This is a genomic window from Micromonospora sp. NPDC050495 (assembly GCF_040655175.1).
Classification (GTDB): Bacteria; Actinomycetota; Actinomycetes; order Mycobacteriales; family Micromonosporaceae; genus Micromonospora.
Genome location: NZ_JBFAJK010000028.1, coordinates 1 through 57,671 on the forward strand (window position 1 = coordinate 1; position 57,671 = coordinate 57,671).

45 protein-coding genes (1 of these 45 running past the window's edge) are annotated in these 57,671 nt (G+C 72.2%); 17 read left to right on the top strand and 28 right to left on the bottom strand.

Features of this window, described 5'->3' with window-relative positions; genetic code table 11:
* Nucleotides 1-187: 187 nt before the first annotated feature.
* The 3 genes from AB0I11_RS23455 to AB0I11_RS23465 form a co-directional block, all read right to left on the bottom strand.
* Entirely contained in the window at nucleotides 188-1,726 is a 1,539-nt protein-coding gene (locus AB0I11_RS23455; RefSeq protein ID WP_357324254.1) for a non-reducing end alpha-L-arabinofuranosidase family hydrolase, read from the bottom strand.
* A 326-nt stretch (nucleotides 1,727-2,052) separates the two neighbouring features.
* Nucleotides 2,053-4,434 carry an RICIN domain-containing protein gene (locus AB0I11_RS23460; RefSeq protein WP_357324257.1) on the bottom strand — a complete coding sequence of 794 codons (2,382 nt, stop codon included), beginning with the start codon at nucleotides 4,432-4,434 and terminating at the stop codon, nucleotides 2,053-2,055.
* Between the two features lie 80 nt (nucleotides 4,435-4,514).
* Nucleotides 4,515-5,873, bottom strand: coding sequence for an RICIN domain-containing protein (locus AB0I11_RS23465; protein WP_357324260.1), 1,359 nt, complete (start codon nucleotides 5,871-5,873; stop codon nucleotides 4,515-4,517).
* A gap of 542 nt (nucleotides 5,874-6,415) precedes the next feature.
* Between AB0I11_RS23465 and AB0I11_RS23470 the strand changes: the two genes are divergently transcribed.
* Nucleotides 6,416-7,801: a ricin-type beta-trefoil lectin domain protein gene (locus tag AB0I11_RS23470; protein ID WP_357324263.1), complete on the top strand. Its 1,386-nt coding sequence runs from the start codon at nucleotides 6,416-6,418 to the stop codon at nucleotides 7,799-7,801.
* Between the two features lie 16 nt (nucleotides 7,802-7,817).
* On the opposite strand, the gene AB0I11_RS23475 is transcribed toward AB0I11_RS23470, so the two are convergent.
* The gene (locus AB0I11_RS23475; protein WP_357324450.1) at nucleotides 7,818-9,401 is read right to left on the bottom strand and encodes a sigma-70 family RNA polymerase sigma factor; all 1,584 of its coding nucleotides are present in this window, start codon (nucleotides 9,399-9,401) and stop codon (nucleotides 7,818-7,820) included.
* Nucleotides 9,402-9,893: 492 nt separating this feature from the next.
* On the opposite strand from AB0I11_RS23475, the gene AB0I11_RS23480 reads away from it, so the two are divergent.
* Together AB0I11_RS23480 and AB0I11_RS23485 are read left to right on the top strand one after the other, a co-directional pair.
* Entirely contained in the window at nucleotides 9,894-11,909 is a 2,016-nt protein-coding gene (locus AB0I11_RS23480) for a family 43 glycosylhydrolase (RefSeq protein WP_357324453.1), read from the top strand.
* Nucleotides 11,910-11,952: 43 nt separating this feature from the next.
* On the top strand, nucleotides 11,953-13,440 hold the full coding sequence (locus tag AB0I11_RS23485) for an endo-1,4-beta-xylanase (RefSeq protein WP_357324266.1): 1,488 nt from the start codon (nucleotides 11,953-11,955) through the stop codon (nucleotides 13,438-13,440).
* A gap of 431 nt (nucleotides 13,441-13,871) precedes the next feature.
* Here the strand turns inward: AB0I11_RS23485 and AB0I11_RS23490 are convergent, their stop codons facing one another.
* The 5 genes from AB0I11_RS23490 to AB0I11_RS23510 form a co-directional block, all read right to left on the bottom strand.
* Complete coding sequence (locus AB0I11_RS23490; RefSeq protein WP_357324269.1) at nucleotides 13,872-14,057, bottom strand: hypothetical protein; 186 nt, start codon at nucleotides 14,055-14,057, stop codon at nucleotides 13,872-13,874.
* Nucleotides 14,058-14,140: 83 nt separating this feature from the next.
* Nucleotides 14,141-15,259 (bottom strand): RICIN domain-containing protein, encoded by a 1,119-nt coding sequence (locus AB0I11_RS23495; RefSeq protein WP_357324272.1) that lies wholly within the window; start codon nucleotides 15,257-15,259, stop codon nucleotides 14,141-14,143.
* A 98-nt stretch (nucleotides 15,260-15,357) separates the two neighbouring features.
* Nucleotides 15,358-17,076, bottom strand: a complete 1,719-nt coding sequence (locus tag AB0I11_RS23500) for a family 43 glycosylhydrolase (protein WP_357324457.1) — start codon at nucleotides 17,074-17,076, stop codon at nucleotides 15,358-15,360.
* A gap of 202 nt (nucleotides 17,077-17,278) precedes the next feature.
* Complete coding sequence (locus AB0I11_RS23505) at nucleotides 17,279-19,696, bottom strand: ricin-type beta-trefoil lectin domain protein (RefSeq protein ID WP_357324275.1); 2,418 nt, start codon at nucleotides 19,694-19,696, stop codon at nucleotides 17,279-17,281.
* Nucleotides 19,697-19,833: 137 nt separating this feature from the next.
* On the bottom strand, nucleotides 19,834-21,354 hold the full coding sequence (locus tag AB0I11_RS23510; protein WP_357324278.1) for an arabinofuranosidase catalytic domain-containing protein: 1,521 nt from the start codon (nucleotides 21,352-21,354) through the stop codon (nucleotides 19,834-19,836).
* A gap of 781 nt (nucleotides 21,355-22,135) precedes the next feature.
* On the opposite strand from AB0I11_RS23510, the gene AB0I11_RS23515 reads away from it, so the two are divergent.
* The gene (locus AB0I11_RS23515; protein ID WP_357324281.1) at nucleotides 22,136-23,524 is read left to right on the top strand and encodes a PHB depolymerase family esterase; all 1,389 of its coding nucleotides are present in this window, start codon (nucleotides 22,136-22,138) and stop codon (nucleotides 23,522-23,524) included.
* Between the two features lie 69 nt (nucleotides 23,525-23,593).
* Here AB0I11_RS23515 and AB0I11_RS23520 read toward each other — a convergent pair whose 3' ends face one another.
* The 3 genes from AB0I11_RS23520 to AB0I11_RS23530 all read right to left on the bottom strand — a co-directional run bounded on the left by AB0I11_RS23520 (nucleotide 23,594) and on the right by AB0I11_RS23530 (nucleotide 26,101).
* Entirely contained in the window at nucleotides 23,594-24,412 is an 819-nt protein-coding gene (locus AB0I11_RS23520) for a PIG-L family deacetylase (RefSeq protein ID WP_357324284.1), read from the bottom strand.
* A 69-nt stretch (nucleotides 24,413-24,481) separates the two neighbouring features.
* Nucleotides 24,482-25,096 carry a dihydrofolate reductase family protein gene (locus AB0I11_RS23525; protein WP_357324287.1) on the bottom strand — a complete coding sequence of 205 codons (615 nt, stop codon included), beginning with the start codon at nucleotides 25,094-25,096 and terminating at the stop codon, nucleotides 24,482-24,484.
* Nucleotides 25,097-25,201: 105 nt separating this feature from the next.
* Nucleotides 25,202-26,101, bottom strand: a complete 900-nt coding sequence (locus tag AB0I11_RS23530; protein ID WP_357324290.1) for an alpha/beta hydrolase — start codon at nucleotides 26,099-26,101, stop codon at nucleotides 25,202-25,204.
* 84 nt (nucleotides 26,102-26,185) lie between these two features.
* On the opposite strand from AB0I11_RS23530, the gene AB0I11_RS23535 reads away from it, so the two are divergent.
* Complete coding sequence (locus tag AB0I11_RS23535; RefSeq protein WP_357324293.1) at nucleotides 26,186-26,941, top strand: PIG-L deacetylase family protein; 756 nt, start codon at nucleotides 26,186-26,188, stop codon at nucleotides 26,939-26,941.
* A 72-nt stretch (nucleotides 26,942-27,013) separates the two neighbouring features.
* A complete protein-coding gene (locus tag AB0I11_RS23540; RefSeq protein WP_357324296.1) occupies nucleotides 27,014-27,700 on the top strand; it encodes a DNA alkylation repair protein in 687 nt (228 codons plus the stop codon).
* Nucleotides 27,701-27,712: 12 nt separating this feature from the next.
* Here AB0I11_RS23540 and AB0I11_RS23545 read toward each other — a convergent pair whose 3' ends face one another.
* On the bottom strand, nucleotides 27,713-28,231 hold the full coding sequence (locus tag AB0I11_RS23545; protein WP_357324299.1) for a hypothetical protein: 519 nt from the start codon (nucleotides 28,229-28,231) through the stop codon (nucleotides 27,713-27,715).
* 80 nt (nucleotides 28,232-28,311) lie between these two features.
* Nucleotides 28,312-29,826 carry a hypothetical protein gene (locus tag AB0I11_RS23550; protein ID WP_357324302.1) on the bottom strand — a complete coding sequence of 505 codons (1,515 nt, stop codon included), beginning with the start codon at nucleotides 29,824-29,826 and terminating at the stop codon, nucleotides 28,312-28,314.
* A gap of 203 nt (nucleotides 29,827-30,029) precedes the next feature.
* Between AB0I11_RS23550 and AB0I11_RS23555 the strand changes: the two genes are divergently transcribed.
* From AB0I11_RS23555 to AB0I11_RS23565, 3 genes are all read left to right on the top strand, one after another.
* A complete protein-coding gene (locus AB0I11_RS23555) occupies nucleotides 30,030-30,578 on the top strand; it encodes a hypothetical protein (protein WP_357324305.1) in 549 nt (182 codons plus the stop codon).
* A gap of 85 nt (nucleotides 30,579-30,663) precedes the next feature.
* Nucleotides 30,664-33,414, top strand: coding sequence for an AAA family ATPase (locus tag AB0I11_RS23560; RefSeq protein ID WP_357324308.1), 2,751 nt, complete (start codon nucleotides 30,664-30,666; stop codon nucleotides 33,412-33,414).
* A gap of 46 nt (nucleotides 33,415-33,460) precedes the next feature.
* Nucleotides 33,461-33,715, top strand: coding sequence for a hypothetical protein (locus tag AB0I11_RS23565; RefSeq protein WP_357324312.1), 255 nt, complete (start codon nucleotides 33,461-33,463; stop codon nucleotides 33,713-33,715).
* A gap of 12 nt (nucleotides 33,716-33,727) precedes the next feature.
* Here AB0I11_RS23565 and AB0I11_RS23570 read toward each other — a convergent pair whose 3' ends face one another.
* The 3 genes from AB0I11_RS23570 to AB0I11_RS23580 form a co-directional block, all read right to left on the bottom strand.
* Nucleotides 33,728-34,948: a DUF6596 domain-containing protein gene (locus tag AB0I11_RS23570; RefSeq protein WP_357324315.1), complete on the bottom strand. Its 1,221-nt coding sequence runs from the start codon at nucleotides 34,946-34,948 to the stop codon at nucleotides 33,728-33,730.
* Nucleotides 34,948-35,277 carry a YciI family protein gene (locus AB0I11_RS23575; RefSeq protein WP_357324318.1) on the bottom strand — a complete coding sequence of 110 codons (330 nt, stop codon included), beginning with the start codon at nucleotides 35,275-35,277 and terminating at the stop codon, nucleotides 34,948-34,950. The genes AB0I11_RS23570 and AB0I11_RS23575 overlap by 1 nt, the downstream gene beginning before the upstream one ends.
* A 159-nt stretch (nucleotides 35,278-35,436) precedes the next feature.
* Complete coding sequence (locus AB0I11_RS23580) at nucleotides 35,437-36,420, bottom strand: NAD(P)-dependent alcohol dehydrogenase (protein ID WP_357324321.1); 984 nt, start codon at nucleotides 36,418-36,420, stop codon at nucleotides 35,437-35,439.
* A gap of 115 nt (nucleotides 36,421-36,535) precedes the next feature.
* Between AB0I11_RS23580 and AB0I11_RS23585 the strand changes: the two genes are divergently transcribed.
* A complete protein-coding gene (locus AB0I11_RS23585; protein WP_357324324.1) occupies nucleotides 36,536-37,252 on the top strand; it encodes a TetR/AcrR family transcriptional regulator C-terminal domain-containing protein in 717 nt (238 codons plus the stop codon).
* 82 nt (nucleotides 37,253-37,334) lie between these two features.
* On the opposite strand, the gene AB0I11_RS23590 is transcribed toward AB0I11_RS23585, so the two are convergent.
* Nucleotides 37,335-37,832 carry a YcxB family protein gene (locus AB0I11_RS23590; protein ID WP_357324327.1) on the bottom strand — a complete coding sequence of 166 codons (498 nt, stop codon included), beginning with the start codon at nucleotides 37,830-37,832 and terminating at the stop codon, nucleotides 37,335-37,337.
* 71 nt (nucleotides 37,833-37,903) lie between these two features.
* Nucleotides 37,904-38,647 (bottom strand): class I SAM-dependent methyltransferase, encoded by a 744-nt coding sequence (locus tag AB0I11_RS23595; protein WP_357324330.1) that lies wholly within the window; start codon nucleotides 38,645-38,647, stop codon nucleotides 37,904-37,906.
* A gap of 120 nt (nucleotides 38,648-38,767) precedes the next feature.
* Here AB0I11_RS23595 and AB0I11_RS23600 point away from each other — a divergent pair, with 120 nt between their 5' ends.
* Entirely contained in the window at nucleotides 38,768-39,358 is a 591-nt protein-coding gene (locus AB0I11_RS23600) for a DinB family protein (RefSeq protein ID WP_357324333.1), read from the top strand.
* 38 nt (nucleotides 39,359-39,396) lie between these two features.
* On the opposite strand, the gene AB0I11_RS23605 is transcribed toward AB0I11_RS23600, so the two are convergent.
* The 4 genes from AB0I11_RS23605 to AB0I11_RS23620 all read right to left on the bottom strand — a co-directional run bounded on the left by AB0I11_RS23605 (nucleotide 39,397) and on the right by AB0I11_RS23620 (nucleotide 43,724).
* Nucleotides 39,397-40,434, bottom strand: a complete 1,038-nt coding sequence (locus AB0I11_RS23605; protein WP_357324336.1) for a HEAT repeat domain-containing protein — start codon at nucleotides 40,432-40,434, stop codon at nucleotides 39,397-39,399.
* Nucleotides 40,431-41,225: a metalloregulator ArsR/SmtB family transcription factor gene (locus tag AB0I11_RS23610; RefSeq protein WP_357324339.1), complete on the bottom strand. Its 795-nt coding sequence runs from the start codon at nucleotides 41,223-41,225 to the stop codon at nucleotides 40,431-40,433. The genes AB0I11_RS23605 and AB0I11_RS23610 overlap by 4 nt, the downstream gene beginning before the upstream one ends.
* 141 nt (nucleotides 41,226-41,366) lie before the next feature.
* Nucleotides 41,367-42,506 carry a glycosyl hydrolase 53 family protein gene (locus tag AB0I11_RS23615; RefSeq protein ID WP_357324342.1) on the bottom strand — a complete coding sequence of 380 codons (1,140 nt, stop codon included), beginning with the start codon at nucleotides 42,504-42,506 and terminating at the stop codon, nucleotides 41,367-41,369.
* 21 nt (nucleotides 42,507-42,527) lie between these two features.
* Nucleotides 42,528-43,724 (bottom strand): cellulose binding domain-containing protein, encoded by a 1,197-nt coding sequence (locus tag AB0I11_RS23620; RefSeq protein WP_357324345.1) that lies wholly within the window; start codon nucleotides 43,722-43,724, stop codon nucleotides 42,528-42,530.
* A 103-nt stretch (nucleotides 43,725-43,827) separates the two neighbouring features.
* On the opposite strand from AB0I11_RS23620, the gene AB0I11_RS23625 reads away from it, so the two are divergent.
* On the top strand, nucleotides 43,828-44,367 hold the full coding sequence (locus AB0I11_RS23625) for an AAA family ATPase (protein ID WP_357324347.1): 540 nt from the start codon (nucleotides 43,828-43,830) through the stop codon (nucleotides 44,365-44,367).
* A gap of 44 nt (nucleotides 44,368-44,411) precedes the next feature.
* Here AB0I11_RS23625 and AB0I11_RS23630 read toward each other — a convergent pair whose 3' ends face one another.
* Both AB0I11_RS23630 and AB0I11_RS23635 read right to left on the bottom strand, forming a co-directional pair.
* Complete coding sequence (locus tag AB0I11_RS23630) at nucleotides 44,412-45,329, bottom strand: methyltransferase domain-containing protein (protein ID WP_357324350.1); 918 nt, start codon at nucleotides 45,327-45,329, stop codon at nucleotides 44,412-44,414.
* Between the two features lie 173 nt (nucleotides 45,330-45,502).
* Nucleotides 45,503-48,334, bottom strand: a complete 2,832-nt coding sequence (locus AB0I11_RS23635; RefSeq protein ID WP_357324353.1) for an FtsX-like permease family protein — start codon at nucleotides 48,332-48,334, stop codon at nucleotides 45,503-45,505.
* A gap of 281 nt (nucleotides 48,335-48,615) precedes the next feature.
* Between AB0I11_RS23635 and AB0I11_RS23640 the strand changes: the two genes are divergently transcribed.
* Entirely contained in the window at nucleotides 48,616-49,455 is an 840-nt protein-coding gene (locus tag AB0I11_RS23640) for a helix-turn-helix domain-containing protein (RefSeq protein ID WP_357324356.1), read from the top strand.
* Nucleotides 49,456-49,521: 66 nt separating this feature from the next.
* Nucleotides 49,522-50,103 (top strand): dihydrofolate reductase family protein, encoded by a 582-nt coding sequence (locus AB0I11_RS23645; RefSeq protein WP_357324359.1) that lies wholly within the window; start codon nucleotides 49,522-49,524, stop codon nucleotides 50,101-50,103.
* 60 nt (nucleotides 50,104-50,163) lie between these two features.
* Here the strand turns inward: AB0I11_RS23645 and AB0I11_RS23650 are convergent, their stop codons facing one another.
* Nucleotides 50,164-51,330, bottom strand: a complete 1,167-nt coding sequence (locus tag AB0I11_RS23650) for an MFS transporter (protein ID WP_357324362.1) — start codon at nucleotides 51,328-51,330, stop codon at nucleotides 50,164-50,166.
* 98 nt (nucleotides 51,331-51,428) lie between these two features.
* Here AB0I11_RS23650 and AB0I11_RS23655 point away from each other — a divergent pair, with 98 nt between their 5' ends.
* Nucleotides 51,429-52,100: a CGNR zinc finger domain-containing protein gene (locus tag AB0I11_RS23655; protein WP_357324460.1), complete on the top strand. Its 672-nt coding sequence runs from the start codon at nucleotides 51,429-51,431 to the stop codon at nucleotides 52,098-52,100.
* A gap of 426 nt (nucleotides 52,101-52,526) precedes the next feature.
* Nucleotides 52,527-53,960: an RICIN domain-containing protein gene (locus tag AB0I11_RS23660; RefSeq protein ID WP_357324365.1), complete on the top strand. Its 1,434-nt coding sequence runs from the start codon at nucleotides 52,527-52,529 to the stop codon at nucleotides 53,958-53,960.
* Between the two features lie 215 nt (nucleotides 53,961-54,175).
* Here the strand turns inward: AB0I11_RS23660 and AB0I11_RS23665 are convergent, their stop codons facing one another.
* Nucleotides 54,176-55,312: a substrate-binding domain-containing protein gene (locus tag AB0I11_RS23665; protein ID WP_357324368.1), complete on the bottom strand. Its 1,137-nt coding sequence runs from the start codon at nucleotides 55,310-55,312 to the stop codon at nucleotides 54,176-54,178.
* Entirely contained in the window at nucleotides 55,309-57,255 is a 1,947-nt protein-coding gene (locus AB0I11_RS23670) for a heparinase II/III family protein (protein ID WP_357324372.1), read from the bottom strand. Before AB0I11_RS23670 ends, AB0I11_RS23665 begins: the two co-directional genes overlap by 4 nt.
* A gap of 260 nt (nucleotides 57,256-57,515) precedes the next feature.
* Between AB0I11_RS23670 and AB0I11_RS23675 the strand changes: the two genes are divergently transcribed.
* Nucleotides 57,516-57,671 carry the start of a DUF2264 domain-containing protein gene (locus AB0I11_RS23675; RefSeq protein WP_357324374.1) on the top strand. 1,899 nt of this gene lie beyond the right edge of the window, so 156 of the gene's 2,055 nt are visible here — the first part of the coding sequence; the start codon lies at nucleotides 57,516-57,518; its stop codon lies off the right edge, out of view.

Here is a 57,671-nt window from a genome sequence, read left to right on the forward strand (position 1 = left end):
CTACCCGCCGCTCTTCCGAGCTCGGCGGGCGCCGGGGCGCGGCGGGGATGACCGTGGATGGGCTCGGCCGCCCACCGAGCCCATCCACGGTCATCCCGGCCGCGTTCGGGGGCGGGAACGCTGGTCCGGTCCGGCGGCGCCGTCGCCGCGGCCGCCCGGAAACCCGGACCGGACCAGCGTCACTGCCCTAGCGCTGCAGGGTCAGCACCCCCGGGCGGTACGGCAGGAGGCCGTAGTCGCCGCCGGAGTTCGGGGACCGCCCCTGGTAGAGCAGTTGCAGGTTGCAGGGGTCGATGGTCTTGGTCTGGTCCGGGTTGCTCCGCACCAGGTCGCCGTGGCTGATGTCGTTGGTCCAGGTGGCACCGCTGTTGGCCTTGCCGGCGAAGGGGTTGCTCTCGCTGGTGGCCTGCGGGGTCCAGGACCCGCCGAGGCTGCTGGAGGTGTACGAGCGGAAGTAGCGGCCCTGCGAGCCGATCGACTCGACCAGCATGAGGTACTGGTTCTGGCCCTGGACCTTGTAGACCTCGACCCCCTCGAACAGGTTGTTGGTCGAGTCACTCATGATCGTCGTGTAGCTCGACCCGAAGTTGCCCGGGAAGTTCCCGATCGGCATGCTGGCCCGGTAGATCTTGCCGTTGTCCCCGGCGAAGAAGAGGTACATGTTCGAGCCGTCGCCGATCAGCGTCTGGTCGATGGGACCCGTGCCGGAGCCGGAGATGCTGCCGGTGAAGAGCGTCTGCTGCGCCGACCACCCGTTGACGTTGGTGGGATCGCTGGACGTCCGGTAGGAGAACGCCGTCCCGCCCCACTGGTAGGCGAGCACCCAGATGTTCTTCGGGGCGAAGTAGAACAGCGTCGGTGCGACAGCGGAGAAGGGCATCGCGTTCTGGCTGGCCGAGCCCATGTCGGACCAGTTCGTGAACGGGCTGAAGTTCATCGACCCCCACGACGACCCGGTGTCGTGCGTCGTGGCGTAGACGAGGTGCCGGCCGTTGTACACGACGTTGGTGAAGTCCTTCAGCGAGACCCAGCCCGACCGCGGGGTCGCCAGCGCGCCGGTCGACGACCAGCGGTAGCTCGACGGCAGCGAGCAGGTGCCGCCAGGCGGCGGCGTGGTGGGCGGCGGCGTGGTGGGGTTGCCACCGCCGTCGACGCGGGCGAGCTGCCACTGCTGGTTGGTGCCGTTCCAGTCGTCGTACTGCACGATGCTGCCGCCGTCGGCGGTCGAGGCACCCATCACCTCCATGGCCTTGTTGCTGTTCCGGTTGATCAACCGGACGTAGCCGCTGTCGGAGTCGGCCAGCCGGAACTGCTGGTTGGCCTGGTTGCCGTCGGTCCACTGCACGATGTTGGCGCTGTTCGCGGTCGACCAGTTGTAGACGTCGAGCACCTTGCCGGACAGCCGCGACCGCAGCCGGTAGTAGCCGCCGCCCGAGTCCACAAACTGCCACTGCTGCTGGTTGCCGTTGTTGCGCGTCCACTGCACGATCCGCGCGCCGTCGTTCGTGGCCAGGTTGTAGACGTCCAGGGCCTTGCCGCTGTTGCGGTTGACCAGGACGTACCAGGCGCTCGTGTCGACCGTGGCCGCCGCGGCGGGCGTCGACACCACCACCGCGGCGGCACCACCGACCAGCACGGCCGCCGCGGCGGCGGCGACCACCCGCGGCAACCACCTACGCCGAGGCGAGGGCGGCGCTATCGAGGGAGACGTACCCAAGGCAGACATGTTCCTCCTTCAGTGACCGGAAGCTGGACGGTCCGCCCGCAGCCGGGCGCACCGTGACGCATGACCGGACGAACGCGCGGCGTGTTAGCGCTAACAGCGAGCTCGCCCGCCCTGCCCAACGCCTGAATCTGCATGCCGACGAGACCAGGCCCCGCCCGGTGAGCCAGGGGTCCCGTCGTCCTTGCCCATCGACTGTGAGCGATAACATATCGTTCGTCAAGACGTAATATTCGCGGCCTGCCGGACGTGTCTCCCGGCCCGGGCGCGGGCAGCTCCCGGACCGGGAACCGCCGGCCGGGCCCGAGGCCCGGCCGGCCGCTCCGTGCTCACGAGCGCAACGTCCACTGCTGGTTCGTGCCTCCGTTGCACGCCCAGAGGACGAGCTTCGTGCCGTTCGCCGTGGCGGCGCCGTACGCGTCCAGGCACAGCCCCGACTGGACGCCGGTCACCGTGCCGTTGGCGTTCACGTTCCACTGCTGGTTGGTCTGGCCGTTGCAGTCCCAGATGATCACCTGGGTGCCGTTCGTGGTGCCCTGCCCCGACGCGTCGAGACACTTGCTGCCGTAGACCTGCAACTGCCGGCCGCTGGTGTAGGTCCACCGCTGGTTGGTGCCACCGGTGCAGTCCCAGAGCTGCGCCTGGGTGCCGTTGGCCGTGCTGGATCCGCCGATCTCGGCACACCGGCCGGACTGGCCGCCGACGATCTGCACGCCCTGCTGGCCGCCGGTGCTCTGCACCCCGGCGGCGGCCATCACCGCCTGGGCGGCCGACGGCCAGTTGTTGTTCGTGACCGTCGTGTTGCCGGAGACCACGTTGCCGCGATCGCCGTTGGTCACATTGCTGCTGCCGTTGGTCGACCAGTTCCCGGTGACGGTGAAGTTGCCCATGTTCTCCCCGCCCCAGTAGTTGGCGGTGGCCCAGGTGCCGGTCGCGGAGAAGACGTTGGTACGGGCGGTGTAGTAGCGGGAGCCCTCGTCGAAGTAGAGCCCGAACCAGCCGTTGCTGCGCAGGCAGTAGTTGTCGCTGATCAGCCCGTTCGGGTGGTTCGACAGGGTGTAGATGCAGGACCCGTCGGTCATCTGCTGCATGACGTCGTGGACGTAGTTGCCGGTAAGCTGGTTGTTGGACGCGGTGGTCGGCGTGCTGTAGCGCGGCTGGTAGTTGTACAAACCCCGGTTGGCGTACTCGGTGCTGCCGCCGGCGTCGTTGCTGCCCCACCCGTAGCCGACCGACAGGCCGGTGTACGGCAGGTTGTAGACCTCGTTGTGGGTGACCGTGGCGGTGCTGACGTAGGTGGTCAGGACCGCCACGATGCCCCGGTAGTCCAGCCCGAGGTCATGGATGCGGTTGTTGCTCACGGTGATGTTCCGGTTGACCATCCGCGAGTCGCTCGGGTGGTGCGCGTCGGCGCGTACGCCGCCGACCACGATGCCCCCGGCGGAGCTGCGGGCGATCTCCGAGCGGGTGATCGTGATGTTGCTGGCGCCGAGGCCGACCCCGCTGGCGTGGGCGTTCGCGTCGTTGCCGATCCCCACCGCGGTCTGGCCCAGGTTGACGAACTGGGAGTCGCTGAAGGAGATCGTGTTGGCCGCGGACACCTGCACGGCCGCCGGCATCTGGCTCCAGCCCGGCCGGGTGGCCTCGAACAGCTGGCAGCCCTCCTGGCACGAGGTCAGCGCGTCGGCCGGCCGGGCCCAGGTGCCGGTGATGTGGGCGCCGGTCTGCTGGTCGGCGAAGCCCTGGTTGCTGCTCGGCCCCAGCCAGCTCGTGCCGCTGAAGGTGATCCCGCTGAACGAGATGTGGTGCGCCGGCGCGTCGTACGTCCCGCCGACGTCCAGCAGCGACGACAGCACCGGCAGCTCGACGCTGGTGGTGGCCATGTTCTGCCCGGCGAGCGGCAGGTAGGAGAGCGCGCCGGAGCCCGGGTCGAGGTACCACTCCCCCGGCGAGTCCAGGAACTCGTAGGCGTTGGCGAGGTAGAGCGGGCCGGCCCGGTGCGGCCGGCTGAGGGTGTCGTAGCCGAACGTGTTGTTGTTCCACGCCGGCTGCTGCATGGTCAGCACGTTGCCGGAGATGCTCTGCACCGGCGCGTACCGGTCGGTGAACGAGCCGACGCTCTCCACCTCGATCCGGTTCTGGTTGGCGAGGTTGTTCAGGTAGCTCAGCGCGCTGTTGCTGAACCGCATGCCGGTGGTGGTGAAGGTGAAGTCGGACCGGTTCACCGCCGTCCGGGCGCGGGTGGCGAGGGCGCCGTTGACGTAGAGCTGCCGGCTGTCGATCCCGGCGCCGACGTTCGCCCGCCAGATGTTCTTCCCGGCGTCGACGAGCGACCAGCCGGTGACCGCCCGCGCCCCGCTGATCACCGGTCGGGCCGACGCGGCGGCCCGCCAGACCACGGTGTAGCCGTTGTTGCCGGAGTCGGCGGCGGTCATGCGAAGCGGGGCGGCGAGCCGGTACACGCCGTCGGCCAACTCCACCACGATGTCGCCGGACATCGCGGCGTTCCGCGACCGTACGGCCTCCTGCGCGGCGGTCAGCGAGCACGGTTGGCTGGTGGAGCAGGCGCTGCCTGTCCCGTTGGGCGCGGCGTAGAGGGTGGTGGTGGCCGCGGCGGCCGGCGAGGCGGCGACGAGCACCCCCGTGGCGCCGAGGACCGCCGCGGCGATCCCGGCGGCCAGTTGTCTGCGTCTGATCGGAGCTGGGGGCATCGGAACGGTCTCCTGTCGTACGCGGTGGTGTGGTGGGGCGCCGGCCGGGACGGGGCTCCGGCCGGCGCCGGCTGGCTCCGTCAGAACTGGGCGAAGAACCGCCAGACCTCGCCCTTGGTCCAGGTCGTCACACCGCTCTCGGCGTACGTGCCGTCCACCGGGCCCGGCATGTGGCCGTTGTCGAACGCCGCCCACTGCACCGGGTAGCCGGCGCGGCAGCCGGAGTAGGCGGTGGTGAGGTGGGTCCGGCTGCCGGGCGCCGGCTCGGGTGGGCTCTGCGGCGTGCAGCCGTTGTTCCGGACGAACGTGTCGCGCAGTGCCCGCCCCTGGGAGATGTTGAGCACGTTGTCGGTGATGCCGTGCAGCCCGAAGTACGCGATGGGCTGGGTCCCGCCGCTGCACCCGCTGATCTGCGCGCCGCTGAAGACCGCGACGGCCCGGAACACGTTCGCCCGGGCGCACGCCAGCGCGTAGCTCATGCCGCCGCCCCAGCTGAACCCGAGCGCGAAGAGCTGCCGGGTGTTGACGCAGAGGGCACCCTCGATCTGCCGGATCATGTCGTCGACGAACGTGACGTCCTCGCCGCCGGAGTTGGCCCAGCCGTTGCCGAGGCCCTGCGGCGCGACCAGGATCGCGCTGTTGTTTGACTGCTCCAGCTGGCCGTAGTAGGACCAGGCGGCCCCGCTGGTGCCACCCGAGTCGACCTCGTTGGCGGTGCCGCCGCGCCAGTGGAACGCGAAGATCAGGCGGTACTGGCGGTTGCTGTCGTAGTTGCCCGGCAGCCGCAGCAGGTAGCTGCGGCTCTTGCCACCGCTCTGGATCGTGTGGTTGCCGTTCGACAGCCCGGGCGCGTTGCCGCATCCGCCACCGGTGCCGCCACCGCCGGACACCAGGACCGGCTGCCACTGTTGGTTGGCGCCGTTCCAGTCGGTGTACTGCACGACGTTGGCGCCGTCGGTGGTGGCGGCGCCCTGCACCTCGACGGCCTTGCCGCTGTTGCGGCTGATCAGGCGCAGGTAGCCGCCGGAGTCGGCGAGTTGGAACTGCTGGTTGCCGGCGTTGTTGTCGGTCCACTGGATGATCGCCGCGCCGTCGGCGGTGGACGCGCCGTTGACGTCGAGGACCTTGCCGGAGTTGCGGGACTTGAGGCGGTAGTAGCCGCCGCCGGAGTCGACGAACTGCCACTGCTGGTTGGTGCCGTCGTTGCGGGTCCACTGGGTGATCCGGGCGCCGTCGGCGGTGGAGGCGCCGTAGACGTCGAGGGCCTTGCCGCTGTTGCGGTTGACCAGGACGTACCAGGCGTTGGTGTCGACCGACGCCGCCGCGGCGGGCGCGGCCTGCAGCGTGACGAGCGAACCGGTCGCGACGAGCACCGCCGTGGCGGCGGCCAGTGCCGATCGCCAACGACGTCCGGTCCAGGACGGGGCTGTCACCTTCATGAACCACTCCTTCCAGGCGGGACACGCGCGACGGGGACGGGCGCGTGCCGCGTGGGCGGGTCGGCGCCGGGGGCGTCGGCACGCCAAGATGGCCTGCGAGCAGATGCAGGGGGGATGGCCCGCGGACCGTCGATGGCGGGTCCGGCGAGCCGGGCGCAGCCCGGGCCGAGCGGGCGCTGGGGTCGCCCGGCTCCCAGCCTCCGCCCAGCCCGGCAGGGGCTATGTTAGCGATAACAGGGGCGATCAGCAATGAAGCGCATCTATTTTGAATTGTCGACCTATCCGCTACCGGCGACCGACATCGTTGCGAGAAAAGTGTTATGAGCGATGCCCGCATATGGTCGACACAATAGGCGGGTCCGGCCCCTTGTACGCGTCCGGCCGTTCTGGCAATCTGCTGGCGTCACCGGGCAACGCGCAGGCCGACCATCCGGACCGCCGACCATCCGGACCGCCGACCACAGCACCCGGCGAGCGGCATCGCCCGACGCTGACGTCGCGGCCGGCCCGGCAGCACCTTCCCCTCGAACCTCGGAGACGTCATGCAGCAGAGACTCCGGCGTACCCTGTTGGCACTGGTGCTGGCCGTGACCGGCACCCTCGCCGTGGTGGGGATCGGTTCGCCCGCGCAGGCGGCGACCGCGACGATCACGCCCGGCACCCCGTGGACGGACACCGCCGGCCGGCGCCTGCAGGCGCACGGCGCCGGCATCTTCACCGTCGGCTCCACCTACTACCTGGTGGGCGAGGACAAGAGCGCCGGGGCCACCTTCACCGCCGTCGCCTGCTACTCCTCGACGGACCTGGCGCACTGGACCCGGCAGACCGACGCGCTCTCCCGGCAGGCCAGCGGCGACCTCGCCGCCGGACGGATCGTGGAGCGGCCGAAGGTGATCTTCAACAGCGCCACCGGCCGCTACGTGATGTGGATGCACATCGACTCCAGCTCGTACGGGGACGCCCGCGCCGGGGTCGCGGTCAGCAGCACGCCGTGCGGCCCCTACACCTACCTGGGCTCCAGCCGGCCACTCGGCTTCCTGAGCCGGGACCTGGGCCTGTTCAAGGACGACGACGGCACCGCGTACCTGCTCACCGAGGATCGCGACCACGGTCTGCGGATCGACCGGCTCTCCGCCGACTACACCAGCGTGGTCGGCGCGGTCGCGGTCCTCCCGGACCTGGAGTCGCCGGCGATGGCGAAGGTCGGTGGCCGCTACTTCCTGCTCGCCTCGCATCTGACCGGCTGGTCGACCAACGACAACGTGTACGCGACGGCGACCTCGCCGGCCGGGCCGTGGAGCGAGTTCCGGAACGTCGCGCCGGCCGGCAGTCGCACCTACGACTCGCAGACGTCGTTCCTGCTGCCGGTCAGCGGCAGCGCCGGGACCAGCTACGTGTACCTGGGCGACCGGTGGAACCCGTCGGACCTGAACTCCTCGCTGCCGGTCTGGCTGCCGATCACCCTCACCCCCGGTGGCACCGCCGCGCTGAGCTGGTTCAGCTCGTGGGGCGTCGACACGGCCAGCGGATCACTGACCCTGCCGGCGTCCCGGCTGGTCGGCGCGCAGTCCGGGCGCTGCCTGAGCATCGCCGACGGTTCGACGGCCAACGGCGCGGCGGCCCAGCTGCGGACCTGCACCGGCGCGGCGTACCAGACCTTCGCGCCGAGCCCGGCCGGCGAGCTGCGGGTGTACGGCAACAAGTGCCTGGACGCCTACGGTCAGGGCACCGCGGCGGGCACCGCGGTGGTGATCTGGGACTGCAACGGCGGTGACAACCAGAAGTGGATGCTGGCCGCTGACGGCACCGTCCTCGGCGTCCAGTCCCGGCTCTGCCTGGACGTCAACGGCCAGGCCACGAACGACGGAGCGAAGGTCCAGCTCTGGACGTGCAACGGCGGGGCCAACCAGCGGTGGAACCGGAGCTGACCCGGCCGGGCGGGGGTCAGCCGGCCAGGGCCGGGCGGACCCGGAACGAGCTGTCGGCGCGGAAGGCGGCGGTGCCGTCGGCCTGGTCCACCCAGAGCTGCCCGTCGCGGTGCCGCAGGAACCAGCCGGGATAGTTCGACGCCTCCAGCGATGTCGTGGCGGCCGCCGTCCCGTCCCGCGGGCAGAAGGTGGCGTCACCCCGGAACAGCTCCGTCCCCTGGTCCGGGCTGAGCTGTAGCCGCCAGTAGGCGTGCCGCAGGTAGCGGCCGTCCCGCGCGCGGAAGGAGACGCACCGGGCGTCGGCCAGGCCGGCGAGCACGGTGAAGGTCGCCTGGCGGCGGGCCGCCTCGGTGCTGTCCGGCCCGAGCGGCAGCAGGACGCCGAGATCGTCGACGATCGCGACGTACCGTCCGGTCGCGGTGGCCGCCTCGAGCGACACGGGCCGGCCCGCGGTCAGCGCGGCGGTCCGGACGGCGGACGGTTTCGGTGCCCGGGACGCCGGTGCGGTCGGCTCCCGCGGGGTGACCGCCGGCGCCGGGGCGGCGGTGGTACGCGGCCCGGCCGGGGACGGTGGCGCGGCGACCGGCGCGGGCGGCGCGGGCGTGGGCAGGACCGCCACGGTGACCGCGGCGCCGGCGGCGAGGGCAGCGGCAACCACGGTGGCGGCGACGGGGTGTGCCACGACCGGCTGGAGCAGCTGGCCGAAGACCGCCGCCTTGACGCTGGCGCCGGCCCCGCCGCCGGACGCCGAGCCCAGCGCGCCGGGCAGGGCGGTGGTCGACCCGGCCGCCGTGCCGAGCGCTCCCCGGGCGACCAGCACGGCGGCGAGCCCGACCGGTACGGGGAGCAGGCCGAGCCCGAGGAGCAGCCGCTCCGCACCGATCATGCCGGCGGCGGCGCGCGGGCAGCGCGGGCAGGACCTGGTGTGCCGGACCAGGCGCTTGCGCCACAACGGGCTCGGCACGCCGTCCCAGGCCGCCGCCGCGGCGTCGAGCTCGGGGCACCTCGGCCGGGCCTCCAGCGCGGCCACCAGTTCCCGGCACAGGTCGAGTTGATGGCGCATGCGCTGCACCCGCACGGCCGCGTGCGCGACGCTCACCCCCAGGGCCGCCGCGAACTCGGCCCGGGTCAGCTCGCCCGCCACCTCCAGCCACCACAGGGAGAGCAGGGCCTGGTCGTCCGGGTCGAGCCAGTGGCTGGCCCGGACGGTCTGGCGGCGCTGCCGGGAGAGCTCCACGCGCAGGGTCGTGACGTCCTCGACGGCGGCGTCGACGTCGGGCGTCCCGGCCGCCTCGTCCAGCGGCGCGGTCCGCCGGGCAGCCGCCCGCCGGCGGTGCAGGTGGGTGCCGAGCTGGCGCAGCGCGATCGCGGCCAGCCAGGGCCGGAAGCTCTCGGGGGTACGCAGTTCCGGAAGCCGGCGGATGGCCCGCAGCATGGCGTCCTGGACGACGTCGTCGGTGTCCGGGTGCCCGTTCAGCGCGCGGTGCACGAGGCTGTAGACCAGCGGCAGGCCGCGGGCCAGCAACTCGTCCAGGGCCCGCCGGTCGCCTGCCTGGGCCGCGACCACGAGGTCCGTCTCGTTCCTGCCGGTAGCTCGCATCCTCACGTCGCAGTCACACAGTTCGATCGGGGCGGGTGATCCGTGGTGGCGGCCGCAGCCGGTTGGCGGTGGTCGTTGACTGTCGCCGAAGACCGACCACCCCGTCAAGAAGGGGCGGGACCGGGGGCGGCAAATGGGCGTGCCAAAAAGTGTTATCGGTCGCGACGACGGCGAGTCGACAGGCGGCCACCCGGCGGCCGAATACATCGATCAGCGCCTAGCTCTTGAATGCCGAGAAACATTCTGGCAACGTTGGCGACCTCGATGTCTGTGCAGTGGGCGTAGGGCCTGCACACCTCGAGACCCCCAGCACCACCACCGTTTACGACCCGACGCCTACCGAGAGTTGTTAGCGCTAACAGCGTGGCGTCGACTCCGAGTGGAGGGAACATGCCCATGCCCATCGACCACGCGCCCCCACCGGCCGCCCCAAGCCGGCGCCGCCGGCGCCCGGGGCTGGCCGCCGCGGCCGTCGTGACCCTGCTGGCCAGCATGGCCGCCGTGGCGGTCAACGTCACCGAGGCGGCCGCGGCGTCGGTCGACACCAACGCCTGGTATGTCCTGGTCAACCGCAACAGCGGCAAGGCCCTCGACGTCTACGGCGCCTCCACCGCCGACGGCGCCCGGATCACCCAGTGGACCCGCAACAACGGCGCCAACCAGCAGTGGCAGTTCGTCGACTCCGGCGGCGGCTACTACCGCCTCAAGTCCCGCAACTCCGGCAAGGTCCTCGACGTCAACGGCGCGTCCACCGCCGACGGCGCGGCCATCGTGCAGTGGAGCGACCACAACGGCGCCAACCAGCAGTTCCGGCTGGCCGACTCCGCCGACGGCTACGTCCGTTTCCTCAACCGCAACAGCGGCAAGGCCGTCGAGGTGCAGAACGCCGCCACCACCGACGGGGCCAACGTCGTGCAGTACACCGACTGGAACGGCGCCAACCAGCAGTGGCAACTCGCCCGGGTCGACGGCGGCGACCCGACCCCCACCACGCCGCCGCCGTCCGGTACGTCGTACACGAATCCCGTGGTGTGGCAGGACTTCGCCGACGGTGACATCATCCGCGTCGGCGACGCCTACTACTACTCGGCGTCGACCATGCACTACTCCCCCGGCGCGCCGATCCTGCGCTCCTACGACCTGGTGCACTGGGAGTACGCCGGGCACTCCGTGCCGAGCCTCGACTTCGGCTCCAACGCGTACAACCTCAACGGCGGGCGCGCGTACGTCAAGGGCATCTGGGCGTCGGCCTTCAACTACCGCAAGAGCAACAGCACGTACTACTGGATCGGCTGCGTCGAGTTCAACCGCACGTACGTGTACACCTCGACGGCCGTCGACGGCACCTGGCAGAAGCGCTCGCAGATCAACAACTGCTACTACGACGCCGGGCTGCTCGTCGACGACAACGACACCATGTACGTGGCGTACGGCAACACGAACATCAGCGTGGCGCAACTGTCGGCCGACGGGCTGAGCCAGGTCCGCTCCCAGCAGGTGTTCAGCACCCCGTCGAGCGTCGGCACCCTCGAAGGGTCGCGCTTCTACAAGCGCAACGGCTACTACTACATCTGGCTCACCCGCCCCGCCAACGGCCAGTACGTCCTGCGGTCCACCAGCCCGTTCGGCCCGTACGAGATGCGCCAGGTGCTGCTCAACATGCCCAGCCCGATCTCCGGCGGCGGCGTGCCGCACCAGGGCGGCCTCGTGCAGACCCAGAACGGCGACTGGTACTACATGGCCTTCGTCGACGCCTACCCCGGCGGCCGGGTCCCGGCGCTGGCCCCGATCACCTGGACCGGCGACGGCTGGCCGCAGGTCCAGACCGTCAACGGCGGGTGGGGCGCGAGTTACCCGACGCCGAACATCCCCGCCTCGTCGAAGACGGTGCAGCCGATGACCGGCGCGGACACCTTCACCGGCAGCGGCCTCGGCCCGCGCTGGGAGTGGAACCACAACCCGGACAACACCAAGTGGTCGACCGGCAGCGGCCTGCGCCTGCAGACGGCCACGGTCACCAACGACCTGTACGCGGCCCGCAACACGCTCACCCACCGGATCCAGGGGCCCACGTCCACGGCGACGATCGAGCTGGACTACTCGGCCATGAGCGACGGCGACCGGGCCGGGCTCGCGATGCTGCGCGACTCCTCGGCCTGGATCGGCGTCAAACGCGACAACGGCGCCACCCGGGTCACCCTGGTCAACGGCCTGACCATGGACGGCAACTGGAACACCACCGGGACCGGCACCGAGGCGGCCTCCGCCGCGGTCTCCGGCGGCCGGATCTGGTTGCGGGCCAACGCCGACATCCGACCCGGCAGCGGGCGGCAGGCCCGCTTCTCCTACAGCACCGACGGCGTCACCTTCACCGCCCTCGGCCCGGCCTTCACCCTCAACAACGCCTGGCAGTTCTTCATGGGCTACCGCTACGGGATCTTCAACTACGCGACCCGCGCCCTCGGCGGCGCCGTCACCGTCCGCAAGTTCGACATGACCACCCCCTGACCCGGCACCACCCCCACCACCAGAAACCCCGGAAGGTGTGCAGATGAGACAACCTCCCCGCCCGCCGCACGGACGACTCCCGCAGCGGCTCCGGGCGATCCTGACCCTGCTGACCGCCGCGCTGCTCGCCGTCGGTGCCCCGCTGCTGATGTCCGGCTCCGCCGACGCGGGCACCACACTGGGTGCCTCGGCCGCGGAGAAGGGCCGCTACTACGGCGCCGCCGTGCCCGCGTTCAAGCTCTCCGACAGCCAGTTCACCGGCATCCTGGACCGCGAGTTCAACGCGATCACCCCCGAGAACGAGATGAAGTGGGACGCCACCGAGCCGTCCCAGAACCAGTTCCGCTACACCGGCGGCGACCAGATCGTCAGCCACGCCCAGGCACACGGCATGAAGGTCCGCGGCCACACCCTGCTCTGGCACGCCCAGCAGCCCAGCTGGGCGCAGAACATGTCCGGCAGCACGCTGCGCAACGCCGCCATGAACCACGTCACCCAGGTGGCCACCCACTACCGCGGCAAGATCTACGCCTGGGACGTCGTCAACGAGGCCTTCGCCGACGGCGGCAGCGGCGGGCGCCGCGACTCCAACCTGCAACGCACCGGCAACGACTGGATCGAGGTCGCCTTCCGCACCGCGCGCGCCGCCGACCCGGGCGCCAAGCTCTGCTACAACGACTACAACACCGACGGCGTCAACGCGAAGTCGACCGGCATCTACAACATGGTCCGCGACTTCAAGTCCCGCGGCGTACCCATCGACTGCGTCGGCTTCCAGTCCCACCTCGGCACCACGATGCCCGGCGACTACCAGGCCAACCTGCAACGCTTCGCCGACCTCGGCGTCGACGTGCAGATCACCGAGCTGGACATCACCCAGGGCTCCAACCAGGCCAACATGTACGCCGCCGTCACCCGGGCGTGCCTTGCCGTCGCCCGCTGCACCGGCATCACCACCTGGGGCGTCCGCGACAGCGACTCCTGGCGCGGCGGCGACAACCCCCTGCTCTTCGACGCCAACGGCAACAAGAAGGCCGCCTACACAGCCGTGCTGAACGCCCTCAACGCCGGCGGCGGCAGCACGCCGCCGCCGGGCCAGGTCGACACCAGTGCCTGGTACGTGCTGGTCAACCGCAACAGTGGCAAGGCCCTGGACGTCTACGGCAAGTCGACCACCGACGGCGCGCGGATCACCCAGTGGACCCGCAACGACGGCGCCAACCAGCAGTGGCAGTTCGTCGACTCCGGCGGCGGCTACTACCGCCTCAAGTCCCGCAACTCCGGCAAGGTCCTCGACGTCAACGGCGCGTCCACCGCCGACGGCGCGGCCATCATCCAGTGGACCGACAACAACGCCGGCAACCAGCAGTTCCAACTCGCCGATTCCAGCGGCTACCTGCGCCTGATCAGCCGCAACAGCGGCAAGGCCGTCGAGGTGCAGGGCGCCGCCACCACCGACGGCGCCAACGTCGTCCAGTACGCCGACTGGAACGGCGCGAACCAGCAGTGGCAGCTCGTCCGGGTCGGTTAGCGGGGCGGGATCGCGCCGCCGTCCGGCGGGGCACCGATCCGATCCGCTGACCGGGTGTCCCGGTGCTCTCGTCCGGGGAGCACCGGGACATCGCCGCGCCGCGGGCCCACGAGCCGGCGGGCGGCGGGGGCCGGGAATCTCGGTGGTGCGGCGCGTGGGTCGCCGCTACGACGACCAGGCCACGTTGTAGGAGGCGTGGCAGAGGACCGGCGCCATGATGCTCCGGCCGGCGTTGTCGTACAGCCAGACCAGGCGATGGCCGGCTCCGGTAGCGGCGCACCGGTCCAGCGCAGCACCAGGTACGACGTCCCCAGGGACCAGGGGTGGCAGCAGCAGCGCCGGGAGATACCAGACCAGGTGGGTGGCGCGTGGCAGGCGTACCAGGCCGGACGCCCAGTCACCCAGTCCTCGCCGTCCGCGCCGGCGGTACGTCAGGACGACGGCTGCGATCGCCGGCAGACGAACATCAGGGCGCTGGCCGGCACCTCCGCCCGGGTCCAGCGGGACAGGCCGCCGAACAGGGGGCCCAGCAGGTAGAACGCACCGCTGAGGACGAAGACCAGCCCGAAGAACGCGACCACCGGCCGGGCGCTGGACTCGCGCACCGGCTCGGCCACGCGCACAGCCTACCGATCGGTGTGCGGGATCACGGGGCGGCCGGGCGACCGTCAGGCCGCCTGGCCGCCCCGTGCGCCGGTTGTCAGCTGCGCAGGCTCCACTGCTGGTTGGTGCCGCCGTGGCAGTCCCAGAGGACGATCCTCGTGCCGTTGGCGGTGCCCCAGTTGTACGCGTCGAGGCAGCGTCCGGACTGGACGCCGCTGATGGTGCCGTTCGCGTTGACGTTCCACTGCTGGTTGGTCCGGCCGTTGCAGTCCCAGATGATCACGCGGGTGCCGTTCGCGGTGGCGCCGCCCTCAGCGTCCAGGCACTTGCTGCCGAGCACCTGCAGCTGTTTGGCCGTCGTGTAGGTCCACTGCTGCATGGTGCCGCCCCAGCAGTCGTACAGCTGCACCTGGGTGCCGTTGGTGGTGCTGCCGTTCGGCACATCCAGGCAGCGCCCGGACTGCGCGCCGACGATCGCGGTGGTCGACCCGCCCCCCGTGCCACCCGGGGTGCCGATGCTGCCGGGGACCGCCTGCAGGGCGGCGTACCAGACGGCGGCCATCTTGTCGTAGCCGGCGGCGGTGGGGTGGATGCCGTCGATCAGGTCGCCGGTCGTCACGGCGCTGTGCATGTCGACGAGGTGGACGTGCTTGCCTGCGTTCACCTTGCCCTGCACGATGCCGGGGATGGCCGCATTGAAGGTGCGTACGGCGGACTCCTGGCCGCTGTTGGCCAACGGGGTCAGCTGCGCGACGAAGACCTCCGCCGTGGGGGCGGTGTTCGTGATCCGGTCGATCAGGGTGGAGAGCCGGTTCGGCGCGGTGGAGACGTTGTAGTTCTGCAGGATGTCGTTGGTGCCGATGTGCAGCAGGACGCTGTGCGGCTGGTAGGTGTTCAGCCAGCCGACGATGTTGGCGTCGATCTGGTCGATGCGCCAACCGGGGTGGCCCTCGTGGTCGTGGTCGCCCAGGCTGCCGGGCCCGTTGTACTGCGAGCCGACGAAGTCGGTGGTGTAGCGGCCGTTGGCGAGGCGCTGCCACAGGCCGATGCGGTAGCCGCCCGGCACCTGGGTGCCCTCGGTGATGGAGTCACCGAGCGGCATCACCCGTACCCCGCCGTTGGACTCCGCGGCGGCCGGGCCCGTCGGGCCCAGCACGCCGATCATCGTGAGGCCCATCGCGACGCCCACGCTGAGCCATCGAGCTGTTCTCCTCATGTACGTTCCTCTCGGACTGACCGGGCGGCAGGCGGCGGAGCATCGGCCCCGCCACCTGCCGCGTAGTGGACCGGGCAGGTCGCTCCGCGCGCCGGTTGTCAGCCGCGCAGGCTCCACTGCTGGTTGGTGTCGCCGTGGCAGTCCCACAGGACGATCTTGGTCCCGTTGGCCGTGCTCCGGTTGGCCGCGTCCAGGCAGCGCCCGGACGGAACGCCGCTGATGGTGCCGTTCGCGTTGACGTTCCACTGCTGGTTGGTCCCGCCGGTGCAGTCCCAGATGATCACGCGGGTGTTGTTCGCCGTACCGGCGCCCTCGGCGTCCAGACACTTGCCGCCGGACACCTGCAACTGCTTGGCCGAGGTGTAGGTCCAGCGCTGCTGGGCGCCGCCCGAGCAGTCGTAGAGCTGCACCTGGGTGCCGTTGGTGGTGCTGGGCACGTCCAAACACCGGCCGGACTGCGCGCCCACGATCTCGGTGGCCAGCGGCGGGTCGCTGGGTGACGGCCCGCCGGCACCGGGGGTGAACCGCCAGTGATTGAGATTGAACAGGTAGCTGCTGCCGCCGGTGAACCGCAGGTAGAGGTCATGGGTGCCGGTGGCTCCGCTGACCGGGCAGGTGGTGTCGGTCCAGGCTTGCCAGCCACCGGTGCCGGCCACCCGGCAGGTCCCTACCAGGGGGCCACCGACGCTGTCCAGGCGCAGCTCGATGCTGCCTCCGCTGCCGCCCGACGCCACCCGGGCCGTGAACGAGGCGGCGCCGGTGCCGAAGCCCGCCCCCTTGACCTTGATGTAGTCCCCGTTCTCGATCCAGCCGACGTTCATTCCGCCCTCGGAGCTCGGCTCGGTCTCCACCCCCGACTCCCAGGCGATGGTCTCGGCCTCCTGCCGGACGTACGGATCCAGCGTCCCGACCTGTGGGGCGCCCGTGGTCGTCATGGTGATCGTGGGGATCGTGCCGTTCGTGCCGTAGCTGAACTTCTCCACCGCTACCGACCGGGTGAAACCACCGCCGCCCGACAGCGCCCCGTTGTGGTAGAAGAAGTACGAGCCGCCCTTGAAGTCGACGATCCCGGGATGGTTGGTGAAGCTGCTGCCCTGGGTCGGCATGATCGTGCCGCGGTAGGTCCACGGCCCCAGCGGGCCCGGCGCCGTGGAGTAGGCGATGAACTCCGAGCAGCACTTGGCCGCGTAGACCAGGTAGTACAGGCCGTTGCGCTTGTAGACCCAGGGCCCTTCCTCGAACAGCGTCGGCCGGCTCGCGTCCCCGCTCCGGGTGCCGAACCCGGCGGTGGTCAACGGGATCTGGGTCGGGCTGCCCGAGTACGAGATCATGTCGGCGTTCAGCTTCACGTACCACAGGTTCGGGTTGCCCCAGTACAGGTACGCCTGGCCGTCGTCGTCGATGAAGACCGTCGGGTCGATCTCCCCGTTGCTCACCAACGGACGCCCGATGGCGTCCCGGAACGGCCCGGTGGGGCTGTCCGCGACCGCCACGCCGATCCCCATCCGGCCGGTCGCGCGGACCGTCATGGGCACGTACCAGTAGAACTTGCCGTTGCGTTGGATCGCCTGCCCGGCCCAGGCGTCGGCGCTGGCCCAACTGAAGCTGGCGAGGTTGAGCGGCGAGCCGTGGTCGGTCCAGTTCACCATGTCGTCGGAGGACCAGACCCGCCACTCCTTCATCGTGAACCAGGTCGAGTTGTCCTCGTCATGGCCGGTGTAGAGGTACACCCGGTTGTTGTAGACCAGCGGTGCCGGGTCGGCCGTGTAGATGGTCTGCACGATCGGGTTGTCCGCCCGGGCGATGCCCGGCAGCATCCCCAACACCGTCAGCAGGCTCACGGCCAGGGCCAGCACCCGCCTGGTGCGGCGGTTGGCCCGCACCGGCGGCGCGGGCCTCCCGTGCTTCCCCGGTACGTCGGCGGGTCGCGCCGCGAGACGCGGTCCGCGCCGGCCGGGCACAAAGGACATTGGCATGTTTGTCACCTTTCGCGAGAGTCGGGGGTGGACGGTTCGGGCCTCAACTCCGGCTCCACTTCTGGTCGTTGCCGCCGGTGCAGCTGGCAAGGACGATCGGGGTGCTGTTGCCGGTGCCGCCGCCGTTGGGGGCGAGGCAGATGCCGGACTGGACGCCGGTGATGGTGCCGTTGCTGTTGACGTTCCACTGCTGGTTGGTGCCGCCGTTGCAGTCCCAGATGATCACCTTGGTGCCGGGGGTGGTGCCCTGGGCGTTGGCGTCCAGGCACTTGCTGCCGTACACCTGCAGCTGCTTGCCGGAGGTGTAGGTCCACTGCTGGTTGGCGCCCCCGTTGCAGTCCCAGAGCGTCACCTGGGTGCCGTTGGTCTGGGACTGGTTGGGCACGTCGAGGCACCGGCCGGCGGCGGTGTTGCGCAGCGAGCCGGTGGTGCCGCCCGGGTCACCACCGGGGCCGGCCACCACGGACAGGTTGTCGAACTGGGCGGTCTGGCCCTGGCTGGTGCCGAAGCCCACCTGGCCGGCCACGAAGGAGGTGTCGCTCGCGGTGCCGACCGTCGTGCCGTCGATCGTCGCGGTGATGGTGCTGCCGGAGAAGCCGAGGGAGAGGCTGTGCCAGCGGTTGGTGCCCAGCGCCGCGACGGTGCCGCTGCGCAGGGTGGTCAGTTGTCCGGCGGTGTTGTTGCGCAGGATCGACCAGGAGCCGCCGTCGGTGACGCGCAGGAAGTAGGCGTTGTAGCGGCCGATGGGATCGAGGTTCGTGGTGCCGACCCGACCCTCCAGCTGCGCGTACCCGGACTTCTCGAGCAGGGCGTCGGCGGAGACGGTGTAGTTGCCCCAGGCCAGGCTGCCGCCGTAGGTGGCCGGGTCGGCGAGGGTCTTCCAGGTGATCGGGGCCTGCGGCGACATCTGCCGCAGGCAGATGCCGGACCGGCCGCCGCCGCAGCCGACGGTTTCGAAGGCGCCCTGCATGTCCTGCAGGTACTTCGGCATCCGGCCGGTGGGGTAGCTGTCGAAGGTGTCCTGGTACGGCAGCCCCAGCGAGCCCTGGGCGGGGCTGGTGGCGGCGCCCTTGCCCTGGCCGGTGGTGGTGGTGATGCTGTAGAGGTAGCCGGGCTGGAGGGTCAGCGAGTACGCGCCGCCCGACGGGGTGATGTCGCTGGTGTGCACGAAGAAGTCGTTGGTGCTGTTCGAGTTGAGGTTGGTCGCCCACACGTGCACCTGGCCGGTGGAGAGGCCGCCGGTGACGCTGACGTTGAGCTGCTGGGCGCTGGTGGCGTCCATCGTCTCGATGATGGTGCTGTAGTCGGTGTTGTTGGTCGACTTCAACGACACGTAGCTGCCGTTGCCGCGGTTGCCGCCGAGGTAGCCGGTGGCGGAGTCCAGGTACTTCCAGCCGGGCGCGGTGAACTGGGCGGTGTGGGCCAGCGCCCAGGTGTTCTTGCCGACGGAGTACCAGCCGGACCAGGGCTGGTTGGCCAGGATCAGCCCGACGGTGGCCCACGGCAGGTTCGGGGTGATCGCCGCGATCAGGTCCCAGTTGAGGTAGGCGACCATCCTGCCGTCGATGTAGCCGCGGTTGATGCCCCGGGCCAGTGGCTTGGCGCCGTCGTTGTAGTCCTGTGAGCCGCCCTCGCTGTCCCACAGCGTCTTGCCGGTGCTGGTGGCGGTGGACGACACCGAGCAGGAGGTCTGCGCGCTGAGGTAGCCACACGGGTAGTGGCCGCTGAGCACGTCGATGCTGTTGCGCAGCGTGGCGTTGCTCGCCACCGCGTTGGCCGGCCCCCAGCTGCCCGGGTAGTCGTCACCGTAGATGATCTTCACGCCGCTGTAGCCGTTGCTGTTCAACGCGCTACGCAGGTTGATGGTCCAGTTCGCGTCGGTCTGCTTCTCGTTCTGCGCGGCGGTGATGTAGTCCATGGTCAGGTTGTGCTGCCGGGCGCAGCCCAGCCAGTCCACGAAGTAGTTGATCATGTCCTGGGACATGAAGGTGCCGTTGCCGATCCACCCCGGGGCACCCCAGGGCAGCGCCGCCAACCTGATGTTGGGGTTGCGGGCCTTGGCCTGCTCCATGATCCACCACTGGTAGCCACGGTTGCAGTTGAGGTCGCCGCGGACGTGCTCGTGGCTCGGCTCGGAGCCGCTGGTGGAGTTCGTGTCCCCGCCCATCTCCACCTTGAGGATCTGCAGCGCGGCGCCGTAGCCGGGCTTGAACAGGTAGTCGAGAATCTGGCCCCGCTGCGGCTCCGGGTAGTCGATGAGCAGTCGACTGTTGCCGCCACCGCCACTGACCGCGCCGACACCGTCGAACGTCTGCCCGCCGGATGATCCGTTGATGGTGATCGACGTCGCGGCCTGGGCCGGCCCGGCGGTCACCGCCACCAGGCCGGTGGTGGCCAGGACCGCGGCGGCCAGCGCCGCCAGCGGTCGTGGTGGACGGAGGAGTGTGCTCAGCCTCGACATACGCGATTCCCTTTCGGTGGTGGTGCGGATGCGCCGGGGCGGGCGGCGGGGTCTGCGGTTGGCCGGTGGGGTGTGGCGACGCCCGGGAGCACGGGCCACCCCAGCCGGATCGGCGGTGGCACGGGGGGTGGCGCTGGTCAGCGGTAGCCGGCCGCGATGACGTCGCTCTGGACCGCGTTCTCGGTCGCGTCGGACGGGTAGCCCGCCACCATGGCGCCCTCGTAGAAGGTGCCCGCGCTGAGGTTGGCGCCTCCGCCGGGCTTGCAGCAGTCGCCGCCGCTGCCCAGGATGATGGCGCCCTGCTTCTTCATCGGGCTGTAGCCGGCCGGCAGCGCGCCGTCGTACAGGGTGTAGAGGCTGCCGGACTGAGCGTTGCTGCCCTTGATGGCGAACCGTGAGGTGCCGTTGTTCTTCAGCGTGGCGGTGACGAACTTGCTGGTGAAGGCGCGCTGGTTGTAGTTCCAGGACTGGCTGCCGCCGGGGTAGAGCCCCCACTCCAGGTCCGCCTGGACCCAGGGGCCGGTGCCGGAGCAGCCGCCGAACCAGCAACTGGTGCTGAAGTTGATCGCGTCCATCGCGCCGGCGGCGTCGGCGGACCGGGTGGTCTCGCTGTTGCCGTAGTCGAAGCAGCAGCCGCTGTTGACGTGGGTGCCGCTGGTGACCATGTACATGCCCTCCGGCGCGCTGCCGGTCGGGATGCCGGTGGTGTGCCCGTCCCGCCAGTAGCTGTTGCCGGGGTTGATGTAGAGCGAGTAGGCCTTGGCGCCGCCGACGGTCAGCGACTCACTGGTCGCGGTGGCCGGCCGGCTGGAGGTGGACCCGGGGACCTGCGGCGAGCCCTGGTACCACAGGTGGTTGCCGCGCCCGGACTGGTCGTAGACGACGGTGATGACGCAGGTGGTGCCGGCGCAGAAGCTGTCCTGGGTCGTCGCGTTGGCGTAGCCACCGGCGCCCAGCACGCCGATGTCACGCGTCGCGCTGTCGGAGGAGCGGCGGACCTGGTAGAGGTTGCCGGCGTACGCGGAGAACAATGCCCGGGTGGTGCTGTGCGCGGCGACGCACGGTGTGCCGCCGGCGGCGTAGATGTCGCACGGCCGGCCGCCGGCCGGCGGCGGCGAGGTGGGCGGCGGGGACGACGGGGTTGTCGAGGTGGTCCACCGCTGGTTGGCCTGGCCGTTACAGGTCCAGAGGATGATCTTGGTGCCGTTGGCGGTGCCGGCGCCGTTGGCGTCCAGGCAGAGTCCGGACTGGACACCGGTGATGGTGCCGTCCGCATTGACGTTCCACTGCTGGTTGAGCTGGCCGTTGCAGGCCCAGATGATCACCTGGGTGCCGGGGCTGGTGCCCTGACCGTTGGCGTCCAGGCAGGTGCCACCGTTCCCGGTGAACTGCCGCGCCGTCGTGTACGTCCAGGTCTGCCCGGCACCGCCCCAACAGTCGTAGAGCTGGACCTGGGTGCCGTTGGTGGTGCTGCCGTTCGGCACGTCGACGCAGCGACCGGACTGCACGCCGACGATCGAACCGGGCCCGGCGGCGGCGACGGCCGGGTGGCTTCGGGCCACCAGGGCCAGGCCGCCGACGACCAGGACGAGCGCCAGCGCCCACCGCAGTGGACGCGACAATGTGGACCGGACGGGCCGGGCGGGAGAGACCACCATGACGGCTCCTCGGATACCTTGGCGCCGCGCCGGTGGCGCGGCCTCATGGGTGATGGCCGCCGATGGATGCGTTAACATCCGCGGCAGGAGCTGATGCCGACGACACCCGGAGGACCGGTGAGTCCTGGCGGGCCAGGCTGCCGGAATGCCTGCGGTGGTGGCGCCTCGGCAGGGATGTTATCGATAACATCGACGTAACCTGATTAAAGCACAGCGGCGTCGATGGCGGGAGTGTTCGGGTGCCCGCGCACGCCGCGAGAAGGCCCGCCGTGAGCTGCGCCCGGATGCCGGGCAGCCCGCCGCCGGCACAGCCCCTGATCAGCGCGACGACGGCGACGGACGGCAGCGCGGCACCGGCGCGCAGGACGTGATCCGCCAGCAAGGGTCGCCGCCGCACCCGCTGTCGCTGCGCCAGCTTGATCTTCGTGCCGGCCGGGACGGCCCGAACCGCGGCCGCAGCGCGCGGCTCCCTCGTCCTCGCATACCGCTCCCCCGATGGCGAAGGCGCCCGCCACGGCGCCCCGCGACCCGACCGGACGGGTGCCACGACTCCAGCCCGCCGGAAGCCGGCCGCGACGGGCCGGCTGCATCGAGTTACGTCGATTGACACTTTGTGGACCGACAGGAACACTATTTGCCATACATCGCCATCCGGAGCCGGGCAGGGCGAGCCACCCCGAACGCGGGCAGGGCGCGATCACCGCGGGGAACCGGGCGTTCCCGCGACCGCACCGCGCGTGCCCGACCTCCGCCTGTACAGGTGATAGAAGGAGTCGTCCCCGTGACCATCAGAAGAAGACTGCTGCTCGTGCTGGCCGCGTCGTTGACCGCCGCCGGCCTGGTGCTACCCACCCTGCGTCCCGCGTACGCGGCGTCGCTGGTCGAGGTGACCAGCTTCGGCGACAACCCCGGCGGGATGCGCATGCATGTCTACGTTCCCGACTCCCGCCCGGCCCGACCGGCGACCGTGGTGGCCATGCACGGCTGCGGTGGATCGGGCCCCGGCTTCTACTCCGGCAGCGAATTCGCCAGCCTCGCCGACCGGTACGGCTTCATCGTGATCTACCCGACCGCGACCCAGCAGGCCGGCTTCGGCAACTGCTTCGACACCTGGTCCGACGCTGCCAAGCGGCGCGGCGGCGGCAGCGACCCGGTGTCGATCATCTCCATGATCCAGTACGTGCAGCAGCGGTACAGCGCCGACCCCGACCGGGTCTACGCCACCGGCAGCTCGTCCGGCGGCATGATGACCAACCACATGCTGGCCCTCTACCCCGACGTGTTCAAGGCCGGCGCCGCCTTCATGGGGGTGCCCTTCAACTGCTTCGCCAACGCGGCGGACTACCCGCCCGGTTCCAGCCAGTGCACCGGCGGCAACATGAACCGGACGCCGCAGCAGTGGGGCGACGCCGTCCGCCAGGCCTACCCCGGCTACACCGGCCCTCGCCCGCGGGTGCAGCTGTGGCACGGCACCAGTGACACGCTCGTGCCGTACCAGCTGCTGCAGGAGACCATCGAGCAGTGGACCAACGTGTTCGGGCTCAGCCAGACGCCGACCTCCACCGACACGCCGCAGACCAACTGGAACCGCCGCCGGTACGCCGACGCGGGCGGGACCGTCCAGGTCGAGGCGTACAGCATCCAGGGCGCCGGGCACAGCCTGCCGTCCAGCGGCATGGCCGCCGTCGCCATCGGCTTCTTCGGCCTGACCGCCCCGCCCAGCCCGACCGTCTCGGCGAGCCCGACGATCTCGGCGAGCCCCACGACCTCGCCGAGCCCGACGCTGTCGCCGAGCCCGACCCTCTCCCCGAGCCCGACGTTCTCCCCGAGCCCGACGGGATCGCCGGGCGGCGGGGCCTGCCGGGTGGCCGTGGCCGTCAACGCCTGGAACAACGGGCTGACCGAGAACATCATCGTCACCAACACCGGCACGAGCACCGTCAACGGCTGGTCCCTGGGGTTCACCCTGCCCGGCGGGCAGACCATCACCTCGGGCTGGAACGCCTCCTACTCCCCCGCCTCCGGCCAGGTCACGGCCCGGAACGTCGCCTACAACCCCACCATCCCGGCCAACGGATCCGTCACCATCGGCTTCCAGGCCACGCACACCGGTAACCCGGCCGCGCCGACCTCGTTCACCCTCAACGGCGCGCCCTGCACGATCGGCTGACGCCGGGCCACGCCGGGGATGCTCAACCCGTGGGCATCCCCGGCGTGCCGGCCGGTACCGGTCTCCCGGTCAGCGCAGCCCGGCGAACAGGTCGTCCTCCGGAACGGGCGCACCGGTGCTGTCCCGGACCCGGACGAAGGTCTCCACGCCCATCAGCTCGGTGAACCGCTCCTCGCCCAGTTGCAGGAAGAAGATGTTCTCGGCCTGGCTGGCGTGCGCGGCCAGCGACTCGAACTTCTGCCCGCCGTAGGCGCTGATGTCCACCCAGGTGGTGATCTCGTCGTCCGGCAGGCCCAGCTCCGGCTGCCCGTCCGGCTCGGGGAACTCGACGCCGATCTCCTTCATGACCTGCCCGAACTGCCGGAACGCGCTGCGCGGCACGGTGGTCCAGTAGACCTTCGCGGGGATGCCCGTCTGCTCGACGGCGGCCATCGTGACCCGGTGGGCCTGGATGTGGTCCGGGTGGCCGTAGAAGCCGTTCTCGTCGTAGGTCACCACCACGTCGGGCCGGTAACGCCGGATCAACTCGGCCAGCCGGTCGGCCGCCGCCGCCACCGGGGTGGTCCAGAAGGCCCCGGGGGCGTCGTTGGCCGGCCACCCCATCATCCCGGAGTCGGCATAGCCGAGCGTCTCCAGGTGGGTGACCTTCAACGCCGCGCAACTGGCCGTCAGCTCGGCCTGGCGCATCGTCACCACCGTGCCCGGGTCGTGCCCCGGCTCGCCCGGCTTGGTCCCGCCGGGCCCGTCGCCGCACCGACCGTCCGTGCAGGTCACCAGCACCGTCGTCACGCCCTCCGCCGCGTAACGGGCGAGGATCCCGCCGGTGCTCGTCGCCTCGTCGTCGGGGTGCGCGTGCACCGCCATCAGGGTCAATGGTCGTTCAGCCATCCCACCACCTTAGGCCGACCGCCACACCCCGACGGCCGACCCGGACCGCGACGTCCCGGCGGTGGCCGTTCAGTTGCCCGACGGCACCTGGTCCCGGACGTCGTCGTAGCCGACCTTGCCCGGCGCCTCGGCCGGGGCGTAGATCACCCGCAGCACACCCGTCGGGAACACCTCGGTCGCGGTCACCCGCAGGTGATACGGCGTGTCGCCGTCGTCGAACAGCTTGCGCCCCTTGCGCGCGGCGACCGGGTGCACCAGCAGGCGCAGCTCGTCGACCAGCCCGGCCGCGAGCAGCTGCTGCACCACGGAGATGGACCCGGGGATGAGGATGCCCTTGCTGCCGGCGTCGGCCTTGAGCGCGCGGACGGCCGCCACGAGATCGCCGTCGACCAGCTCCGAGTTGCGCCAGGAGAAGGTCAGCGGCTGCCGCGAGACGACCACCTTGCGCACGTCACCGAGCTGCTTGGCGAAGCCGGCGTCGTCGCCGCCCGCGGCCTCCCGCTCGGGCCAGGCCCCGGCGAAGCTGTCGTACGTCACCCGGCCGATGAGCAGCACGTCGGCGGTGTCGTAGTCCTCGGTGACGGCCCGGCCCATGTTCTCGTCGAAGTACGGGAAGTGCCAGTCCGGGTCGATTTCGGCGACACCGTCGGCGGAGATGAACAGCGTGGAGATGACCTTTGCCATCGGAAGTCCCTTCAAGTCGCGTCCAGTCGACGGGTAGACCGTCGCAGCATTCCAAACTCATCGGCGGGCCACCGACCCGTTTCGGCGCGAACCCCTCCCGGCGGGTCACCACCGGCGCAGCGCGGCGGCCAGCTGGGCCAGGGCGAGGTGGGCGGCGTCGAAGAGGGCGAGCTTGCGCGGGAAGTTGTGGATGAGCCCCTGGTAGCGGGTGGCGGTGACCGGCACGCCGGCCGCCAACAGCGCGGCGGCGTACCGTTCCCCCTCGGCGGCCAGCAGGTCGAGCTCGGCCGTGATGACCACGGCCGGCGGCAGGCCGGTGAGGTCCGCGCGCAGCGGGTCCAGGTCCGGGTGGGTCCGGTCCACCCCGGCGGGCGCGTACGCGTCCCAGAAGAACCGCATCTCCTCCCGGTCCAGGCCGTACTCGTCCAGCGGCGGGTAGTCGGCCGCGGGGTCGATGACCGGGCAGCTGAGCAGCTGGCCGGCCAGGCGGATGCCCGCGTCCCGGGCCCGCCGCGCGGTCACCGCCGCCAGGTGCCCGCCCACCGAGTCACCGGCCACCGCGATCCGGCCCGGGTCGAGGCCGTACCCCACCGCCCCGGGCCCGCGCAGCCAGCCGAGCGCGCCCGCCATGTCGTCGACCGCGGCCGGGTACGGGTGCTCGGGGGCGAGCCGGTAGTCGACGGAGAGCACGGCCCAGCCGGACGCGGCCGCGAGGTGCCGGCACCACCCGTCGTGGGTCTCGACGCCGCCCATCACCCAGCCGCCGCCGTGGGCGTAGAGGACCACCGGCAGCGGGTCGTCGCCGGCGTCGCGGTAGAGGCGGGCGGGCACCCCGCCCGCGTCGACGCTCACCACCGAGCGGATCGCCGGCCCGCCGCCCACCTCGTCGGGCGTGGCCCGGACCATGCTCAGCCGCGCCGCCGGCAGGGTCGCCCGGGTGAGCGGGACCCGCTGCTGGACCTGCATCGCGGCCCGTGCCTGCGGGTGCAGCCGACTGGGGTCCACCCGCCCAGTATCGCTGCCCGGCCGAGGTACGGGTCGGCGACACGGCGGTGCCGGATCGGCGCGGCGGCGGCTACGGTGGGCAACGTGGAGGAGTTGCTGCCGGCACTGCCGGAGGACTGGGACCGCTGCCTCGCGGTGGCCGCGCACCCCGACGACATCGAGTACGGCACGGCCTCGGCGATCGCCCGCTGGACCGCGCAGGGCAAGCAGGTCACCTACCTGCTGGCCACCCGGGGCGAAGCGGGGATCGACGCCGTGCACCCCGACGAGGCCGGGCCGTTGCGCGAGCGGGAGCAGCGCGCCGCCGCCCGGGAGGTCGGCGTGGACGTCGTGGAGTTCCTCGCACACCGCGACGGCGTCGTCGAGTACGGGCCGGACCTGCGTCGGGACATCGTCCGGGCGATCCGCCGGCACCGGCCGGACGTCATCGTCTCCGGCGCGTTCGACATCCGGATGGTGGGCGGCATGACCAACCAGGCCGATCACCGGGCGGTGGGGCTGGCCGCGTTGGACGCGGCGCGCGACGCCGGCAACCGGTGGATCTTCACCGAGCTGGCGGACGAGGGGCTGTCGCCCTGGGACGGGGTGCGCTACGTCTGCTTCGCCGGCGCCGAGCGCCCCACGCACGGTGTCGACGTCACGGGTGAGCCGTTGCGGCGCGGCATCGCCTCGCTGGCCGCGCACGCCGAGTACACCAAGGGCCTGGGCGTGGCAGGCCCCGAACCCGGGCCGTTCCTCACCTGGGCGGCCCGGCTGGGCGGGCCGGCGCTGGGCGTGGCCGAGGCCGTCCTGTTCGACGTGCACGCCCTCCGGTTTGAGGGCCCACCGCCCTGGCTGTGAGCCGGCCCCGGCTGAGGCTGGTGGGCGGGCCCCTCGGGGCGCCGGATCGGACGTACGGGACAGGAGGCTGCGGTGGTTGGGACGACACCCACCGGGACGACGGTGACCGAGGTGCTGGCCGAGCTCGCCGCGCTCGATGACCCGAAGGCCCGCGCGGTCAACAGCAGGCACGGTGACGACCACGGGGTGAACCTCGGCAGCCTGCGCACGCTCGCCAAGCGGCTCGGTACGCAGCCAGAGCTGGCGCGCCAACTCTGGCGCAGCGGTGACAGCGCGGCGCGGCTGCTGGCAATCCTGATCTGCCGGCCGAAGGCGTTCGAGCCGGACGAGTTGGACGGGATGCTCCGCGAGGCGCGCACCCCGAAGGTGCACGACTGGCTGGTCAACTACGTGGTGAAGAAGAGCCCGCACGCCGAGCGGCTGCGCCTGGCCTGGTCCGCGGACGCGGATCCGGTGGTGGCCAGTGCGGGCTGGGCACTGACCACCGAGCGCGTGGCGCGCCGGCCCGCGGGCCTCGATCTCGCGGGTCTGCTCGACGTCATCGAGGCGGAGTTGAAGCCGGCGCCGGAGCGCCTGCAGTGGGCGATGAACCACTGTCTGGCGCAGATCGGCATCGACCATCCCGAGCACCGGGCGCGGGCGATCGCCATCGGCGAGCGGCTGGCGGTGCTCAAGGACTACCCGACCTCGCCGGGCTGCACGTCCCCGTACGCGCCCGCCTGGATCGCCGAGATGGTGCGCCGCCAGCACGGCGGCTAGCTGGCGCGGGCGCTACACCTTGCCCTGCAGGACCTTGCCCAGCCGGAGCGCGGCGTCCTTGCGCTTGTCCGGGTCGCTGATGCTCACCTTGATCCCGCAGAAGTCGCCGCTGCGGCACGGGAACCACAGCTCACCGTGGATGTCGTTGTAGGTGGCCCCGTCGGCGGATCCGCTCACCGGGCTGCCGGCATCGGCCACCGCCTCGTACTGCTCCTTGGGCAGCACGGTCGCGGAGACCGCCTCCACGATGCCGTCCTTGGGCCCGGAGGACGCCGTCCAGATGCACCCGCCGAGCGCGTAGTCGTGCTGCCCGCCGTCGTTCGGGCCGATCACCTCGGCGACCTCGTTCGCCGGCAGGCGCCCGCACTCGTCGCCGTCGGCGCCGGTCCCGGCGTCGGCGGCCTCGTCCCCGGCCGCCGGCACGCGCACCGGTCCGGACGCGGCCGGGCCGCCGTCGCTGCCACACGCCACGACCAGGGTGAGCGCGCCTCCGACGAGCGCGACCTGGGCCAGCTTCCTGAACATCCCCATGGGTCATTCCTTCCTGATCGGTTCGCCTGTCGGTCCCGGTCGCGACTTCGTCGGGCCCGGGCCGGATGTCTCGGTGGCCGTCAGTCCCGGCAGAGGGGCACGTCCGGTTCGACGACGGTGCGGTTCACGATGTCCTTCTTGACGAAGTCGGCCTCCTTCGGCACGGAGACCTTCAGCACGTGCTCGATGGCCTTCGCCAACGGTTCGGACATGCTGATGCCCTCCCCGGCGCGGACGGTGGCGACCAGCGTGGACCCGCGGCACTTCACCGCCGGTCCGGCCAGCGGCAGCCCCACCCGGCCGGCCGCCGAACCGTTGGTCAGGCCCACCGAGGCCACGATCGCGACGAACGGCCCGGCCCCCGCCACCGGCAGGCCGATCAGGAACCCGAAGCGGAACTCGACCGCGAGGACGATCGCCTCGACGCCGATGGACACGCCGCGCAGGGACTGCATGATGCTCTCCCGCACGGAGAAGGTGGGCGTCAGCACGGACGAGCCGGCGTAGCCGATCGGCCCGGCGAGTCCCCATCGGCCGGTCGCGGAGATGTTGCCGTTCTTCGCCGTGAACGCCGTCTCGACGAGGAACTTGAAGGTCTGTTTCAACGTGGCGGGGAAGCCGCCGATGATGATGGGCTGCTTCACCTCGATCGGAAACTCGATCTTCGCCTTCTTGTTGTCGCTGAGCCCGCCCTGTGCGCCGGCGGCGATCGTCACGGCGAGTCCCTCGACCCCGTCGATGCGGAACGAGGGGTGCGGGATGACGCCGTTGGTCACCCGCAGGTCACCGCGGACGCGCAGGTTGCGGACCAGCAACTGGATGTCGAAGTCGACCCGCAGGCCGGCCGCGGCGGTCGAGTGCTCGGCGCTGAGCCCCAGCTTCGCGTTGTCCTTGTAGGCCGTCACGTCCCAGGCGCCGACCTTCCGTTTGGCGCTGCTGGCCGCGCCCGCTCCCGGCGCGCGGGCCGGCCCGAGCGCGAGCGGCGGCACGGCGAGCCGCAGACCGCCCGCCCCGATGGCGTTCGTGCCCAGCCCGGTGGCCTGCTCGGGGTCCGGCAGGACCGGCGTGGCGGGTGCCTCGCCGGCGACCTCCCCCAGCAGGTCGGGCAGCGGGCCGAAGGTCTGCGCCTGGAGATCCAGCGCCTGGTCGATGGTGAAGTGGCCGTCGCGTACCACGTCGGTCAGCTCGACGGGGGCCAGGGTGACCGCCAGGTCGCCCCGGGCCCGTTCGACCCGCACCACCCGGCCGAGCGCCTCGCTCGTGGCGAACATGATCTTTCCGGGCGCGAGATCGCCCACGCCGGCGGCGTCACCGTCGAGCACGTAGGTGAACCCGTCCGCGCTCACCGAGCGGATCGCGTCGCCGCCCCCGGCGACGAGCACGACGTCCGGCTGGTACACCACCGAGCGGTCCGGCCTGGGGGCGTACCCGTACCGCCGGTCCGCCGCGTCGGCGGGGCCGGAACGGGCCGGGTCGAGCATCCCGCACCCGGCGGTCAGCGCGACGAGACAGACCAGTGCGGCGGCGCCGGCGAGCCGGTGACGGAGCAGGCCGGCCGGGCCGGCGCGCTCGGGTCGGGACGCTTGGGTGCTCATGCCCGCCGACGCTAGGCGCGAGGGCCCCGCCACCGAATCGGGTGATTCCCTATGCAGAGCCGGCTCCGGCCGAAGGAGAGGGAAACCCCCGATTCCTCACGGCCCGTCGGGTCCTACCGTTCGACGCATCACCTGGCGCCGCTCGCCGAGCCGGTCGGCGGGTCTGTTCGACGGCCGGTCCGACGATGGGGAGATCCGCGACGATGAACGACACCCGCCCGTACCGCCGACTCGCCGCGCTGGCCCTGGCCACGCTCCCGCTGCTCGCCGGGGTCGGCTGCGCCGGCTCCGACAGCGCACCCCGATCCGCGCCCCCCGCCACCGACCAGCCGGCCGGCGCCGACGCGCCCACGGTCGCCACGGAGGAGGCCGCCCCCAGCCCGGCCGCCGCCGTCGACCCGTGCGCGCTGGTGTCCAAGGCGGAGGCGGAGCGGCTGGCCGGCACCGCCCTGGCGGACGCGAAGCCGGTCCAGGACAGCTGCACCTACTCCGGCCCGGTCACCGGCCCGACCGCCCAGGTGGAGGTCTACGTCGGCGACGGGGCGAAGAAGTACCTCGACATCGAACGCGACCTCGGGCACGAACTGCGGCCGCTGTCGGGTGTCGGTGACGAGGCGTACGCCACCGGCGAGGCGGTCTTCGTCAACAAGTCCGGCCGCTGGGTGACCGTCCGGCTGGTACGCCTCAACGACCCGGCCGAGAACCGCAAGCCACTGGAGACGGTCGCCCGTACGGTCGCCGGCCGGCTCTGAGCCCACCGGATTCATCCGGATCGGCAGTCCGGGCCCACCGGAGCGGTCCTGGTTCGTGGTCCGGGCCCGTGCCAGTATTGATCACGTGCTGGGCGAGACCGTCGGCCGCGACGCGGTGATCGACCAGGCGTGGCGCTGTCTCGGCGAGACCGGCGTGGTGCTGCTGGACGGGCCCGCCGGCATCGGGAAGACGACCCTGTGGCGGGCGCTGGTGGCCCAGGCGGAGCGGGCGGGGTGGCTGGTGCTCGCCTGCGCGCCGACCGAATCCGAGCGGGATCTGCCGTTCGCGGCGCTGGCCGACGTGCTCCGCCCTCTCGCCGCGCAGGCGGCCGGGCTGCCCGGCCCGCAGCGCCGCGCCGCCGAGATGGTGCTGCTCTCCGCCGACAGCGACGAGCCGGTCGACGAGCGGGTCATCGGCGCCGCCACCCGCTCGCTGCTGGACGCGGCGGTGGACAGCGGGGCGCCGGTGCTGGTCGCGATCGACGACGCGCCGTGGCTGGACCGGGCCAGCGAACGGGCCCTGCGGTTCGCGCTGCGCCGGGTGACGCCCCGGCTGGCCACGCTGGTCACCTGCCGCCGGGCCGAGGCGGGGCCGGAGGTCGTGCCACTCGGGCTGGGCCAGGGCCCAGCCGGCGGCCGGCTCACCCGGATCGGCGTGGAGCCGTTGGGGGTGGGGGCGCTGCACCACATCCTGCGCAACCGGCTCGGCGCCGCGCTGGGCCGTCCGCTGCTGGCCCGGATCGCCCGGGACGCGGGCGGCAACCCGCTGCTCGCGATCGAGCTGGCCCGGGCCGTGCTGCGGCTGCCCCGGCCGCCGTCGCCGGGCGAGGACCTGCCGGTGGCCACCTCGATGCAGCAGCTGCTCGGCGAGGTGCTGGCCGGGTTGCCCACCGAGACCCTGCACGCGGTGCGGTTGGCGGCGCTGCTCGCCGTCCCGACGCTGCGCGACCTGACCGCCGCCGGGGTGCGGCCGGCCGCGTTCGACCCGGCGGAGGAGGCCGGGCTGCTCGTCGTGACGCCGGTCGCGGTCGAGTTCACCCATCCGGTGTACGCGTCGACGGTCCGCTCGGCCAGCTCGCCGGGAATCCGCCGCCGGCTGCACCGGGCGCTGGCCGACGTCGTCGCCGACCCGGACGAGCGGGCCCGTCACCTCGCGCTCTGCACGGTCGGCCCGGACCTCGCGGTCGCCGGCGTGATCGCCCGCGCCGCCGAGCGGCAGCACGCCCGGGGCGCGCCGGAGGTCGCCGCGCAGCTCTTCGAGCGGGCCGTGGCGCTCGTCCCGGCCCAGGATCCGGCCGGCCGGGGCCGGCTGCGGCTGTCCGCGGCGCGCTGCCGGTACGACAGCGGCGACTACGCGGCGGCGGGCGCCGCGGCCGAGACGATCGCCGACGAGTTCGCCGGTGAGCTGCGCGCCGAGTCGCTGCTGTTGCGGGCGATCGTGGCGTGGAGCGCCGACGAGCCGGGCGAGGTGGCGGTCGGGGCGGCCGAGCGGGCGCTGGCGGCGGTGCCGCCGCAGTCGCCGCTGGCCGGGCGGATCCACGCGCACCTGGCCGGGTTCCGCGACGCGCCGGGGCCCGCGCGTCGGCACGCGGAGGCGGCCGTCGCCCTGCTCGCTGATCGGGCGGACGACCGCGGGCTGGCCGCCGCCGCGCTGCTGCAGTTGTTCTTCCAGGAGGTACGGGCCGGGCGCCCGGCCCGTACCGAGCTGATGGACCGGGCGCTGGCGATGGAGGGCGACGAGCCGTCCTGGCTGGCCGGCACGATACCCGCGGTCTGGTGGAAGTCCATCGACGACGCCGACCGGGCCCGGCAGCGGTTGCACTGGATGCTCGGCCGGGCCACCGCGCGCGGCGATCAGCCGTTGCAGCACGAGCTGCTCAGTCATCTCGGCGAGACCGAGCTGCTGGCCGGCTGCTGGCCGGCCGCCGAGCGGCACGTCGCCGCGGCCCGGGATCTCGGCGAGCAGCTCGGCACCGGGCTCAACGGTGAGCGGTGGCTGGCGGGGCTGCTCGACGCGCACCGGGGCAGGCTGGCCGAGGCCGGCGCGGTCGCCGAGGCCGGGCTGCGACGCGCCGAGGACACCGGCGACGGCTGGGTCCGCCGGATCTACCGGCACCTGGCCGCCTTCGTGGCGCTCTGCGCGGGCCGCACGGACGAGGCCGCCCGGGCGTACGGCAGCCTCGCCGCCGACGTCGACGAGCTGGGCCTGGTCGAGCCGCTCGCGCAGCGCTTCGAGCCGGACTGGATCGAGGCGTGCGTGCGCGCCGGTGACCTGGCGACGGCCCGCACGGCGCTGGCCCGGCTCGCGGAGCGGCACGAACGGCTGTCCCGGCCGTGGACGACGCTGGGGCTGGCCCGCAGCCGGGTGTTGCTGGACAGCGCGAGCGGGGTCGACCCGCTGGCCGCGCTCGACGCACTCGCCGCGGCGCGGGCGAGCGTGCCGGTGGGGGTGCTGCCGCTGGACCGCGCCCGTTGCCTGCTCGTCGCCGGCGTCGTGCACCGGCGGGCCCGGCGCAAGCGGGCGGCGCGGGACGCGCTGCGCGCCGCCGCGACGGAGTTCGACGCGATCGGCGCGCGGGCCTTCGCGGAGCGGGCCCGCGCGGAGCAGGGCCGGATCGGCGGTCGTCCCCCGGCCCCGCTGGAGCTGACCGCGACGGAGGAGCGGGTGGCGCGGCTCGCCGCCCAGGGCCGGACCAACCGGCACATCGCCGACGAGCTGTTCATCAGCCCGAAGACGGTGGAGGCGAACCTGGCCCGCGTCTACCGGAAGCTGGGCATCGCCAGCCGGGCCGAGCTGGGCGCCGCGATGGCCGGCCGGCCGGCGGACAATCGCTAGGGAAACGCCGGATTCCTCGGCGGCCGGCGCGCCGTACCGTTCCGGCATGACTCGTCGGCTGTTCGTCCTGGAACGTTACGACCGCTCCGGCGACGCCCCGGCGCCCGAGGCGGTGCCGATCGCGCCGACGGCGGACACCCGGCTGGTCGCGGCGGTCCATCTGCCGGCCGACCAGGTCGTGCTCGCGTTCGTCGAGGGGCCGGACGCGGAAGCGGTGGCGGCCACCGCCGCGGCGGCCGACTGGCGGGTGGACCGGTTGACCCCGGCTACCTGGATCCACCCGCCGCAGGACCGGCGGTGACCGGGCGGTCGGTCACGGGCCGGCCAGCTGGTCGCGGCGACGGGTGAGGTAGGCCCGCTCGGCGGTGTTGCCGGCCAGTTCGATGGCCCGCCCGTACGCCGCCCGCGACTCCCCGCTGCGGCCCAGCCGGCGCAGCAGCTCGGCGCGGGTGGCGTGGTAGGCGTGGTAGCCGTCCAGCGGCAACGCGTCCACCTCCGCCAGCCCGAGCTGCGGGCCGTCGAGTTCGGCGACCGCGATGGCCCGGTTGAGTCGCACGATCGGCGTGGGGTCGAGTCGCAGCAGCTGGTCGTAGAGCGCGACGATCTGCGACCAGTCGGTGTCCCGGGCGTCCGGGGCGTCGGTGTGGACGGCGTTGATCGCGGCGAGGATCTGGTAGCGCCCGGGCGGCTGCCCGGTGGCCAGCCGCGCGCGGACCAGGGCGTGGCCCTCGGCGATCAGCTCGCGGTCCCAGGCGCCGCGGTCCTGGTCCCTCAGCGCGATGAGCTCACCGCCCGGCGACACCCGCGCGGCCCGGCGCGACTCCGTCAGCAGCATCAGCGCCAGCAGGCCGACGGCCTCGCCGTCGGCCGGCAGCAGGGCGACCACCAGCCGGGTCAGCCGGATCGCCTCGGCGGTCAGGTCGTGGCGTACCGGCTCGCTGCCGGGGTCGGAGGCCAGGTAGCCCTCGTTGAAGATCAGGTAGAGCACGGCGAGCACCCCGGAGACCCGGGCCGGGAGGTCGTCCCGGAACGGCACTCCGTACGGGATCCGGGCGGCCTTGATCTTCGTCTTCGCGCGGGTGATCCGCCGGCCCATGGCGGTCTCGTGGACCAGGAACGCGCGGGCGATCTCGGGCACGGTGAGCCCACCGACCATCCGTAGGGTCAGCGCGATCCGCGCCGGCATGGCGAGCGCCGGGTGGCAGCAGGTGAAGATGAGCCGGAGCCGGTCGTCGTCGATGGCGCCGAGCGGCTCGGGGGTGTCGGCCAGCATGCGTGCCTCCCGGTGCCATTCCTCGCGCCTGACCTCGCGGCGGAGGCGGTCGATGGCCCGACGGTGGGCGGTGGTGGTCAGCCACGCGCCGGGATTCGGCGGGACCCCGTCGACCGGCCAGCGTTCGACCGCGACGGCGAACGCCTCGGCGGCCATCTCCTCGGCGATGTCGAGGTCACCGAGTCGCCGGGCCAGGGTCGCGACCACCCGGGCCCACTCCTCGCGGTGGACCCGGCTGATCGCCTCGCCGATGTCGGTCATCAACCCAGGAACGGCCGCAGCTCGACCCGGCGGTTGCAGTGCTTCGACCCGAGCGCGGCGAGCCGGAGCGCCGCGTCGAGGTGCGGGGCCTCGATGATCCAGAAGCCGGCCACGTGCTCCTTCGACTCCAGGTAGGGCCCGTCGGTGAACACCGGCTCGCCGTCCCGGCCGTCGACGACGGTGGCCGTGTCGGGCGCGGCCAGGCCGCCGGCGAAGACCCAGTGCCCGCCGGACCGGAGCTGGTCGTTGAAGTCGTCGATCGCGGCCTGCTCGGCCTCGGTGGCGAGGCCGGCGGTGTCGGCGAGAACGGACATCAGGTACTGCGCCATCGGGGTCATCTCCTGTCGTCGGGCGGCCGGCCCTCGGCCGGCCGGGCACCCCTGCTACGAACGCCACCGCCGCGATCCGACCCGCCCGGCCCGGACTTCTCCGCCGATTCTCGTACTCGGGGCGACGCGGACGGGGGGTGCCCAGGGGCCGACCGGTGGTCAGACGGTGATCACCACCTTCGCCCGCGCGTGTTCGTTCTCGAGGTACCGGAGCGCCGCCGGCACCTCGGGCAGCGGGTAGGACCGGTCGATGACCGGGGTGAGCCGGCCGGCCTCGGCGTAGCCGCGCAGCGTGTCGAGGTACGACCGCCCGGGCGCCGTCGCCGGCGCGACGATGCGCTGGCGGACGAAGGGGGCGAGCAACCGGCCGCGGGTGATGAGGGCGACCGGGCCGAGGAGGCTGCCGCCGCGGTACACCCCGCCGCCGCAGAGCACGAGCGTCCCGGTCGGCGTGAGCGCCCGGCGCAGCGCGGTCAGCGAGTGGTTGCCGACCAGGTCGAAAACCAGGTCGTACCGGCGGTCCTGGCGGGTGAAGTCGTCGCGGCGGTAGTCCACCACGTGGTCGGCGCCCAGCGAGCGGACGAGATCGACGTTGCGGGTGCTGCACACCCCGGTGACCGTGGCGCCGAGCGCCTTGGCGAGTTGGACCGCCAGGGTGCCGACGCCGCCGGAGGCGCCGTTGATGAGCACCCGCTGGCCGGGGGCCAGCCGACCGGCGTCGCGCAGTCCCAGCAGCGCGGTGCTGCCGGCCAGCGGGAGGGTGGCCGCCTGCTGCGGGGTCAGGTTGGCCGGCTTCGGCGCGACCATCGTCTCGGCCACGCAGACGTATTCGGCGAACGCGCCGTTGGCGTCGCCGAGATCGCCGAAGACGGCGTCGCCCGGGCGCAGGTGCCGGACCCGGGCGCCGACGGCGTGGACCCGGCCGGCGAAGTCGCGGCCCCGTATCCGCGCCCGCGGCCTCGACCGGCCCAGCGCCAACCGGGCCAGCAGCGGATCGCCGCGCATCACGTGCCAGTCGTACGCGTTGAGCGCGGCTGCCTCCACCCGTACGAGCACCTCGTCGGCGGCGGGCACGGGCGGGTCGACGTCCGCCAGCGCGAGCGTCTCGGGCGGACCGTACCGGTCCTGAACGATGGCCTTCATCCCTGCCTCCCTCGAAGTGTACGGCGTACACCCTCTCCCCTCACGGTAGGTGTACGACGTACACCTGTCAAGGGCGTTATGGTTCAACGGCCCGCCAGAGAAGACGAGGACCGAGATGGCCGAGCAGACCGGCACGCTGCGCCGCACCCCGCTGAGCAGGGACCGCATCTTCCGCGCCGCCGTCGCGCTGGCCGACGAGGCCGGCATCGAATCGCTCAGCATGCGCAACCTCGCCCAGGCGCTCGGCGTCGTGCCGATGGCCCTCTACAAGCACGTGGCCAACAAGGACGAACTGATCGCCGGCATGATCGACGAGGTGGTCGGCGAGATCGACCCGCCCGTGCCCGGCCTCGACTGGAAGGCCGCACTGCGCCAGCGCATCCTCTCGGCCCGGCAGGTGCTGCTCCGCCACCCCTGGGCCGCGCTCGCGGTCGAGTCGCGGACCACGGCGACGCCGGCCATCCTGGCCTACCTCGACTCGGTGATCGGCGCGCTGCGGTCCGGTGGGCTGTCGGTCGACCTCACCCACCACGTCATGCACGCCCTGGGCAGCCGCGCCCTGGGCTTCAGCCAGGAACTCTTCGACGACTCCCGACGCGCCGGCCGGTCCGGTCCGGTCGAGTCGGAGCCGCCCACCGCCCCGCCGCCGGAGTTCGCGGCCCGGTTCCCGCACGTCGCCGAGATCGCCACCGCGGCCGCGCACGACGACACGTCCGTCGTCGGCGCCGGCTGCGACGACCAGTTCGAGTTCGAGTTCGCCCTGGACCTGCTGCTGGACGGGATCGAACGCCGGCACCAGCAGGGCTGGACCTCGCACCACCCGCCCCGGTGACCCCGGCCGCGCCGCCTCGTGGGAAGCGGCGCGGCGGACCGGGTCGCGGGTTCAGCGCGGCACGGCGGACCGGGTCGCGGGCTCAGCGCGGCGGGAGCAGCCCACGCCCGGCCATGAAGGCCCGCAACGTCTCGTCGTCCGCGGCGGACATCAGGCGGCGTGGGATCACCGTCGCCGGCATCCGGCCGACGTAGACGATCCAGAAGTCCGCGGTCTCGGTCACCCGGGCGACGCCGTCCCAGGCGATGCCACCGGACTCCGAACCGCTGCGCATCATGATGTTGTCGTCGCTGATGTCGTAGCCGCCCTCGACGGCGTAGCGGTCGGAGCGGCGCCGGGCCCGCCAGCGGACCCACGGCGAGTACAGCATCGACAGCAGGCCACCCACGATCATCGCCAGCCAGAGCGACGAGATCCGACCGCCCGAGGTGGACGCCGAGGAGACGGCGAGACCGATCGCCCCGACCACCGCCAGCACCGCGCCGATGTAGCCGAACCTGCGCAGCCGGACCCGGCTGAGCGCGGCGGCCACCTGGCCCGGGTAGGCCGGATCTGCCGGGACGTCGAAACGGATGTGCACGCCGAAACGATAGTGCCCCCGGGTGGCGCGGTCGTCGGGGGCCGCACCGGCACGAGCCGATCGCGCGGCGGTCAGCCGCGGCGTAGCACCAGCGTCACGAAGCCCAGCACGTCGCGGTACCCGCGCAGCCACTGATCGCGGTGCTCCCGGGCGACCGCGAGCGCCTCGGCGGCATCCGGATGGCCGGGATTGTCCAGCGCCCACCCGGTCAGCGACCCGATCCACGACCATTCGTAGTCGTCCCACTCGGCGGCGTCGCTGACGTGGGCGTACACCGGCGTCCAGCCGGCCCGCTCGGCGACGTCGACCAGGCCGGCGAGGTCGGTGAACTCGTCGGGCTTCGCGTCGAGCGCGGCGAGCGCCTCCCGGGTCGGCGGGACCTGCCAGAACCCCTCCCCGACCAGGAGGATGCCGTCGGCGTTCACGTGCCGGCCGGCCAGCTCCAGCGTCCCGCCGAACCCGCCGAAGGCATGCGTCGCCCCGACACAGAGCACCAGGTCGTAGTCGCCGTCCGGCACGTACGTCCGGGCGTCGCGCTCGTGCAGGGTGAGCCGGTCGGCGAGGCCGCGCTCGGCGGCGGCCCCGGCAGCCCGTTCGAGGGCGTACGGATTGACGTCCACGCCGTCGGCGTGCCCGTCGGGATAGTGGGCGAGGGCCTGCAGCGCCCACGACCCGGCTCCGCAGCCGAGGTCCAGGATGCGCGCCGCCGGTTGCCGGTCCGCTCGCCGCAGGAGCCGGTTGACGTTGACGCCGAAGATCGGCGCCGCGATCGGGTGCCGGGCATGCGCGATGCTGCTGAGCCGTTGGCGATCCACCGCCGAAGTCAACACCAGTCGCCGCTCCCCCGCATCCGGGTTGTCACGCCCGGCCCGGCCGGCGTCGGCCGCCGGTTGCCGCCCGCACCGCGGCGCGGCGGATGGGGAAGACTGGCGGGCATGGCTGACCTGAGCGACGCGAAGACCGCCCTGCACCACTACCTCCAGGGGATCCGCGAGGACCTGATCTGGAAGCTCGACGGGCTGAGCGAGCGCGAAGCCAGAATGCCCCGCACCGCGACCGGCACCAACCTGCTGGGCATCCTGAAGCACTGCCTCAACGTCGAGGTTGGCTACTTCGGACCCACCTTCGGGCGCGACTTCCCGACACCCGAGGAACTGGTCCCGATGTCGGCGTACGACGACGACCCGCAGGCCGACTGGTACGCAGGTGCCGACGAGACGAAGGACGGGCTGATCGACCTCTACCGCCGGGTCGCGACGTTCGCGGATCAGACCATCGAACAGCTACCGCTCGACGCGCCGGGGCAGGTGCCGTGGTGGCGACCGGGTAGGCAGGACGTCACACTGCACCGGATCATCATGCACGTGACCTGCGATCTCGCCCGGCACGCCGGTCACGCCGACATCCTGCGCGAGCAGTACGACGCCGCCGTCGGCGAGCAGCGGGACAACACCAACATCCCGTCGGACTACGACTGGCCGGCGTACGTCAGCAGGCTCACGAAGCTGGCGGACAGCTTCGGATAGCCGCTCGTCCGGTCGGCGGACCGCCTCCGCCGACCGGGCTACGCCGGGGCGTGCAGCGCTCTCGTCGCGGTGGCCCGCACCGTCGGATTCGAGTCGTCGGCCAGGCGGGCCAGGAGCGGACGCGCGGGCGGCCAGCGCAGCAGTGCGACGGCGAGGACCTCCGCGAGGGTCGCGCGTACCCACCAGTCCGGATCGTCGATCCTGGCGGCCAGCGCGTCGAGCGGCCCGCCCAGCAGGCCGAGGCCCCGGATCGCCCCGGCGCGTACCGACGGGCCGTCGTCGGCGAGCAGCCCGCGCAGGGCGGCAGCGGCGACCGGGACGCGATCGGAGCCCGCGGCCCGGCGGCCGAGCGCCTCGCCCACCGACGAGCGGACGTACGGGACGGGGTCAGCAGCCAGCGGCACCAGGTGGTCCACGACCGCCGGCGGGGCGGACCAGGCCAGCAGGAGCACGGCGTGGCGCCGGGCCTCGGCGTCCGGGTCCCGCAGGGCCGCGACGACCAGCTCGTACGCCAGCGGGTCGTGATCCACCCGCGGCAGCGCGTGCAGGGCCGCCCGCCGCACCGCCGGCTCGGGATCGGCCAGCGCCGCACGCAGCGTCTCCAGGTCGGGCGGCTCGAACACGCCGCGCAACGCCCAGAGCGCGGCCCTGCGTAGCTCCGGGTCCTCCCCCGCCAGCAGCGGGAGGATGACCGCCCGGCACCCGGCCCGGTCGACGCGCATCGCGACGCCCAACGCCATGCCCAGCCGCTCCCCGTCGTCCTCGTCCTCGCCGCGCAGCGCGTCCGCGTAGGTCCGCAGGAGCAGCGGGAACCCGGCCGCCCCCGACAGCCCGGCCAGGACGTGGGCCATCAGGTCCCGGCCGTACCAGTTGCGCTCGCGGGCGTAGCGTTGCAGCGCCGCCCGCACGGGCGCCACCGCCGAGCGGTCACCGCTGCCGGCGACCTCCCGCACGAGTGGCCACGGGTCATCGTCCACCGTGCCGTCGGCGTGCCGGAACAGCTCGGCCAGCGCCGCCTGGGCCGCCTCCCCGGCCGTGCGGTCGGGGCGGGCCGCGCCCCGGTCGGCAGTGCTCACGCCTCCTCCGGCAGCGGTTCGCCCGTCTCCAGCAGGGTCTTCAGGCTGGCCACCAGGTTCGGCCAACCGTGCTGGACCATCTCGGCCAGGCTCGATCCGGGCGGGAAGCCGTCGTGCAGCACGGTGAGCTTCACGACCTGGCTGCCGGACTCCTCGATCATGAAGGTGACCTTCGAGCGGGCCTCGCCGGAGAGCCGGGCGAGCAGCTCGTCGTCCCAGCCGAAGCGCTCGGCCAGCTCGGGCGTCACGGCGTGCCAGGCGTAGGAGAGCCGGCGGTAGGGCTCGGACTCCAGCACGACCTGCTCCGGGTCGCTGATCAGCACGCCGTGGTTGTTCCAGGTCATCGGCGCGCCGACGGACCAGTCGGTGGTGAACTCCGTGGCCCAGTACTGGCGGGTGAAGGCGGGCTCGGTCAGCGCCTGCCAGAGCTTCTGCGGCGTGGTCCGGATGTAGGTGGTGTAGACGAAGGTCGGCGCGTCCATCGGGGACTCCTCCAGGGCGAGTTTCAGGTCCGCCAGGGCTTGGACCCTGGCCCGGTCGTAGCGGCTGATCCACCGGTGGGCGATCTCCTGCACGGGCGCGGCGTTGAGGTAGTGCAGCTTCTCCCGGCCGCGCCGCACGGTCGCGACGAGCCCCGCCTCCTCCAGTACCGCCAGGTGCTTGCTGACGGACTGCCGGGCCAGGTCGAGCCCGGCGCAGAGCTCGCGCAGCGTCTGCCCGTTGCGGGCGTTGAGCGAGTCGAGCAGCGCACGCCGGGTCGGATCGGCCAGTGCCTTGAACACCTCGTCCATGTCCGCCCTCGAGCCCGGGTTACCGCCACCGTCAACATGCAGCCTTCCGGCTGTCTGTCAACTTAGGCAGCCGGAAGGCTGCATGTCAAGGCGCCTCCCGGGACGGGAGTCGGGCCGGCGGGTACGGGTACGGGTGCGGGGTCAGGGCGTCCAGCGCACGCCCGGATTCACCCGACCGAACCAGTCGAAGACGGCCATGTTGTCCCACTGGTTCCCGGTGCCGTTGATGTTGGCCGGGTCCCAGCCGTTGCCGCTCACGGCGTACCAGGTCGGCTCCCAGTAGAAGACCCCGATGGCCCCCGCGTTGCGGGCGGTGTTCTGCACCCAGTCGAACTCCTGGGCCTGGCCGGACCAGGTCGCGCTGATGCCGTCACAGGTCGCGTCGCCGATGGCGTTCGGCTCGCTGTCGGCGTTGTTCCGGGTGAAGGGGTACGCGGTCTCCACGATCACCACCGGCTTGCCGTATCGACCGCGCAGGTCGACGATGTTGTTGTAGAGGTTCGACAGGGTGCCGTGCCACATGCAGTAGTAGGACAGCGCCGTCATGTCCCACTGCACGCCCTGGGCGCGGATGCCGTCGTAGAACCACCGCGCGTTGGCGTTGCTGTCGGCATCGGCGGTGTGGATCATCACGGGGATGCCGCTGCCACACGCCTTGGTCGCGTTGTAGCCCTGCTTCAGCAGGCTGGCCAGCGGGGCGAAGTCGTTGTTGACGACCTTGCCCTCGTTCCACAGCATCCCGACGTTGATCTCGTTGCCGATCTGCACGGTGTCCGGCGGGGTGCCCTGCCCCCGGAGGCTGGCGCAGACGTCATAGGTGAAGCTGTAGACGTCGGTGCGCAGTTGGCTCAGGCTGTGGCCGGCCCAGGCGGCCGGCTTGTACTGCTTGCCGGGGTCGGCCCAGGTGTCGGAGTAGTGGAAGTCGATGAGCACCTTGAGGCCCTTCGCCCGGGCCGCGCTCGCCTGGACCAGCACCTTGCTCTTGTTGTTGTAGCCGCTGATCGGGTTGTTCCAGACGCGCAGCCGGACGTAGTTGACGCCGACGGACTTCAGGATGTCCAGTGGGTCGCGGGCGACACCGTTGGCGTCGTAGTACCGCGCGCCCAGATCCAGGCTCCGCTGCAACGAGGAGACGTCGGCGCCCCGCATGCTGAGGGTGTTCGCGGCGGAGGCGGGCGCGGACGTACCGCCGAGCGTGGTGGAGGCGGCGAGGACGACGGCCGCGACGGCCCCGACCAGGGCCCGGGGGCGGCGGCGACGGGTGGCCGAGTGGGTATTCACAAGATTCCTTCCCGGCCGGGCTCAGGCCACGGCACAGGGCGCGCCGTTCAGCGAGAACGCGGTCGGCGGCGCGTCGCTGGCGCCCCACCGCCCCTGGACGCCGAAGGTCGCCGAGCCGTTCGGCGCGAGGACCCGGTTCCAGTCGACGTTGCGGGCGGTCACGGTGGCCCCGGTCTGGCCCACAGTGGCGTTCCACGACGAGGTGACCTGCTGGTCTCCCGGATAGCCGAAGGTGACGATCCAGCCGTCGACCGGCGCCGCCCCGGTGTTCTGCACCGTCACCGTGGCCACGAAACCGCCCGGCCACTCGGACTGGTTGCGGTAGGTCACCAGGCAGGTCGAGGGCGGCGGGGGCGACGGGGAGGAGGTGGTGGGCAGGCTGACCGTGTTGGACGCGATCGACACGTTGCCCACCGCGTCCCGGGCCCGTACGTAGTACAGGTTGCGCAGCGGCGTCGCCGCGGGCAGCGACGCCGTGTACGTCGTGCCCGGCACGGTGGCGATCAGCCGCGAGGTGAACCAGCCGTCGAACTGGTAGACGTTGTACCCGAGCACGCCGACGTTGTCCGTCGACGGCGACCAGGACAGCGTGGCGGTCGAGGCGGTCACCTCGCCGACGGTCAGGGCCTGCGGTGCGCTCGGCGGCGTGGTGTCCGGGCCGGTGTCCGTCACCGGGGTGACCACGGTCAGCGTGTCCGTGGCGACCGAGCGGTGTCCGAGGCTGTCCCGGGCGCTCACCCGGAACGAGTACTGGCCGCCCGGCCGGAGGTAGGCGGTGATCGTGGTGGTGGTGACGACCCCGACGCTGGCGCTGTAGATGACGTCGTCGAACGCCTGGTAGTACGTGATGTCGTAACCGGCGATGGCGCAACAGCCGGGCGTGGCGGCCGTCCAGGTCAGGGTGACCGCGTTGGACCGTACCTCGCTGGCGGTCAGGTTCGTGGGCGCGCTCGGCGGGAAGGGCGAGGTGCCCGGCGTGGTCGGCGTGCCCGGCGTGCCCGGCGTCGGCGAGGCGGTCCCGCTCGGGTCCGCGGCGGAGACCGCGGCCGGACCCGGCGCCGGGGCGAGCCCGGGATGGCCGGCGGGCGGCGCCGCGCCGGCGTCGGCCGCGGGCACCGCGACCAGCGCGGTGCCGAGCACCGCCGTCGACAGCACGACTGCGGCCAGCAGAGCCGGCCGCAGACGGCGGAACAGCGAGGACGGGAAGACGCCTGTCATACCTCGACGATGCACCAACACATCGATGAACACCAACGCATCTCACGCCTCGGGTCGACGGTCGGCCCGACCGTCACCGGCCTGTCACGTCCGTGGAGGGACCATGCCCGCGTACATCCTCACCGGCACACCTGGGTCGGGTAAGACGGCTGTCCTGCGCCAGTTGGAGATCGACGGCTACGCTGTCGTCGAGGAGGCCGCGACGGACGTCATCGCGCTCCAGCAGGCGCTCGGCCGGCCGGAGCCGTGGCGGGAACCCGGTTTCGTCGACCGGGTGCTGGATCTTCAGCGGAAGAGGCAGCAGGCGACCGCGCAGCCCTCCGGGGTGGTGTTCTTCGACCGTTCGCCGGTCTGCATGTTGGCCCTGTGCCGGCACCTCGACCTGCCCGCACCGCGCCACCTGCTCGACGAGATCGAACGCCTGGTGGCCGAACGCTGGTACGAGCGGCCCGTGTTCTTCGTCCGGCAGCAGGGCTTCGTCCAGGCCACCGCCGCTCGCCGGATCAGCTTCGCGGACTCGCTCGCCTTCGAGCGGATTCATGAGCTGACCTACCGCGACACCGGCTTCGACCTCGTCGACGTCGCGGCGGCCCCGGTTCCGGTTCGCGCGGCCGCGATCCGGAACCGGGTCGGGCGGCCGTGAACGGGCTCCACCCCGCGCGGCCTCGAACGGCGCAGCCGACGTTTTCAGCCGACCTGCGACGGCTGTCCCGGGCGGCGCCCCCACGCCGAGATCAGCGGCGCGAGCGTGAGGTCCAACTCGCCGGCGTCGACGGCAGCCAGGTGCGCGTCGATCTCGGCGTCGTCGGCCAGCCCCGCGGCGAGCAACTCGGCGCGGACCATGCGTACCGTCGCGGCCTCCAGCCGGTCGCAGGCCACCCCGCCGACCGGGAAGCAGCCGGCCGCCGCGACATCGACCAGCCCGGCCGCCCGCAACACCCGCGGCAGCGTACGGCCGAAGCGCAGGTCCGCGCCGCGGCGGGTCAGCAACTCCCGGACGGCGCGCCGCAGCCGGTTGGCGCGCCGCTGGGCCGGGCCGACCTCATCGAGGCAGGCCAACGGCTGCAACTCGGTGTCGGCATCCTCGACCAGCAGCCAACCGCCGGGCCGCAGGGCCGCCACCATCGTCGCCAACGCCCGGTCCCGGTCGGGCACGTGGACGAGCACGAGCCGGGCGTGCACCAGGTCGAAGGTGCCCGGCTGCGGCGGCGGGTCCGCGACGACATCGTGCCGGCGCACCTCGTACCCGCCGTGCGGGTCCAACCAGGTCGGATTGATGTCCGTGGCCAGCACGTGACCGGTCGGTCCGACCGCCCGGGCCAGCGCCTCGGGAATGCTGGGGCCGCCGGCGCCGACCTCCCAGCAGCGCCAGCCCGCCCGCACGCCGAGCCGGTCGACGTGCCCCCGGGTGGCACCGTCGAACAGCTCGGCCAGCCAGGTGAACCGCTCGCCCGCCTCCACCCGCGCGTTGTCGAGCAGGTAGCGGTGGTCCGGGGCCGACCCGGGGGCGGGCGGCGATGGAGGCCCGAAGCCCGCGCCAGCGGTGTTCACCGGCCCGCCCGTGGTCGTGTCCGGCTCAGACCCGGGGTCGGAGAGGGAACTCATCCCGCCATCCTCCCGACCTACCGGGGCTGTGTCAGTGCGACACGACACGAAACCAGGCGAAGCCTCGCGCCGGCAGACCCGGAACGGCTCTGCGGCTCGCCGGCAGCCGAACGACCGTGCTCCTCCCCGTAGGCCGGTCCTGCCGCCGGCCGGGTCATCCGGTCAGCCGGTCCTCATTGGTCGCTGAGGAGCGCGGCGGTCGGTAGCCGCCGGATCAGGATCGCCGGGACCAGCGCCGCGAGCACGGTCAGCAGCAGCGCCGCCGCGGTCACGGCCAGCGCCAGCGCCGCCAGCCGGCCGTCCGCCTGGCCGACCAGCAGGGCTACCGAGCCGAGGCCGGCGGCGATCCCGAGGACGCAGCCGAGCGCCCCGACGCCGAGCGCCTCGTAGACCAGCAGCCGGTTGAGCGCGGAATCCGGCCACCCCACGGCCCGGAGCGTGGCGAACTCGGCTGACCGTTCCCGCACGCTGAGGTAGAGCACGTCGGCCACGCCGAGCACCCCGAACAGCAGCACTCCGCCGGCCGCCACCAGGTCCACCCCGCGCACCTGCACGGAAACCGCCTGACCGAGCAGCGAACCGACCATGCCGTCGTTGAACGCCCAGAGCGCGGCAGCGATCAGGGTGACCGCGCCTACGCCGGCGGCCAGGCTCACCGCCCCGGCGAGGGTGCGCGCCGGCGCCCGTACCAGATTGGCCACCGCGAGCCCGGCGAAGGTCAGCCGCGCGGCGGACCGTCGGGCCGGCACCGCATCCGCGTGGAGCGCCTCCGCCGACCGGGTACGGGCGGCCCGCAGCGCGGGCAGGGCGCCGGCCACCGCGGTCAGCAGCACCGCGAGCGGCACGCACAGCAGGGCCACCGTGCCGGAGACCCGGACGTCGGCCAGCCGGCCGAGCGGCCCCGACAGGCCCGCGCCGAGCAGTCCCGCGGCCAGTCCTGTCGTGGTGCTCTCGGCGAGGATCAGCAGGCTCAGCCGCCAGCCGGGCCAGCCGACGCAGGCAAGAATGGCCAGTTCACGCCGGCGGGCGCGGACCGCGGTGGACACCGCGTTGCCGACCAGCAGCGCGCAGACCACCAGCAGCAGCCCGAGCAACATGATGTTCTTGCGGTCCACGGCGTGGACGATCTCGGCCGCCACACCCTTGCGGGTGCGGGCCTCCAGCAGGGTCAGATCGGGGCGGCCGAGGGGGCCGCCGGGCAGCAGCACCCGGCTGCGTACCGTCGAGCCGCCCAGCACGATCTCGACGGTCAGGCCGGTCTGCCGGACGATCTCGTCGGCCACCATCCGGACCCGTTCCCGGGCCACGTCGTCGAACCGGTCGATCCCAGCGACCCGGACCCGCACCGAGCTCAGCGGGGCGGCGGCCAGCGCCGGCCCGACGCTCGCATACAGCTGACGCGCCGCGGTCAGGCTCGTCACCAGGCTGGGCGGGTGGTGTGGGTAGCCGAGCGGGTCGTCGTCGGGCAGCAGGGGGCGGTCGGCGAGCAGGCTGCGGACGCGCGCGTCGGCGCCCACCGGCGGGGCCGGGCGGTAGAGGTCGAGGGCCTGTTGCGCGGCTCCGGCGGCGGAGCCGAGCCCGTCCGCCGCGAAGCTGCCCACCGGGGTGACCGTCCACTGCTCCGGCAGCCCGTTCAGGGTCACCGGGTCTCCCGTCCCGATGCTGCCCGCACTGAGCCAGGAGTCCCGCCACACGTCCTCGATCCCCTGGTCGGTCGAGCCGGGTTCGCCGTACCGGGGCAGCACCCGGGCAGCCCCGCCGGGCTGCGGCTCGTAGGCCGGCGGTCCGGGCCGGAGCAGCGCCTGGATGCTGGACAGCGGGCTCGACCCGGCCAGGGCGGCGTCGAGCCGGGTGCGGTACAGCCGCGCCAGGTCGTACTGGACCACGCGCGGCGACGTCTTCGCCGAGTCGCGCAGCAGCGGCCACAGCATCTCGGTGGTGGAACCGGGCACCCGCTCGGCGGTCCGGCCGGCCAGCCGGGACACGGCGACGTCGATCTGTTCGTCCAGGGGAAGGTCGGCGGCGGCGAGCACCGGCAGCGTCCGGCCGGGCGGGCCGGTCGGGGGAAAAGGGGAGAACGGGGTGTACGGGGCCGCCGGCGCGACGGCGTCGGTGTCGGTCAGGTAGCGGCCCTCGCGCACCGCCCGGTCCAGGCCGACCAGGCGCGCCTCGGCCACCGGATCGATCCCGGCGACGAGCGCCGGTACCACCGCCGGCAGCGGGATCTCCAACCGGGCGGTGGCGCGTATCGCGGACGCCGGGCGGCCGTTCGTCCACACCGAGGCCAGCCGGAAGGTGCCGTCCGCGAGCAGCTGATACGCCTGCACCGCGCTGACCTGCGTCCGCCGGGCACCCGGTACGAAGCTACCCACCGCGGTCTCGCACACCTGCCGCCGCCGGCCGTCGGGCTGCACCTCCAGCGTGCCGCCGCCACCCGTGCCCGGGCACTCGGCGGCGGAGGTGGACTGGTCGACCCGGGTGCCGTCGGTGTAGATGTACCGCCGCTCGGCACCGCTGGCGCCCGACAGCGGCACCAGCGGGCGGCGGGACACGTACACGTAGATCGGTGCGCCCGCCAGCGTGCTCAGCCCGCGGTCCCCGCGGACCTGGGGAGCGACCTCGATGACCTGCCGCTCGGCCGACCGGTCGACCTGGTCGGTCACGTCCACCCCCACGTCCGGGCGGATGTCGGCGAGCCCGAGGACCGCCAGCGGGGCGGCCACCTCGACCCCGGGAATCCGCTCGATCCGCCGCCACTGGTCCAGGTCGATGCCGCCGTAGGCCGCGGTGGGACGGTCCTGGTCCAGCGGGCCGGTGGCCGACGCCGAGGGATGGACCAGGATGTCGTACGACGGCCGGAACTGCCCGTCGACGGAGCCACGGGCAACCAGCCGGCAGGTGCTGGCGGCACCGGTGAGCACGGTGAATCCGGTGGTGGCGACCAGTACGGCGGCGAGCACCGCCAGGCTCCGGCCGGGCGTGTTCCGCAGCTGTGACCAGACCATCCGCAACATGGGTGGGAACTCCCCGCTCGGGCGGTACGGGCCGTCCCGGTCGGCTGTGGGCCGGGCTGATCCTCCGGTCCGCCGCCGCTTCGAGTATTCGTACCATTTCCATCCGGTCTGGTCGACCGGTGCCCTCAGGGCCCGGCCCGCACAGTGCGGACCTTGGCACGGTGTCAACGCCAGGTGCGCGTGATGACGCTCGGGGTCCGCCGTGTTCCTCCAGGCTCTTCACCAGGCAAAGTGTCATCGGCGACGCGGATGGCGTCTGCGATGCTGTGGGCGTGGAGTACGTGTCCAGAGTGCCGCGACCGCCGCTGGACGGGCTGATCGACGACCTTTACTACCTGGCGGGCGCGTCGCCGTACGCCCGGCTGACGCTGCCGCCGATGCCCGCGGCGTTGCTCATCGTCAACCTCGGCGCGCCGTTCCGCATCCGCGCCGGCACCGGCATCGAGACGGCCGAGTACGCCGACGGCTGCGTGGTCACCACGCCCACCCGCGCGTTCGAGTTCGGCTACCCAGCCCGGACCCGGTCCGTCGGCGTGCACTTCAAGCCGTGGGGGGTGGCGCCGTTCCTGCCGATGCCCGCGGCCGAGCTGTGTGACCGGCCGGTGACGGTGGAGCAGGTCTGGGGCCGACCCGCCACCGCTGAGCTGCGAGACCGGCTGGCCACGGCGAACGGACCGGACGAGATGCTGACACTGCTCGAGGAGGAGCTGATCCGACGGCTGGGCGAGACCGCCGGCCTGGGCCTGATCCGCCACACGAGCAGCGTCATCGCGGCGACCAGCGGGGCGGTGGCGATCGGCGACCTGAGCGTGGCGGCCGGTGTCAGCAGCACCCATCTGGCCCAGCGGTTCAAGGAGCTGATCGGCGTCACGCCGAAGCGGCTGGCCCGCACCTACCGCTTCGCCGCCACCGTGTTCGCGATCGACCCCGCCGGGCCGATCGACTGGGGCGACCTCGCCGGTGCCGCCGGCTACTTCGACCAGGCCCACTTCGGCCACGAGTTCCGGGCGTTCACCGGGCTCACGCCGACCCGGTACGTCGAGGTTCGGCGGCGGTTCCTGCGCGAACACCCCGGCCACGCGCTGGACGGCTGGCCGCTGCCGGCCGATTGATTTTGTACAAGAGCGGACCGGCCACGACACGCTAGTTTGGGCGAACCCGAACCAGAGGAGAGCCCCGTGGGCAAGGTGGTCATGTACAGCTCGGTGTCGGTGGACGGCTTCGTCGCGGACCAGAATGACCAGCCCGGGCCGCTGTTCGACTGGTTGTCCAACGGTGACGTCCCGTTGGACGGCAGCGGCGTGGTGAAGGTGTCGCAGGCGTCCTACGACCACACCCGGCCGTACTGGGACCAGATCGGGGTGACCGTCGTCGGCCGGCACGTCTTCGACCTCACGGACGGCTGGGACGGGAAGCCGCCGGGCGGGATCGACCACGTGGTCGTGGTGACGCACCGGCCGGCGCCCGAGGGCTGGGACGCCGAGGCGCCGTTTCACTTCGTCGAGGGCGTCGAGGCGGCCGTGGCCAAGGCGCAGGAGCTCGCGGGTGACCGTCTGGTCGAGGTCGCGGCGGGCGACGTCGGTGGCCAGGTGCTGGCCGCGGGTCTGGTCGACGAGGTACGCATGGATGTCGTACCCGTCGTGTTCGGGTCCGGCAAGCGCTACTTCGGATCGGTCGACGCGCAGCACCTGTTGGCGGATCCGGACGTGGTGATTCAAGGCAACCGGGTGCTTCACCTGCGCTATCAGGTGCGCCGTTGACGGTCTGAGCGACGGAGTCCACCGCGAACGCCGACAAGTGCGCCAGCGCGCACGTGATGTTCACCGGGTGGACAAGGCCCGCTGCTCCCGCCGCGGGCTGACCCGTTGGCCGCTGGCCAGCACCAAGGCGATCGCCCCGAGCGCCGCCCCCACCACCACGGTGCTCGCCACGCCGAACCCGGTCACCGCCAGACCACCGGCGAGGGCCCCTACCGTGATGCCGACGTTGACCGCGGCCGAGAGGGTCGCGGCCGCCACGTCGGAGCGACCGGGCGCCACCTGGAGCACCAGACCGCCCAGCGCCGCGGTGAACGCGGCGAATGCCATGCCGGACAGGGCGATCATGCCGATGGCCGCCACCGGTTGCCGACCGAACACGTACAGGACGAGCAGTGCCACGGTCTGCAGCGCCACGGTCGTCATGAGGGCAAGCCACGGGTTGCGGTCGACGAACGCTGCTATCGCGAGCATGGCGAGCACGCTCGCCATGCCGCGCGCCAGCAGGATGACGCCGACGGACGTGGTGGCGAAGCCGGTGACCTCGGTGACGAACAGGGCGACATAGGTGTAGGCGGCGATGGCGCCGGCCGTCGTCAGGATGGCGATCACCACGAGCAGCCAGAACCGCCGGGCGTCGGGCGTCGCGCCGTGAGTGGCGTGCCCCTCGCCGGGCCGCGTCGACGGCAGCAGGGTGGCCACCACGGCCAGGACCACCGCGCCGAGTCCAGCCACCGCCACGAACGACGCCCTCCAGCCGGCCATCTCGCCCAGCCAGGTGCCGGCGGGTACGCCGACGAGCAGCGCGAGGTTGCCGCCGGCGAACACCACCGCGACCACCCGCCCGCGCAGGCCGGGCCGAAACAGCTCGGCCGCGGCCGGCACCACCACCGCCCAGAACAGGGCGTGGGTCAGCCCGGTGGCCACCCGGGCCGCCACCGCCTGCGCGAACGTGGTGGCGAACACCGTGGCCGCGTTGCTGACGACGAAGCCCGCGAGCAGCCCGGACAGCAACGTCCGGCGCGGGATGCGCCGAGCCAGCACGGTCAGTGGGACCGAGGCGATCATCACGACCGCGCCGTAGGCGGTAACCAGCATGCCGACCTGGGACGGGGAGACGTTCAGGTCAGCGGCCATCGGGAGCAGCAGGCCAACGGGCAGGCCCTCAGCGGTGCCGTACAGGAACGTTCCACCGGCCAGGCCGAGCAGAGCACCGATCGCGCGTGTCATGCGCCAACCCCGTTTCCATCTAAACGAGCTTTCATGGAAACAAGGCGCCGGCGATTGCGCAACTGGTAAAGTTGGTTTTGATGGAAACAGTGACTCGCATGCGTCTGGTCGGCGGCAACCTCGCCCTCGACTTCGTCAACACGCGGGTCGGTCCGCCCGGCGCCGCTCCGGACGACGACGTGCTCACGGGTTATCCCGAGCTGATCGCCTGGGGCGGGTACGCCGCCGACCTCACCGACGCCGAGGCGACAGCCCTCCGCCGACGCGCCCGCGACGACGTAGCCGGCGCGGACGCCACCTTCCTGCGCGCGCTGCGTACCCGCGACTACCTGGACGAAATTTTCCAGGCGCTGGCCGCCCGCCGGAGCCCGGAGTCGACCGCCCTGGACCGGTTGCGGGACGACGAAGCGGACGCGCTCGCCCACGCCCGGCTCGACCAGGACGGCGGATTCGCCTGGACCTGGCGGGACGACCATTCGCTCGCCCGGCCGCTACGGCCAGTGGTGCACGCGGCGGTCGGTCTGCTGACCACGGCCACGATGCAACGCCTCAAGCGGTGCGAGGCGTGCAGCTTCGTCTTCTACGACGAGAGCAAGAACCGAAGCCGCCGCTGGTGCAGCATGGAGGACTGCGGAACCGCCGAGAAGATGCGGCGCTACATCGCCGCACGGCGCAGCCGGCTCACTCGGGAGCGGCCCGGCGACACACCGCTCCGTCGGCCGCCGGACGCACCGACCGGTGCCACCGCTTCTGCGGCGGACGCCACGTAGCCCACCAGCCGGCGGACCGGGCCAGGAAATGAATGACATTCGTCGATTCCTTGACACCCCAGACGGGATCGCCAACACTTGTCTGCAACGCGCACGCAGCAGCCCAGAAACATGTGTCTGCCTCGGCGTGACGCGCCGGAGCTGCCCGGGCGCACGTCAACCACACCAGGACCGCGAAGCCCCCGGGTTGCGCGTGGCCCACGATGTTAGCGCTAACAGCGGTGGCCGTCGCGGGAAGACCTGTGGCCGTGGCACCACGGCGGGCAACAGCGGCTCCGGCGATCGGTCTGATGTCCGAACCCAGAAGGGCTAGATCACGTGATGGACCACCTCTTGACGCGGACCACGTCGCCGCAGGCCCACGCAGCGGGACCACCGCGGAGCACCCGGCCGTTACGCCGGCTGCTGATCGTGCTGGTGGCCGCGATGACGGCGATGGTTGGCGGCGTCGTCGTCATGTCGTCGCCGGCCAGTGCGGCCACCAACCAGTTCCGCGGCATGAACTGGGCGGTGCTGGGTGACAACTTCAGCACCGGACCGCTGGTCGTGCAGGGCCTGAGCTCCTCCGACAGCAACGCGACGGTGCGGGCCAAGGCCAACGCCCTCTATGACGACATGGCTGCCACCATGGGAGTCAACACCGTCCGGCTGCCCATCAACACCCACACGGTGGGGACGGCCTGGTGGGAGGCCTACCGAGGCGCCATCGACGCCGCCACCGCCCGCGGATTCAAGGTCATCCTGGCGTACTGGGAGGACGGCGCCGCCTCCGGCGGCAGGATCACGAACCTCGCCGCCTGGAACACCATGTGGTCCACAGTGACCAACACGTACGGCTCGAACCCCAACGTCTACTTCGAGCCGATGAACGAGCCGCACGGATACAGCTCCACGGAGTGGCGCAACGTCGCGGCCAACTGGCTCAGCTACCACTACTCGGCGGTGCCCAGCCGGGTGCTCATCGGCGGCACCGGGTTCAGCCAGGACCTGCGGGACATCTGCAACGACACCCGCTTCAACTCGACCCTGCTGTCCTTCCACTACTACGCCTTCTTCTACGGCGCGATGACCTACGACGCCTTCCGCAGCCACATCCAGACCCGCCTCGGCAACTGCGCCAGCCGGGCCGTCGCCACCGAATTCGGCGCGCCCATGAACGACGGCCGCAACTACGCCGACGCGAACAGCACCGACAACTTCGTGCGCTACATCCGCGCCATGGCCCAGGTCATGCGCGACAACCAGATGGGCGGCACCTACTGGCCCGCCCTCGGCGGCAAGCCCGGCACCATCGGCTACGACTGGTACTCGATGTACTCGCTCAGCGGCGGCGGAACCGACCTCAACCTGACCGTCCGTAACACCTCCGGCGCCGACCAGATCCGCTACGCCTGGGGCGACACCATCGGCGGCGGCCCCACGACACCGCCGCCGTCGACGGACACGTTCTACCGGGTCATCGTGCGCCACAGCGGAAAGGCCATGGATGTCCAGGCACCGAACACCGACAACGGCGCACGCGTCGGCCAGTACACCTACAACGGCAACGCGTGGCAGCAGTGGCGGTTCCAGGACGCCGGCAGCGGCTACTGGCGCCTCATCAGCCGCAACAGCGGAAAATGCCTCGACGTGGTGAGCGCGTCCACCGCCGACGGTGCCGAGCTCATCCAGTACACCTGCGGCACCGGCACCAACCAGCAGTTCCAGATGGTCGCCAACGGCAGCTACTTCCAACTCCGGGCACGACACAGCGGCAAGTGCGTGGACGTACCGGCCTCCTCGACCGCGGACGGCGTGGTCCTCAAGCAGTACTCCTGCAACACCGGCGCCAACCAACAATGGTCACGCACCACCGTTTGACGATCGTCACCACGGATCCTCGCTACGACGCACACCCGGGCACACCGAGCATGAGCCGGTGCCCGGGGTGTGCGCCGTAGCGCCGCCGGATTCGCCGGCGCGAAACCAGGCAGCCCGGCTGTCCGATGCCGGCCGGCTGGAATGGCTGGCCCAGGCCGCGCCGCGGTGCGATCGCGGACCCGGGCCGGCGACCCGTCCGGGACGCCGGCGGCCCGTCATGCCCTCGGCGGTGCAGTCGACTCGCGTACGCGCAGGGACGGGCTGATCACGACCCGGTGCGCGGGACGCTCGGGGTCGGTGAGCCGGTCGGCAACGAGTCGCACGGCGGCGCGGCCGATGGAACGCCGTGGCGGCCGGACCGCGGTCAGCGGTGGGCTGAACAGCTCGGCGACCTCGTCGTCGTACGCCACGATGGACAGGTCGCCGGGCACGGTCAAGTGCCGCTCCTCGCAGTGTTGCACCAACGCGATCGCCTCAGGGTCGGCATGCACCAGCAGCGCGGTGGTGCCGGTCACCTGGCACTGGCGCAGGACGGCGTCGAGCGCGGTGTCTCGCTCCGGTGCTCGGGCGTCCGGCACCGCGGCCGCGACTGTGGCGTTCGGGTCCAGGCCGCACTCCGCGGTGGCGTCGAGCCAGCCGCGCCTCACGTGCTGGCTGGTGGGGCTGTTGGCGGCAACCACGAGACCGACCTTGCGGTGCCCGAGGGAGGTGAGGTGCCGAACCGCCATGGCCGCGCCGAGCGCATGGTCGGTGACCACCGATTCCATCACGGCGTGATGGCTACCCACCGTGGCCGTGCGTTCCAGCAGGACGACGGGGAAGCCGAGTTGGTCGAGCCACTCAACGGTCCGCTCCGAGGTGGGTGCGTCCATGCGTGGGGCGATGATCAGGCCGTCGACGGCCATCCGCTCCACGAGCCGGGCGAGCTGGGGTTTGTCGTCCTCCGTGTCGTACGAGGAGCCGCGCAGCACCACGCGCATGTCGAGCTCGCGTGCGGCCTCCTCGGCGCCGCGGGCCACATCCGGCCAGTAGTAGTCCATCGAAGGCACCAGCATGCCGAGGGTGCGGCCGCCGAGCGCATCGGGGGCGGCACAGGTTGGCTCGTCGGTGATCGGGGGGTCGTCGGGCGTGATCAGCGCCACCCCACCGTGAACCCGGCTGACCAGGCCTTCGGCGGCGAGCTGCGCGATGTCGCGGCGGATGGTGACCGGCGCGGCGCCGAGCGCCTGGGACAGGTCCGAGATGCGCATCGCCCCGTCGCGTTGCAACGCCTCGAGCAGTTGCTGGCGGCGGGCGACCTGCAGCGGCCCTCGAGCCTCCGCCGTACCGGCGGTGGGACTGTCCTTTGTCATGGGGCACCTCCGAGGAGCGCTTCGTGCGGTGGGAGCTCCTCCACGGTGAGGACGAGCTCGCCGCTTGGGCCGAACGCGGTGACGTCGATCGCGAGCCGGTGCAGCCGCGCTCCCCACACGTCGAAGAGCATAGGGTCCTCGATCGGGCGCACTGTCGCGGCGCAAAGAGCGGACGCCGGACGCCAGCTGAGCCCGATCCGGCCGGCACCGTCGAGCGCGGTGATCTCGGCGCGACCATCGGCGAGCCGTACCTCACCGGCGACGAGCAGGTGTACGTGGGTCGGCGGCGGCTCGACGGCCGGGTCGAACTCCCAGGTATCGACGATCTCGACACGCCCGCCGCGACGGTCGTACCGCGCGGTGCGCCACCAGTGCCGAAGGTCGGACCTCGGATAGGCGGGGGCAATATCCATGGTGGCCGCGGACCTGATGTCGTCGGCAACGTGGGTGACATCGCGGGCGGTGAAGCCCTGGCCGGGCGACTGACCCGTCGCACGGGGGTGCGGGACGTTGTGCCAGGCGCTCTGCATGGTCCAGATGCCGTACCGGTCCGGGCCGAACGTCTGCGCCGTGTAGGTGGGGCGGCCGGCGTCGACGAGAACCGGCACCGCGTTGAGGGCGATCACGACGCTGCCGACATCGTTGTGGTTGTGGTGCTCCCCGTTGTGGCCGCCCTTCAGGGCGAGGGTAAGGCCCTCCGCACTGCCGGCGGTGCGGCGAGCGAGCATGACCTGTGTGGACGGCAGCCACACGTCGCGAGGAAGCGGTGACCTGCCGGGTGCGGCGTCGACCCAGCTCGGGTCGGTCAGCGCCCGCAGCAGCCGCCCGAGCCCTTGCTCCGCGCCGGCGACCGGTGCGTCGGGTCGGCGGTGGGCGGCAGCGTGGGCCTGCGCGTCCCGGTCGCCGACGCGGCGGGCAGCGCGGTGCAGAGCGTGCCAGGGTTGGGCGACGGCCGGACGTGCGGCGCCGTCTGCGTGGTTGAGGTACCAGGGGCCGCCCAGGTGCATGCGGTGCGGGAAAGCGACGCTGTGGCGCAGCGCGTCGCCGGGCACGTCGTCCAGCGCACCACCGGCTGCGTGGGCCAGGATATCGAGCGCTTCCAGCACTCGGCACACGCCGTTCCACCAGTAATCGTAGCCCTCGTCCACGGCGCCATCGGCAGGTAGCGCCGCCACGTACCGATCGAGCCCTTCGACGACCAGGTCGACCAGCGCGGCCCGCCGGGTCTGGTCGTCGACGAGCCGCAGCGCGGCGACGAGGACGTTGCCGTGGATCCACGGGTTCCAGTTGTGTACGTCGCCGTCGAGGCCGAGCCAGTGCCAGTCTCGGCGGGCGGTGAACGGCGTCAGCACGCGGCGGTCCACCTCGAAGCGGATGCGGGCGCGCAGGCCGGGCGCGCGCACGTCGAGCGGCTCGCCGAGCAGGTGGTCGATCCAGGCCAGCTGCGCGGCGACCTCACCGGCACCAAGGTCGAGGTACGGGTCGGTCACGGTGGGCAACACCGTGCCGTGCACGGTGTGGGTGTCGTCGTGGGCGGGCCAGCACCAGCTGCTCTGCTCGCACAGCAGTGTCACCCCGTCGACGACCTCGTCGAGCCAGCCATTGTCGAGGGTGACGGCGGCGAGGACAGACGCGCGGGTGAGCCGCCGCTGCCGGGCGAAGACCTGCCGCTCATACGTCTCGCGGTCGCCGTACCGGTGGTATCGGGCGTACTGGCTGGCCAGTGGGGTCGGCCATGGGGTGGTCCGGTCCCGCTCGGCGGGTGCCCGCAGGTCAGCCAGGGTAGGACCGTGCACGTGCGGTTCGGCCCAGACGCCGCGATGGTGCGCCGGGGGCACCGGCAGGGCCAGCTCGGGGGACGTGAGTAGCCCTTCGAGCCGGGCGACACCGACATCCGGCCAGGCCGAGGCGAGTGGGCCGGTAAAGCGGTCAGCAGCGGCCATGACTCCTCGCACGTAGAGCAGATGTGAGCGGACCTGACCGTATCAGATCGTTTTTCGCCGCCCGAGGAGACCGCGATCAGCATATGGCGACGTCCGGCGGTCTTTTGATCCATTGTGCTCATCCGGGTTCGGTACGAACATTGACTTGTTCTGTTGTGAGCGTTTTACTTCGGAAGCCTCGCTGTTGCCTGCGTCACGTGTGCGGGCAACGCACCGCTCCGACGCGCTCTTGGAGGCGGATCGATGCGACAGGACCGCGGATGATGGTTGGCGGAACCGGTGCTCCGGGGTCCGAGCCCGACTGGGCTGCCCGCGCTGCCAGGACCTGGAGCCGGGATGACTGGCTGGCGCTGGCTGACCGGATGCTCGCTGCCGTCCGGCCTTTCGCGTCGCCCGGCCACTCTCTGGTCGTCGTT

Bases quoted from the DNA above. Each gene is read 5' to 3' on its own strand.
- AB0I11_RS23455 (WP_357324254.1), bottom strand. From the start codon at position 1,726: ATGTCTGCCTTGGGTACGTCTCCCTCGATAGCGCCGCCCTCGCCTCGG.
- AB0I11_RS23460 (WP_357324257.1), bottom strand. From the start codon at position 4,434: ATGCCCCCAGCTCCGATCAGACGCAGACAACTGGCCGCCGGGATCGCC.
- AB0I11_RS23465 (WP_357324260.1), bottom strand. From the start codon at position 5,873: ATGAAGGTGACAGCCCCGTCCTGGACCGGACGTCGTTGGCGATCGGCA.
- AB0I11_RS23470 (WP_357324263.1), top strand. From the start codon at position 6,416: ATGCAGCAGAGACTCCGGCGTACCCTGTTGGCACTGGTGCTGGCCGTG.
- AB0I11_RS23475 (WP_357324450.1), bottom strand. From the start codon at position 9,401: ATGCGAGCTACCGGCAGGAACGAGACGGACCTCGTGGTCGCGGCCCAG.
- AB0I11_RS23480 (WP_357324453.1), top strand. From the start codon at position 9,894: ATGGCCGCCGTGGCGGTCAACGTCACCGAGGCGGCCGCGGCGTCGGTC.
- AB0I11_RS23485 (WP_357324266.1), top strand. From the start codon at position 11,953: ATGAGACAACCTCCCCGCCCGCCGCACGGACGACTCCCGCAGCGGCTC.
- AB0I11_RS23495 (WP_357324272.1), bottom strand. From the start codon at position 15,259: ATGAGGAGAACAGCTCGATGGCTCAGCGTGGGCGTCGCGATGGGCCTC.
- AB0I11_RS23500 (WP_357324457.1), bottom strand. From the start codon at position 17,076: ATGCTGCCGGGCATCGCCCGGGCGGACAACCCGATCGTGCAGACCATC.
- AB0I11_RS23505 (WP_357324275.1), bottom strand. From the start codon at position 19,696: ATGTCGAGGCTGAGCACACTCCTCCGTCCACCACGACCGCTGGCGGCG.
- AB0I11_RS23510 (WP_357324278.1), bottom strand. From the start codon at position 21,354: ATGGTGGTCTCTCCCGCCCGGCCCGTCCGGTCCACATTGTCGCGTCCA.
- AB0I11_RS23520 (WP_357324284.1), bottom strand. From the start codon at position 24,412: ATGGCTGAACGACCATTGACCCTGATGGCGGTGCACGCGCACCCCGAC.
- AB0I11_RS23525 (WP_357324287.1), bottom strand. From the start codon at position 25,096: ATGGCAAAGGTCATCTCCACGCTGTTCATCTCCGCCGACGGTGTCGCC.
- AB0I11_RS23545 (WP_357324299.1), bottom strand. From the start codon at position 28,231: ATGGGGATGTTCAGGAAGCTGGCCCAGGTCGCGCTCGTCGGAGGCGCG.
- AB0I11_RS23550 (WP_357324302.1), bottom strand. From the start codon at position 29,826: ATGAGCACCCAAGCGTCCCGACCCGAGCGCGCCGGCCCGGCCGGCCTG.
- AB0I11_RS23555 (WP_357324305.1), top strand. From the start codon at position 30,030: ATGAACGACACCCGCCCGTACCGCCGACTCGCCGCGCTGGCCCTGGCC.
- AB0I11_RS23565 (WP_357324312.1), top strand. From the start codon at position 33,461: ATGACTCGTCGGCTGTTCGTCCTGGAACGTTACGACCGCTCCGGCGAC.
- AB0I11_RS23570 (WP_357324315.1), bottom strand. From the start codon at position 34,948: ATGACCGACATCGGCGAGGCGATCAGCCGGGTCCACCGCGAGGAGTGG.
- AB0I11_RS23575 (WP_357324318.1), bottom strand. From the start codon at position 35,277: ATGGCGCAGTACCTGATGTCCGTTCTCGCCGACACCGCCGGCCTCGCC.
- AB0I11_RS23580 (WP_357324321.1), bottom strand. From the start codon at position 36,420: ATGAAGGCCATCGTTCAGGACCGGTACGGTCCGCCCGAGACGCTCGCG.
- AB0I11_RS23585 (WP_357324324.1), top strand. From the start codon at position 36,536: ATGGCCGAGCAGACCGGCACGCTGCGCCGCACCCCGCTGAGCAGGGAC.
- AB0I11_RS23600 (WP_357324333.1), top strand. From the start codon at position 38,768: ATGGCTGACCTGAGCGACGCGAAGACCGCCCTGCACCACTACCTCCAG.
- AB0I11_RS23610 (WP_357324339.1), bottom strand. From the start codon at position 41,225: ATGGACGAGGTGTTCAAGGCACTGGCCGATCCGACCCGGCGTGCGCTG.
- AB0I11_RS23620 (WP_357324345.1), bottom strand. From the start codon at position 43,724: ATGACAGGCGTCTTCCCGTCCTCGCTGTTCCGCCGTCTGCGGCCGGCT.
- AB0I11_RS23625 (WP_357324347.1), top strand. From the start codon at position 43,828: ATGCCCGCGTACATCCTCACCGGCACACCTGGGTCGGGTAAGACGGCT.
- AB0I11_RS23630 (WP_357324350.1), bottom strand. From the start codon at position 45,329: ATGAGTTCCCTCTCCGACCCCGGGTCTGAGCCGGACACGACCACGGGC.
- AB0I11_RS23635 (WP_357324353.1), bottom strand. From the start codon at position 48,334: ATGGTCTGGTCACAGCTGCGGAACACGCCCGGCCGGAGCCTGGCGGTG.
- AB0I11_RS23650 (WP_357324362.1), bottom strand. From the start codon at position 51,330: ATGACACGCGCGATCGGTGCTCTGCTCGGCCTGGCCGGTGGAACGTTC.
- AB0I11_RS23655 (WP_357324460.1), top strand. From the start codon at position 51,429: ATGCGTCTGGTCGGCGGCAACCTCGCCCTCGACTTCGTCAACACGCGG.
- AB0I11_RS23660 (WP_357324365.1), top strand. From the start codon at position 52,527: ATGACGGCGATGGTTGGCGGCGTCGTCGTCATGTCGTCGCCGGCCAGT.
- AB0I11_RS23665 (WP_357324368.1), bottom strand. From the start codon at position 55,312: ATGACAAAGGACAGTCCCACCGCCGGTACGGCGGAGGCTCGAGGGCCG.
- AB0I11_RS23670 (WP_357324372.1), bottom strand. From the start codon at position 57,255: ATGGCCGCTGCTGACCGCTTTACCGGCCCACTCGCCTCGGCCTGGCCG.